Source organism: Acinetobacter sp. AOR41_HL (assembly GCF_027854645.1).
Lineage (GTDB): Bacteria > Pseudomonadota > Gammaproteobacteria > Pseudomonadales > Moraxellaceae > Acinetobacter > Acinetobacter nosocomialis.
Genome location: NZ_JAKTHZ010000009.1, coordinates 115,344 through 169,583, shown reverse-complemented (window position 1 = coordinate 169,583; position 54,240 = coordinate 115,344). Strand labels below are relative to the sequence as shown.

Sequence of the window (54,240 nt, the reverse complement as noted above, 5' to 3'; positions counted from 1 at the left end):
ATCATTAAGAGAATTGAAGAACAACTTGTGTGGATTTTTACTGATTGATTAATCGAAATAATTTTCATTGATTGATTGGTTTAAATTACTCGAAGTTTATTTGAGCGAAATTTAAGTCAGTAATTGATGAGCCAGAATTGGCACCTTGTCTATAAATAAGGTGCAAAATGATTTTAACTGAAGAGTTTGATCATGGCTCAGATTGAACGCTGGCGGCAGGCTTAACACATGCAAGTCGAGCGGGGGAAGGTAGCTTGCTACCGGACCTAGCGGCGGACGGGTGAGTAATGCTTAGGAATCTGCCTATTAGTGGGGGACAACATCTCGAAAGGGATGCTAATACCGCATACGTCCTACGGGAGAAAGCAGGGGATCTTCGGACCTTGCGCTAATAGATGAGCCTAAGTCGGATTAGCTAGTTGGTGGGGTAAAGGCCTACCAAGGCGACGATCTGTAGCGGGTCTGAGAGGATGATCCGCCACACTGGGACTGAGACACGGCCCAGACTCCTACGGGAGGCAGCAGTGGGGAATATTGGACAATGGGCGCAAGCCTGATCCAGCCATGCCGCGTGTGTGAAGAAGGCCTTATGGTTGTAAAGCACTTTAAGCGAGGAGGAGGCTACTTTAGATAATACCTAGAGATAGTGGACGTTACTCGCAGAATAAGCACCGGCTAACTCTGTGCCAGCAGCCGCGGTAATACAGAGGGTGCAAGCGTTAATCGGATTTACTGGGCGTAAAGCGCGCGTAGGCGGCTAATTAAGTCAAATGTGAAATCCCCGAGCTTAACTTGGGAATTGCATTCGATACTGGTTAGCTAGAGTGTGGGAGAGGATGGTAGAATTCCAGGTGTAGCGGTGAAATGCGTAGAGATCTGGAGGAATACCGATGGCGAAGGCAGCCATCTGGCCTAACACTGACGCTGAGGTGCGAAAGCATGGGGAGCAAACAGGATTAGATACCCTGGTAGTCCATGCCGTAAACGATGTCTACTAGCCGTTGGGGCCTTTGAGGCTTTAGTGGCGCAGCTAACGCGATAAGTAGACCGCCTGGGGAGTACGGTCGCAAGACTAAAACTCAAATGAATTGACGGGGGCCCGCACAAGCGGTGGAGCATGTGGTTTAATTCGATGCAACGCGAAGAACCTTACCTGGCCTTGACATAGTAAGAACTTTCCAGAGATGGATTGGTGCCTTCGGGAACTTACATACAGGTGCTGCATGGCTGTCGTCAGCTCGTGTCGTGAGATGTTGGGTTAAGTCCCGCAACGAGCGCAACCCTTTTCCTTATTTGCCAGCGAGTAATGTCGGGAACTTTAAGGATACTGCCAGTGACAAACTGGAGGAAGGCGGGGACGACGTCAAGTCATCATGGCCCTTACGGCCAGGGCTACACACGTGCTACAATGGTCGGTACAAAGGGTTGCTACACAGCGATGTGATGCTAATCTCAAAAAGCCGATCGTAGTCCGGATTGGAGTCTGCAACTCGACTCCATGAAGTCGGAATCGCTAGTAATCGCGGATCAGAATGCCGCGGTGAATACGTTCCCGGGCCTTGTACACACCGCCCGTCACACCATGGGAGTTTGTTGCACCAGAAGTAGCTAGCCTAACTGCAAAGAGGGCGGTTACCACGGTGTGGCCGATGACTGGGGTGAAGTCGTAACAAGGTAGCCGTAGGGGAACCTGCGGCTGGATCACCTCCTTAACGAAAGATTGACGATTGGTAAGAATCCACAACAAGTTGTTCTTCATAGATGTATCTGAGGGTCTGTAGCTCAGTTGGTTAGAGCACACGCTTGATAAGCGTGGGGTCACAAGTTCAAGTCTTGTCAGACCCACCATGACTTTGACTGGTTAAAGTTATAGATAAAAGATACATGACTGATGATGTAAGCTGGGGACTTAGCTTAGTTGGTAGAGCGCCTGCTTTGCACGCAGGAGGTCAGGAGTTCGACTCTCCTAGTCTCCACCAGAACTTAAGATAAGTTCGGATTACAGAAATTAGTAAATAGAGATTTCGGTCTTGGTTTATTAACTTCTGTGATTTAAGTATCACGGTATTAAGCATGACCTGACGAAGGCATGTTTATTCATTAACAGATTGGCAAAATTGAGTCTGAAATAAATTGTTCACTCAAGAGTTTAGATTAAGCAATTAATCTGAATGAATTGAGAACTAGCAAATTAACTGAATCAAGCGTTTTGGTATATGAATTTAGATTGAAGCTGTACAGTGTTTAAATACACAGTACTCTAAACTGAAATGTTGAAGTTACTAACTTGTAGGTAACGTCGACTGTTTGGGGTTGTATAGTCAAGTAATTAAGTGCATGTGGTGGATGCCTTGGCAGTCAGAGGCGATGAAAGACGTGATAGCCTGCGAAAAGCTCCGGGGAGGCGGCAAATATCCTTTGATCCGGAGATGTCTGAATGGGGGAACCCACCTACTTTAAGGTAGGTATTGCAACATGAATACATAGTGTTGCAAGGCGAACGAGGGGAAGTGAAACATCTCAGTACCCTTAGGAAAAGAAATCAATTGAGATTCCCTCAGTAGCGGCGAGCGAACGGGGATCAGCCCATTAAGTTATGTGTGTTTTAGTGGAACGCTCTGGGAAGTGCGAACGTAGAGGGTGATATTCCCGTACACGAAAGGGCACACATAATGATGACGAGTAGGGCGAGGCACGTGAAACCTTGTCTGAATATGGGGGGACCATCCTCCAAGGCTAAATACTCCTGACTGACCGATAGTGAACCAGTACCGTGAGGGAAAGGCGAAAAGAACCCCTGTGAGGGGAGTGAAATAGATCCTGAAACCGCATGCATACAAGCAGTGGGAGCACCTTCGTGGTGTGACTGCGTACCTTTTGTATAATGGGTCAGCGACTTATATTCAGTAGCGAGGTTAACCGTATAGGGGAGCCGTAGAGAAATCGAGTCTTAATAGGGCGTTTAGTTGCTGGGTATAGACCCGAAACCAGGCGATCTATCCATGAGCAGGTTGAAGGTTGGGTAACACTAACTGGAGGACCGAACCCACTGTCGTTGAAAAGCCAGGGGATGACTTGTGGATAGGGGTGAAAGGCTAATCAAGCCTGGTGATAGCTGGTTCTCCCCGAAAGCTATTTAGGTAGCGCCTCGGACGAATACCATAGGGGGTAGAGCACTGTTTCGGCTAGGGGGTCATCCCGACTTACCAAACCGATGCAAACTCCGAATACCTATGAGTACTATCCGGGAGACAGACTGCGGGTGCTAACGTCCGTAGTCAAGAGGAAAACAATCCAGACCGCCAGCTAAGGCCCCAAAATCATAGTTAAGTGGGAAACGATGTGGGAAGGCATAGACAGCTAGGAGGTTGGCTTAGAAGCAGCCACCCTTTAAAGAAAGCGTAATAGCTCACTAGTCGAGTCGGCCTGCGCGGAAGATGTAACGGGGCTAAAACTATGTGCCGAAGCTGCGGATTTGACATTAGTCAAGTGGTAGGGGAGCGTTCTGTAAGCCGATGAAGGTGTATTGAGAAGTATGCTGGAGGTATCAGAAGTGCGAATGCTGACGTGAGTAACGACAAAACGGGTGAAAAACCCGTTCGCCGAAAGACCAAGGGTTCCAGTCCAACGTTAATCGGGGCTGGGTGAGTCGACCCCTAAGGCGAGGCCGAAAGGCGTAGTCGATGGGAAATTGGTTAATATTCCAATACTTCTGTGTAATGCGATGAGAGGACGGAGAAGGTTAAGTCAGCCTGGCGTTGGTTGTCCAGGTGGAAGGATGTAGGTATGTATCTTAGGCAAATCCGGGGTACTCTATACTGAGATCCGATAGCAAGCTGTACTTGTACAGCGAAGTGGCTGATACCATGCTTCCAGGAAAAGTCTCTAAGCTTCAGTTACACAGGAATCGTACCCGAAACCGACACAGGTGGTCAGGTCGAGTAGACCAAGGCGCTTGAGAGAACTCTGCTGAAGGAACTAGGCAAAATGGTACCGTAACTTCGGGAGAAGGTACGCTGTTGTTGGTGATGGAACTTGCTTCCTGAGCTGATGACAGCCGCAGAAACCAGGCCGCTGCAACTGTTTATTAAAAACATAGCACTCTGCAAACACGAAAGTGGACGTATAGGGTGTGATGCCTGCCCGGTGCTGGAAGGTTAATTGATGGGGTTAGCGTAAGCGAAGCTCTTGATCGAAGCCCCAGTAAACGGCGGCCGTAACTATAACGGTCCTAAGGTAGCGAAATTCCTTGTCGGGTAAGTTCCGACCTGCACGAATGGCATAATGATGGCGGCGCTGTCTCCAGCAGAGGCTCAGTGAAATCGAAATCGCTGTGAAGATGCAGTGTACCCGCGGCTAGACGGAAAGACCCCGTGAACCTTTACTGCAGCTTGACACTGAACTTTGACCTTACTTGTGTAGGATAGGTGGGAGGCTTTGAAGTTGGAACGCTAGTTCCAATGGAGCCGTCCTTGAAATACCACCCTGGTAATGTTGAGGTTCTAACTCTGTCCCGTTATCCGGGACGAGGACCGTGTCTGGTGGGTAGTTTGACTGGGGCGGTCTCCTCCTAAAGAGTAACGGAGGAGTACGAAGGTGCGCTCAGCGTGGTCGGAAATCACGCGTAGAGTATAAAGGCAAAAGCGCGCTTAACTGCGAGACCCACAAGTCGAGCAGGTACGAAAGTAGGTCTTAGTGATCCGGTGGTTCTGTATGGAAGGGCCATCGCTCAACGGATAAAAGGTACTCTGGGGATAACAGGCTGATACCGCCCAAGAGTTCATATCGACGGCGGTGTTTGGCACCTCGATGTCGGCTCATCTCATCCTGGGGCTGAAGCAGGTCCCAAGGGTATGGCTGTTCGCCATTTAAAGAGGTACGCGAGCTGGGTTTAGAACGTCGTGAGACAGTTCGGTCCCTATCTACCGTGGGCGCTGGAAATTTGAGAGGATCTGCTCCTAGTACGAGAGGACCAGAGTGGACGAACCTCTGGTGTACCGGTTGTGACGCCAGTCGCATCGCCGGGTAGCTATGTTCGGAAGGGATAACCGCTGAAAGCATCTAAGCGGGAAGCCTACCTCAAGATAAGATTTCCCTAGGAATTTATTCCTCTAAAGAGCCGTTCGAGACTAGGACGTTGATAGGTTGGATGTGGAAGCATAGTGATATGTGAAGCTGACCAATACTAATTGCTCGTGAGGCTTGACTATACAACACCCAAGCAGTTGTATATAAAGCATCAATCGATTCATAAATCTACAAAGCAACTTGATTTAGTTATTCCACTAGATAAAATGAACACAATCAGATTCAATCAGCCCAGTCTGTAAAGATTTGGAAAACGCTTCGGCAGTCAATAAGACCAAAGCAAGTATCCATAAACAGTTGTGCTGGCGACCATAGCAAGAGTGAACCACCTGATCCCTTCCCGAACTCAGAAGTGAAACCTCTTAGCGCTGATGGTAGTGTGGGGTTACCCATGTGAGAGTAAGTCATCGCCAGCTCATTATTCTAAACACCCCAATCTCAAAAGAGGTCGGGGTGTTTTTTTATGGGCGAAGAAATAAAGTGAAAACACATAACTAAAAATCAGATTTGCACGGTTGTCCTGCTTCAGAGATATAATGAAGAAGCTTTTTATTTGGGCGTGATCTCGTGAAATTTAATTCTTTCTCTCAATTACCTGAAAATAATGAAGAACTTTCTCTTCCAGAGTTGATCTATTGGGCATCTTTAGGTGATCTAGAGCAAGTAAAGCAATTACTAATAGATGGAGAAGATCCTAATCAGACAGATGATGAGGGATATAGTGCTCTACAGGCAGCTGCTGAAAATGACCATTTAGAGATAGTGAAGCTCTTAGTTGAAAAAGGGGCACATGTTGCTTATAAAAGCGAATACACAGCACTACAGCTAGCAGAAATGGCTGGGAATACAGACGTAGTGAATTATTTAAAAAGTTTATAAAATTAAAAAGCCCCTTTTATTGGGAAAAGAGGCTTTTTGTTCAATTTAAGACAAATGATATTTTTGCAGCTTTTCAACAATTGATTGAAGCGCTTTTACTTCAAATTCATTGGCTTCAAACTTTTCATCTTTATTGCGTTTAAAGATATCTCGTATTTCTATTACAGCATTTGGGTCAACAATACTTAAACTTGAGGTGACTTGGCGTATTTGGCTAATAGACCGAGAACCATTCGTTGAACCATAGCCAATAAATGCAGCAGGTTTACCACTCCATTCTTTACCTACATAGTCCAGAGCATTTTTTAAAGCTGGACTATATCCATGATTGTATTCGGGGCTAATAAAAATAAATGCATCAGCTTTGGCAATTTTATCTGCCCATTCTTGTTGTTTTGGTTGATCATAAATACCTGTTGCAGGTGGGTGTGAGCCTGAAAATAACGGTAAATTCCACTCTTTTAAATCAATTACTTCTGTCTGAAAATCTTCTAGATTAAATGATGGAATTGCTGTTTCTAACCAATTGGCAATTTTAATAGCTGTGCGTCCTTCACGGACACTTCCTACGATGATATAGACCAGCATATATTTTTCCTAAGGATTTTTATCTTTATAACTTAATTCATTACATAGAGCGTGAGAATATAGAATTTGTAAGGATTCTTATGTCATCCATAAAAGGTTAAATAATAAAAAAGCCCTCAATCGAGGGCTTTTTTTACATGATCTTAATGCCTTGCTGACCAGCTGGAGTCACTTTGAATATCTCTACTTCAAAAGTAATATTTTTGCCGGCTAGAGGGTGGTTGAAATCGATTTCAGTAATATCATCATTCACTGACTTCACAACACCAAATAAAGTTGCTTTTGCTTTATCTTCAAACTCGATCATGTGACCAGGAATAGGCCGTTGTTCGAATTTAACCGTATCAAAAGTTTGTATATTTTCCGGATTCCAAGGACCAAAAGCATCTTCTGGTGGAAGATGTACAGTACGTCGATCGCCTGCACGTAAGCCAAGTAATGCTTTCTCAAAGCCTGGTAATAAGTTACCGTCACCAATAGTCAAGCTAACAGGCTCTTCACGGTTACGTGTATTGTCAATTTCTACACCATTTTCGATCGCAACAGAAAAGTGTAGTTCAACTTTAGAACCGTCAGTAATACGAATTTCTTCATTAGGTTGAATAATTTCGGTCATATTATGCATCCGAATTTTTAGGTCTTTGCTTCTCAAGGAAGAATGTATCGATGAGTAGCAAAATGGTACCTAGAGTAATGGCACTGTCCGCAATATTAAAAGCTGGAAAGTGATGATTTTGGTAATAAACATGAATGAAATCGACCACATACCCTAAAGTAATACGGTCAATTAAATTACCTAATGCTCCACCTAAAATTAAAGCGATAGCTACAGGTAGCACCACCATTTTTTTAGGCATACGTAGCAACCAAAATACAAAAAGTATTGAAACTAAGCCTGCCAAAGATGTGAAGAAATAGCGTTGCCATCCTCCAGCATCAGATAAAAAGCTAAAAGCTGCACCATAGTTATGTAATAGTGTCCAGTTTAAAAATGGAAGTACAGGTACAGGATCTGCGTAGTTCAGATGTGTACTTGCAATCCATTTTGTCCATTGATCCAACACAATGGCAAGGACAGAAAGTCCAAGCCAAATGAGGTTGTGCGGATAAAACTGGAATAAGCCTTTTTTAGCTTGTGAATTAGGCATATTTTCTCACTTCGCCACGACCAGTGACGTTCACAATACAACGACCACATAAACCAGGATGATCGGCGTGTGTATTCACATCAGGAAGGACATGCCAGCAACGTGCACATTTTTCACCTTCAGCTGCAGATACTTGTACACGTAAGCCTTCCATTTCAGTTGCTTCACCTTGTTCAGCAAATGGATGTACTACTACTTGCGAAGTAATAAGAACAAAACGGAGTTCATCAGCCAGTTGGTTTAAAACTGTTTGTAATGATTCATTTGCCCAAAGTTCAACTTTGGCTGAAAGATTACTACCGACAAGTTTAGCGTTACGAGCTGCTTCAATCTGTTTATTTACTGCAGATTTTACGCTAATCAATGTTTGCCAATCTGCTTCAGAAAGCAAGTTTGCTTTTGATGAAACAGGTAGATCATACCATTCAGCTGTAAATACATACTTTTCAGTTTGTTCTGGAATAAGTGGCCAAGCTTCTTGAGCAGTGAAGCTTAAGATTGGGCTCATCCAGCGCACAAATGCTTGTACGATATGGTAAAGCGCTGTTTGTGCAGAACGACGTGCTTGTGAGTCAGCCTTAGTGGTGTATTGACGGTCTTTGATGATATCTAGGTAGAAACCACCTAAGTCATTAATACAGAAGCTTGTTAATGCGCTACACACGACATGGAAGTTCATTTCTTCATAGGCCGCGATAATAGTTTGTTGTACTTCATTCGCACGTTGCAAGATGTATTGATCAAGGGCAATAAGGTCATCTACTGCCAGAGCATCTGTACTTGGTTTGAAACCATTTAAGTTTGCAAGCAAGAAGCGGAGCGTATTACGAATACGACGGTAGCTATCACTTACACGGCTAAAGATTTCTTTTGATGCTGCAATTTCATAGCGATAGTCGCTAGATGCTACATATAAACGTAAGCCATCGGCACCCAGTTGTTTGATGATTTCTTCAAGCGGAATATAGTTGCCTAAAGATTTCGACAATTTACGGCCATTTTCATCCACTGTAAAACCGTGAGTTAACAAGGCTTTATATGGCGCACGGTTGTGAATTGCCATAGAGGTTAATAAAGAAGATTGGAACCAGCCACGGTGTTGGTCTGAACCTTCTAAATATAAGTCAGCAGGGCTTTCTAATTCTTCACGTTGCTCAAGTACAGCGTAATGTGTTGTTCCAGAGTCAAACCATACATCAAGCGTATCACGAACAGCATTGTACTGTTCAGCATCTTCACCAATGAAGTCTTTTGCATCACGGTTAAACCATGCATCGATACCTTCTTGTTCGATAAGTTTTGCAACTTCTTCAATGAGTTCAGGCGTACGAGGGTGCAATTCATTCGTATCTTTATGAACGAAGAAAGGAATTGGCACACCCCAAGTACGTTGACGTGAGATACACCAGTCCGGACGGCCTTCGATCATTGATTCAATACGGTTTTTACCCCAGTTCGGTACAAACTCGATATCGTTTTCAATCGCGTTAAGCGCACCGTCACGTAAACCTTTTTGATCCATGCTGATAAACCATTGTGGTGTAGCACGGAAAATAATAGGAGTTTTATGGCGCCAGCAATGTGGATAGCTGTGTTTAATCGGTTGATGAGCCCATAAGCGACCTAAAGCACCTAAAGCTTCGATAATCTTTGGATTAGCTTTATAGATGTGCTCACCAGCAAAGATTGGTGCAGTTGGTAAGTAAACTCCGTTACCACCCACTGGGTTTTCAACTTTAAGGTTGTATTGAAGACCTACTTTATAGTCATCTGCACCGTGGCCAGGCGCAGTGTGTACAGCACCTGTACCGCTTGTTGCGATAACGTGTTCACCCAAAATAACCGGAACTTGGCGATCGGTAAGTAAAGGGTGTTGTAAAGTAAGGTTTTCAAGAGCTGAACCAGTGAAGTCAGCTAAAACAACTGGGTTTTCAAGCTTGTAACGCTCAATTGCAGAAGCAACTAGGTCTTTAGCAAGAATAAAGTTTTGCTTACCACGTTCAGTAATCACTTGTACCAATTGATATTCAATTTCGGCATGCAATGCAACTGCTTGGTTCGCAGGTAATGTCCAAGGTGTAGTGGTCCAGATCACGATATCAGTTGGATCTTGAACATCTACATTTACACGAGCGCTTAAGTCTTTTAAATCTACAACGCCAAAACCAACGTCAATTGCGTCTGATTTTTTATCTTCGTATTCAACTTCAGCTTCAGCAAGTGCTGAGCCACAGTCCATACACCAGTTCACTGGCTTTAAGCCGGGCTGGATATGACCATTTTTTTGGATTAAACCTAAAGCACGAACGATATCGGCTTCTTGTTTGTAGTTCATGGTGAGATAAGGATTATCCCAATCACCTAAAATACCAAGACGTTTAAAGTCAGTACGCTGTAAATCAATTTGCTTTAGCGCATATTCACGGCAGTGTTTACGGAAAGTGGCTGCATCAACTTTTTCGCCCACTTTACCTACTTTTTCTTCAACTTTTAGTTCGATTGGCAAACCGTGACAGTCCCAACCTGGTACATATGGCGCATCGAAACCTGCCAAAGTACGGCTTTTTACGATGACGTCTTTGAGTACTTTATTAACCGCATGGCCCAAGTGAATTGTACCGTTCGCATATGGAGGGCCATCATGCAAAATATATTTTTTCTTGCCAATACGCGATGCACGAATCTGCTGATAAATGTTGTCGGTATACCACTCTTCTAACCATTTCACTTCACGTACTGCCAAATTTGCTTTCATTGCAAATTGAGTATCCGGCAGGTTTAGCGTGGCTTTGTAGTCCACTGCATTTTCAGTAGTTTGCTTATCGCTCATGCAAGTTGTCTTCCAGTTTAATCAGCTTGGGAGCCGACATGTTTTACAATCAAAATTCGAATTAAAAAGGAAATTGTGTCGTGTCGTTACGATATTGTCGTAATTGCTGCACGTCATTATCAATTCCTGCCTTAAGTGCTTCAAGCGAAGGGTAGTTTAATTCACCATGAAGATAGTGAAGAAAAGTCACCCGCATAAATAAGCCATACAGATTAGCAGAAACATCAGGGAAATGTACTTCTAATCTCCACTCTGGATGCTCTTGCTGGATGGCTGGGCGAGTACCGACATGACCTGCACCATAAAGGCTGTTTTCATGATATCCGGCAATTCCCGGTTTTTCAGGGTCGTCCTGAAGCACTTTTTGAGTTAGCGAAGTTGTCTCGCAAATGACTTCAACGCCATAAATACCATTTAAACAAGGCTTATGGCGGTTTAGACGAACATTAATCGTTGGAAAATCTAAAGTTCGTCCAATTTGGTCGCCATATTGAACGCGTCCGGTAATACTGTACGGACGGCCTAATAATTTAGCTGCTAAAGCGAGATTACCCACTTGAAGCACTTGTCGAATACGAGTTGAACTGACGCGTTCACCTTCGAGTTCAATCGTATGTAAATTTGTGACTTGAAAGCCGTAATTTCTTAAAAATTCGCTGTTACCTTGACGGTCTTTGCCGAAATGAAAGTCATCTCCTAAAACCAAAGCTTGAGCATTTAATTTGTCTTTTAATAAATCTGCAAACTCAGAAGCACTCATGCTACGGAAATGCTGGTCAAACTTGGCAACCGCAATGTAATCCACCCCAAGTTCTGCTAGATATTCAACTTTTTCCCGTAATGAATTAATACGAGGCGGGGCATCGTAGCCTTTAAAGAACTCAAGCGGTTGGGGCTCAAAAATCATGACCAATGTTTTTAAGCCTTGTGCTGCAGCAATTTTTTTCAGTTGAGCAATCATCGCTTGGTGACCTAAATGGACACCATCAAAATTACCAATAGTTACCGCTGTTTGCGGCAACTGGAAATTGGGCGATAACGCATTAAGACGTAGCAGTTTCATGAACTTAAAATATGGCTATTTTTGCAAGGGCTATATATTGCCATAATCTCACAGATTCGTCTTGTTGTTGTGTTTTTACTCAGGTATTTTTCAATATGAATATCTGTTATATCTGAAAAATTGATGAATTAAATAAAAATAAATCAATTTTTCTTATTATTAATTTATCCTACTATAGTTTCATCCACTCTTTGATTAGAGAATTAAGATGAAAAGACCCTTTTACCAATTAAATCAAAGTAAAGATGTTATACGGCATTTTACCCCAAATTGGTTTACAGCAACTATGGGTACTGGTGTGGTTAGTATGATTTTAATTCAGCTTCCATTTGCCAAATCATTTTTATTTATGCTGGCTACACTGTTATGGCAATTTAATATTGTTCTATTTAGTGTTTTTTCAGGTCTTTATTTATTGCGATGGTTTCTTTTCCCTCATGAAGCGAAGCAAGTATTTAATCATCCAAATATGAGCTTGTTTTTAGGCGCTATACCGATGGGGCTTGCAACCATACTAAATGGTTTTTTAAGCTTCGGAATCGGGCTTTATGGTGAAGTAGCAATCCATATTGCTCAAGCTTTATGGTATATCGATGTCTTTTTAGCGTTAGCAATTGCTTGGATTGTGCCGTTTTGCATGTTTAGCCGTCAGAATCATCAGCTACATACCATGACTGCAATTTGGTTGTTACCTGTTGTTGCTTGTGAAGTCGCGGCAAGCTCTGCGGGCATGTTGGTTGCACATTTACCAGCAGATTTTCACAGCTTTCATTTATTGTTAGCGGGATATGTACTCTGGGGAATTTCTGTATTACCTGCATTTGCCATTTTAACGATTTTAATGTTGCGTATGGCTTTGCATCAGTTACCGGAAAAAGAAGTCGCAATTTCTAGCTGGTTATCTTTAGGCCCAATTGGCACAGGTGCTTTAGGTCTATTGTTGCTAGGTGAACAGGCAAAAAGAGTATTGGTAAATGTTGGCTTTTCTGAGTTTACCCATGTATTTCAAGCATTAGGCGTTGTGGGTAGTCTGGTACTTTTAGGGTTCGGGTTATGGTGGCTAGGTCTTGCGATTTTAACAACACTTCGTCATGCAAAAACAGGTATTCCGTTTAACTTGGGTTGGTGGGGTTTAACTTTCCCATTTGGTGTGTTTATTTTGGCTTTATTTAATCTAAGTCATCAGGTTGAAGTTATATTTCTACAATACGTTGCTGTGGCATTCAGTATTTTATTACTTGTAATGTGGAGCGTAGTAATGAAGAAAACCTTAGCTGGCGCATATAGTGGCAAGCTGTTCTTTTCGCCATGTTTAGTGGCTTTACAACAAAGAATGCAGTAAAGGTGAAAAGGTGCAAAAAACTTTTGTACCTGATTTATACTTATTTTCTAATTTTATTAACTCTGATTTGAGCTTTTTGAATGAACACAGATACCGCTTTAATTATGGCACTTCCCAATGAATCTAAAGGTTTATTTGAGCAAGCAGGTATTGAAGTCCATTACAGTGGTATAGGTAAAATCAACGCTGCTTTTAAAGCATTTGAAGTTATTCAAAAAACAGGCTGTAAAACTCTAATTAACTTAGGTACAGCTGGAAGTTCATCTTTTAATCGGCATGATTTAGTAGAAATAAAAACTTTTGTACAACGTGATATGGATGTTTCACCTTTAGGATTTGAAGTTGGGGTAACGCCGTTAGATGACCATTTGGCTGCTGAAATTCATCTTCAAACGCATTTTGCGGATTTACCAAAAGGAATTTGCGGGACAGGGGACTCATTTGAAACGGGTCAGCCGAAGGTCGCTTGTGATGTGGTCGATATGGAAGGTTATGCGCTAGCAAAAGTTTGCCACAAGTTAGGTGTACGTTTAATTTCGGTGAAATATATTACTGATGGGGCAGATGATACGGCCCATTTAGATTGGGAAGAAAACTTATTATTGGGTGCACAAAAACTCTTGGCTCTTTATCAAAATCATTTCTAAAAAAAAGATCGGCAAATTTGCCGATCTTTTTTATTTTAGCGAGGTAATACGCCGTAGAGCATCATATGTACTGTATGCTCAATTGAGCGCTGGAACATACTGCGGTTACGAAGAGTTTTCCCGGTTACCATTTCCATTTGAGTCGCAAAATCGGCATAATTTTGCGTAAGCCCCCAAATATTGAGAATTAAAAGCTCCGGGTCGATATCCGGTGAAATTTTTCCTTCTTCTTGCCATGTCTGAATAACCTTAGCTTTGCGCTTAAATAGCTTTTTCAAGGGCCCTTTCAATATAGGCAAAATATGCGGTGCCCCTTGAATAATTTCTAAAGCAAATAGTCGCGAAGCTTTTGGTTGGCTACGAGAAAGTTCGATTTTTTGAATTAAATAGTGAGACAAGGCTTCGGCTGGTTCTAACTCAGCTTCTAAGGTTTGTAAGGGAGCTAGCCATTTTTGTAAAACTGTGGTCAGCACTTCCACATATAAAGACTCTTTATTTTCATAGTAATAGAAAATATTCGACTTATGCATGTCAGCGAGTTGGGCAATTTCATCCAGACTTGCGCCACTGAACCCATATAGTGAAAACACATCAAGGGCGGCAGCAAGAAGCTGATTGCGCTTTTGGGTACTCTTCTTTTGTTCCATTTGCTGCATAAATTAAAAAGATAGTGTTCCCATTGTAAGGTAAATCGTTTGATTTGTGCACAGGTGTCTCACTTTTTTAGTGAAAAAACGGATAGTTATTTGAGCAATAGATATACTATTGTGCAAAAAATAGAGAGATTCACTAGTTTATTGTTATTCTTAAAAATATTTTTTAATCTTCGCCCTAAAAAAGAGCAATAAATCATCAGTTTTATTGCTCGTTAATTGGGCATTTTCGGTTGAATGGTTCTCATTACTCATCTCAACCTTAAGTGGCTAAAACGGCATCGAGTACTTGTTGTTCAAGCTGAGCAAAAGTAATGCTCTTTTTCCGTGGACGCGGCAAATTAACTTGAAAACTTTGAGCAATCTGACCCTTATCTAACAATATAATACGGTCAGCCAGTTGCACTGCTTCACTTACATCGTGTGTGACTAAAATGGCAGTAAAACCTTGCTCTTTCCACAAGCGCTCAATCAAGCTTTGCATCTCAAGACGAGTTAACGCGTCTAATGCACCCAAAGGTTCATCTAATAATAAAATACGGGGAGTATGAGATAACGCACGGGCTAGGGCAGTACGTTGACGTTGGCCACCTGAGAGCTGTGAAGGCCATTGTCCCGCTTTTTCTTTTAAACCTACTTTCTCTAATAATTCTTCTGCCAAAGCATGTTGCGATTTTGGTAGCCCAAGTTGAACGTTCTGAAGAATATTTCTCCAAGGAAGTAGGCGGGGGTCTTGAAACATAACCCGTATGTCATCGTTAGTAATACCTTCACGCAAATGTCGGGCAGATTTAAACTTGATCTCACCAAAACTTGCTTTTTCAAGTTGGGCAATTAAGCGTAGTAAGGTACTTTTACCGCAGCCACTACGACCAACAATAGCTAAAAATTCGCCCGGTTGAATATGTAGGTTAAGATCTTCAAGAACTTTAACCTCACCATAAAACTTATAAAGCTGTTCAATCAGAATCTCTGCGCCTACCACAGGTTCTTGTGACTCTGGATGATTTTCTGGAATGAGCTCTACGTCATTCTGATTAATATTTAAATTCAGATTTGTCATATTCTAAGCTCCCTTATTTCTGATATCCCGCGTGCCAGCGTAATAAATAGCGTTCCAAAATTTGTGCAAAAACATCGGCTAACTTACCTAATAGGGCATAAAGAAGAATACCGACGAGTACCACATCTGTTTGCAAAAACTCACGCGCATTCATGGTCATGTAACCGATACCTGCTTGTGCTGAAATAGTCTCAGCTACAATGAGCAACACCCAAACCAAACCTAATGCAAAACGTAAACCGACTAAAATAGAAGGCATCGCACCCGGTAGAATAATTTCTTTGTAAAGCTGCCAACGTGAAAGACCATAGCTTTTTCCCATCTCAATTAATTGTGGATCGACTGAACGGATACCGTGATAGGTGTTGATATAAATAGGGAAGAAGACTCCGACCGCCACCAAAAATAATTTGGCTGTTTCATCAATACCGAACCACAAGATAACCAGTGGAATAAGTGCTAATGCTGGGATGTTACGAATCATTTGCAAGGTTGTATCGAGCAGGGTAGAGGCGAAACGTGAAGACCCATTGAGCAGACCCAATAGCAAACCTAAACCACCACCAATAAATAGTCCGAGTAAGGCTCGTCCTGCACTGACTTTAACGTGCTGCCAAAGCTCGCCGCTAATGAGTAGATGCCAAAAAGCAGAAACGACAGCCGTAGGAGCCGGCAGAATACGATTTTCTAAAAGGCCTGAACTCGATGCGATTTGCCAAACAACCAATAGAACAATCGGGAAAATCCAAGGCAGCAGACGCTGCCCGACTTGTTTCGTTCCACGTGAAACAATATTTATATCTTTGCTCATGCAGGCTCCTTGACGGAACTATTTTGTTTCTTCTCGTCCGGAACATAGTTGTTGGCAATGATTTCACCGAATGGTCCGGTTAAGTTTGGCTGAGCAAGTTTAGCTCGGGTCTCGATTGGTAATAATGGGAATACTAACTCTGCAAAACGGATTGACTCTTCAAGGTGTGGATAGCCTGAGAAAATAAAGGTATCGATACCTAAATCTGCATATTCTTGAATACGTGCAGCAACGGTTTCTGGATCGCCGACAAGTGCTGTACCTGCACCACCGCGGACTATACCGATACCTGCCCAAAGATTTGGAGAGACTTCAAGTTTGTCTCGATTACCGCCATGTAACGCGGCCATACGTTGTTGGCCTACAGAGTCCATTTGTGCAAATTTTTTCTGTGCTGCAGCAATAGTTGCATCGTCTAGATACTGAATCAGTTCGTTAGCAGCTGCCCATGCTTGTTCGTTGGTTTCACGAACAATGACATGTAAGCGAATGCCATAAGTTAATTTACGGCCTTTAGCCTCCGCTTTTGCACGAACATGTTCGATCTTTTCTTTCACGGCCGCTGGCGGTTCACCCCAAGTCAGGTAAGTGTCCACTTGCTCAGCCGCAAGGTCGACCGCGACGTCAGAAGAACCGCCAAACCAAAGAGGTGGGTAAGGTTTTTGAACAGGTGGATAAAGTAGTTTTGCATCATCGACTTGTAAGCGTTCGCCGTGGAATGTAAAAGCTTCACCTGTATGTGAACGAGTCAAAATTTCGCGCCAGATTTTTACGTATTCATTGGCAGTTTGATAACGCGTTGAGTGATCTTCATATAAACCGTCACCGCGTAGTTCTGCTTCATCGCCACCTGTTACCAAGTTGAGTAACACCCGACCATTGGACAAGCGGTCAAAAGTTGCAGCCATACGCGCAGCTAAAGCTGGTGTTGTTACACCCGGACGTAACGCAACTAAAAATTTAAGGTGCTGAGTTGCATCAATCAGGCTCGCCGCCGTAATCCATGGGTCTTCACATGAACGGCCCGTTGGAATAAGTACACCTTCATAACCCAAATTATCTACTGCCACAGCAATTTGCTTCATATAGGCATGGTCAACCTGACGAGCGCCTTTACTTGTACCTAAATAGCGACTATCACCGTGGGTAGGAATAAACCAGAAAATTTTCATGTGCATTACCTATATGTCTATATGAAATTACTTGGCACCCCAAACAGCTTGTTTAATGCTGATTGGTTTTGGAATGATGCCTTGTTGAGTAAAGATGTCTGCAAGCTGCTGTTGTTCAGCAATAACTTTGCTGTTAAGAGGAGCTGCTGCTGATGGACGTGGACGACGTTTAATGAATAAATCACTAGTTGCAGGTTTTAAGCCTGTACTTTGGCCAATCGCACTTGCTGTTTCGGCTTGATGGCTTTGGACCCATTTGTCAGCTTGATTGATCTGCTTGATGAGTCCTGAAACAGCTTTTGGATATTGCTTAACAAAATTTGGAGCGGCTAAGTAAAAGGTATAGTTCGGGCTTAGGCCTTTACCAGATGCAAGAACACGAGCTTGGTCTTCTAATTGTGCTGAAGCGTAGTAAGGATCCCAAATTGCCCATGCATCAACGGCACCTTTTTGGAATGCAGCGCGAGCATCGGCAGGTGTGAGCCAAATTGGCGTAATGTCGCTCCATTTTAAGCCCGCTTTCCGCACAGCCTGTACAAGTAGGTAATGTGAGCTAGAACCTTTTTGTAGCGCAATACGTTTGCCTTTCAGGTCTTTAAGTTGAGTAAGCTGTGAGTTTTTTGGAACTAAAATTGCCGACGCTAAAGGTTTAGCTGCTTCATAAGCAATATAATATAAAGGCTTGCCAGCGGCTTGAGCATAGACTGGTGGCGTGTCTCCAGTAACGCCAACATCGAGTGAGCCAACAGCCAAAGCTTCTAAAATTTGAGGGCCAGCGGGGAACTCATTCCAAGTGATTTTGGCATTCGGAAATTCTTGTTCAAATAGTTTTTGTTGCTTGGCAATTGCAAAATTAATCGAGCTTTTTTGGAAACCGATACGCAGTTCTTTTACAGTTGGGTCAATTGCCCAAGCAGGCGCTGCGATTGTTAAACCAAATACAGCGAGTGCGCTAAAGCGCTTAACTAACTGAGTCCACTGACTCTTATTAAATAATGACTGATCTTGCATATTGATATCCTTGTTCCCTTAAGGCAAGGCACAGCATTTATATCGTTATTTAAGCTGTGCCAAAGCTAGGTTTATTTCATTTTTAAAATGGCTTCTTGTATGGTGAGCTTGTTTGGAATGAGCTTTTGCGCATAAAAGGCATCGGCTACATATTGTTGTTCTTGGGCGACCTTGTCAGATATTGGCTGAACTCCAAAACCCATACGTGAAATGGACGTTTTGAGTACATCAAACTCAAGTGCCGTAGGTTTTTCGAGTAATTTGGCAGCCTCATCTTGGTGTGTGCTGACCCATTCAGTTGTCTGATTTAGTGTTTGCACAACAGTGTTGAGTACTTTCGGATTACTTTCTGCAAATTTACGATCAGCCAAGTAGAACTGATGATTGCTCACCAAATTTTCACCAGTCGCTAAAACACGAGCTTGAATTTGATGTTCAGCTGCTGCAAAGAACGGGTCCCAAATCACCCATGCGTCGACAGCTCCTTTTTCAAAGGCTGCACGCGCATCTGATGGTGGTAAATAAACAGGTTGTATATCACTTAAGCTCAAGTGATTTGCTTCTAAAACTTTTAATAAAAGATAGTGAACATTCGAACCTTTATTCAGTGCGACACGTTTGCCTTTTAAATCCTGAATAGAGTGAATAGGAGAGTCCTTTTGTACCAATAATGCTTCTGCTTTTGGTGCAGCCGGTTGGTTTGCAACATAGACTAAATTGGGATTGGCCGCTTGAGCAAAAATAGGAGGTGCTTCGCCTGCTTCACCCAATGAAACGCTTCCGACATTTAGACCTTCAAGTAATTGAGGTCCCGCAGGAAACTCAACCCATTTCACTTGTACACCTTGGTCTTTTAGTGCTTTTTCCAAGTCACCACGTGCTTTTAGAATAGGAAGGATGCCATATTTCTGGTATCCAATATTTAGAGTTGTGGTGGTGTGTTCCTCTTTTTTGGCACAACCACCTAGCATCATCACTCCCGCAAGGCTGGCAGCAATGACTGAATATTTTGCCCATGAAGTGGAATTAAAAAGTGCCATGTGGTTTTGTGCTCCCCGAAAGAGAAAAAGAAAAATAATTGGATGAGCAGATACCCTAAAGGGATTTTTATTCCATAAAAAATAAGTATTCGGTCTTTATTTATGCAAAAAAAAGCTAAAAACTTTCGGCGATAAACTTATGCAAAAAAAAGATTTATTAAATAAAATAATATTTAGAAAATTGTTTTTAAGACTTTGTAAATAAAAAGAAAAATATTAAAAGAATAAAATTTAATGATTTAAAAAAAGTACAACCATACATTAATCGTATTTATGGTTGTACTTTTTGGACTAAGCTTATCTGAAATAAGAATATCTAAAAAAATGCAAAGACTAAGGAAGCAATTTTTTAAAGACTAAAGAATTTCTTTGATAGTTATAAAGTGCCTGACGGGCATTTGGTAACTCATCAACGGTGACTTGGTGAAAACCATGTTCTAAAAACCAGTGTGCAGTTCGGGTTGTTAAAACAAATAATTGACGAATGCCTTGTTGTTTTGCCTTTTCTTCAAGGAATTGCAAAATTTGGCTACCACGGTTCGATTTACGATAACTTGGGTGTACTGCTACACAAGCAATTTCTGCTGAACGAGTTTCGTTAAACTCCGTTGGAATCGGATAAAGAGCAGCACAGGCCAAAATCATACCGTCTCGTTCAATAACCGCAAACTGGCTAATTTCTTGCTCTAAACGTTCACGTGAACGATAAACCAAAATACCTTCTTCTTCTAACGGGCGTAATAAGTTCATTAAGCCGCCAACATCTTGAATATGCGCCATACGAACTTCTTCATAATGTGCATCGGTAATCATGGTACCCACACCATCACGTGTGAACAGTTCTTCAATGAGTGCGCCATCATAGGCATATGAAATTAAATGAACACGATGTACACCCGACAGAGAAGCTTTTTTTGCTTCTTCTAAATGTAGAGTTAGAGTTGGACTGGTGGTTTGGTATTGTTGAATATAGTAGTCAAGTTGATGCGGACTTAATTCACGCAATAATTGTCCTTCTTCATTGAGCAAACCTTGTTGCTCACCTAAAAATATTAATTTATCTGCTTTTAAATAGGTTGCAGTTTTCGTTGCAACTTCTTCAGCTCTTAAATTAAATACTTCACCTGTGGTTGAATAGCCAGTTGGACCAAGTAAAACAATATTATCGTTATCAAGATGGCGTTCAATCGCGTCGGTGTCTATGGAACGAACCTCTCCTGTAAGCTGAAAATCCATACCATCACGAATACCATAAGGTTTAGCTGTTACGAAGTTTCCTGATACGACGTCTATGCGAGCACCGTACATTGGAGAGTTAGCTAAGCCCATAGATAACAATGCTTCGATTTCTAAACGAATAGAACCGACAGCACTCATGACACAACTTAATGATTCACGTGTGGTAATACGGCTATTGTCATAAAAAGGAGTTTCGATACCTTTATCTTTAAGGTTTTGATTAATTTGTGGACGTGCGCCATGGACCAAAATTAAGCGAATACCAAGTGAATGCAATAAAGCAATATCATGGATAATGTGTTCAAAATTAGGATCGCGAACTGCTTCACCGCCGAACATTAGAACAAAAGTTTTATCGCGATGGGCATTAATATAAGGTGCTGAATGTCGGAACCAATGTACATAATGTTGGGTGTTATTATGTGATTTCTCTAAAGACTTAGTTGGCATACCGATCTCGAATCAACAGCAAAAAGATATAAAGATGATTCTAAACAAAAAAGCTTAAAGTCGCATGTATTAGATAGAAAAACACCCAAATTACATTTGGGTGTTTGTTGGTTTATTAAATTAACGAATCACTTTGATAATTTTATGACTTTGCTCATTTACGAGTACGTAGTTACCGTTCACTTTATACCATTTTTGAAAACGTCCAGGCTTAGTCAATTTATCATGCGTGCGATAGTCGATGACATAACGTGGGTGCTGATATTCATGTGGTACGACTTGGCCTTCTCGCCAGATATTGGCACGATCATCTTTATGAATTACTTTGACTGGTCTGACGTCATGGTTTCGGTAGTTATCATGATGGTCATGATCATTTGGTGCAGCCATCGCTGTTGATGCGATTAAACCACTCATTGAAAGAACAATTGCTGTTGTTAGTTTTTTCATAATGAACCTCGAATGATAAATTAAATTTCGATAATTGAAGATTAGTGAAGAATTACAGATAAATCGTGAAGACTAAGAACAATAAATGTGAAAAATATCTATGAAATAAGAAGAAATTTAGAATATATAAATTTTTAATATCTTATTGATATAAAAATAAAAAAGGATAAAACCGATGGGCTTTATCCTTTTTTACTAACTGATGAGTGAGGAGCTATCAGTTTTATAAACCACGAATGCTAACAATGCTATTAGAATCTGTGTCAACTAAAATATAGTCATTATTGATTTTGTACCATTGTTGATTACGGTCTGGTTTAGGTAAGTTATTGTCTCTATAGTCGACCTTATAGCCATTACCGCGATAATGCTGTGGCATAACATAGCCTGGCTGCCAGCGATGTTGCTTTAGACGCTCAAAACCGCGTTCTTCGCGCATACGACGCTCATCGCGAAAACGATCTTCATCATCGTCACGGTCATGTTTATGCCCACGATCATTCCATTCACCACGAGGCCCACCTTTAGGTCCTTTCTGGCCATGTCCTCGGTCAAATGGAGGATCAGCAAAGCTTGCCATACTGGTGGTCAGTACAGTTATGCTAAGGGCTAAGATGGTGAACAACTTTTTCATGATGCATCCTCGTTTACATCTGATGTCTCTCATGTTGAATACTGTACGCGCAAAATGCAGAGAAACTGTGAAGATCATTTAATGCTTCAATTAAAATTACGGATAAATCCAGTGTTTTATCAATAATAAAAAAGGCTTGTATATATCTTTTCAGGTATAGCCAAGCCAGATGTGATGATCGGCCGTAATTTATTTTAGCTTTTCATCTATAGTTATTTAGTCCTGTGCATCAATACTTTGACCATTGAGCGTCAGGCTATCTTCACCCATTAAATAGAGATAAGCTGGCATGATTGACTCTGGTGTTGGTAATGTTTTTGGATCTTCTTCAGGATAAGCTTTAGCACGCATTGCGGTACGTGTTGCACCTGGGTTAATGCAGTTAAAGCGAATATTTGGATAAGTATGCTCAGCTGCAAAAATTTTGCTCACAGCTTCAATCGCGACTTTAGATACTGAATAAGCACCCCAAAGTGCACGTGCTTCGCGACCTACGCCAGAGCTGGTAAACACAACAGAAGCGTTATCTGATTTTTGTAAAAGTGGGAGTAAGGCTTGAGTAAGCGCAAAAGGTGCACGTAAATTGACTGCCATCACATCATCCCACACTTCTGCTGGATAATGGGCAAGTTCTACTCGATCACCTAAAATACCGGCATTATGCAAAATACCATCTAGACGTCCAAATTGCTTTTCTAACGTATTGACTAAAAAGTCATAATCGCGATCAGAAGCACTCGAAAGCTGGAGTGGTAAAATTGCAGGTTGAGGGGCGCCTAAACCTTCAATTTCATCATAAATTACTTCAAGTTTATTTAAGGTTCTACCATGCAAAACCACAGTTGCACCGTGTAAAGCATAACTGAGGGCCGCAGCTCGCCCGATTCCATCACCTGCACCGGTGATTAAAATAATTCGATCTTTAAGTAGATCTGGACGAGGTTGATATTCTGAATATTTCATTGGTAAACCTCCTTCTTTTTATACTGATATAAATAACCGTTAAAAAAGCCTGTAAAACTCTTGTGTTAACTTATCATACGCTGATTTTCCTGTAGAGCAGGAAGCTTTTGACGTAACATCTCGTGTAATTCTGTCACCGTATTTACAATCGAATCGGCTTGCCACGCGGCTAAATCATCACGATGTTCGATAGGTAAATAGCCGTATGCTGCCAAGATGGTATACATATTGGCATTGCGACCAGCATCAATATCACGTGGGTGATCGCCCACATAAATAATTTCATCTGCTGGAATATTTAACTGCTTTGCAGCCAAATACATCGGTTCCGGGTCTGGTTTAGTTTTAGAAACATCTTCCGGACACACTAAAACTGCACAGCGTTCAGTCAGGTTTAGCTTTTCTAGAAGAGATTCACTTAAACCACGTGGTTTATTGGTGACAATACCCCACGGTATTTGCTGAGCTTCTAACTCTTCTAAAAGCGGATACATCCCTTCAAATAGATCTGTATCGACGACAATATTATTGCCATACATATCTAAAAAATTTTGTCGATGTGCCAAGAAGATTGGATTGGTTACATCCAGCTCTGGATAGACCAATTTGACCATGGCGCGTGCACCTTCAGACACCTGAGTGCGAATAAGGTCTGCTTCTACAACAGGGCGTCTTGCATCACGACACATTTGTTGAATAATGCGAATAAAGTCGGCAGCGGTATCGATGAGAGTGCCGTCTAAATCAAATAAAACAGCTTTCATCATGCACCTGTCTTTACTGTATGAACCATATAGTTAACATCAACATTTGGTGCTAACCAATAACGCTTCGTAATTGGGTTGTAGTGCAAACCTGTCATTTCTTTTAAAGTTAAACCTGCATCACGAATGTCATGTGCCATTTCTGACGGGCGAATAAACTTGTGATAATCATGCGTACCTTTTGGTAGCATACGCAGTACGTATTCAGCACCAATAATGGCAAATAAATAAGATTTCGGGTTACGGTTAATAGTCGAGAAGAACACATGGCCGCCTGGTTTAACCAATGTCTGACATGCTTTAACAATGGATGCTGGGTCTGGAACGTGTTCCATCATTTCCATGCAAGTGACCACATCATATTGGCCTGCTTGTTCTTGCGCCAACTCTTCAACTGGAATTTGACGATATTCAATATTTTGAACATTTTCTTGTTGAGCATGCAAACGGCCTACGGCTAAAGGCGCTTCACCCATATCGATGCCGAGTACGTCTGCACCGCGGCGCGCCATGCTTTCAGCTAAAATACCGCCACCACAGCCAACATCAAGCACCTTTTTACCAGCAAGACCACCAGCACGTTCATCAATCCAATTTAAACGTAATGGGTTAATTTGATGGAGTGGGCGAAATTCAGAATGTTGATCCCACCATTTGGCAGCAAGAGCTTCAAATTTTGCGATTTCTTGTAAATCAACATTCAATTGCGACATGGTGCTACCTCTAAACTTGGGTTATCTTTTTGATGTAGTTCGCTGTTAGTGTAGCGATTATTGGGAAAAAAGCGATAAACCCAATAAAAAACTTCACAGAAGCAAAACGAATTTAGCATATTTGTTTTATATTTAGGGCATAAGCTAATGCATAACAACTTAGAGGAAAAGCTGTAACAATGAAAAATTTGGTTTTGGGTGGTTTGAGTGCAGCAATTATGGCCGTATCGGGTAGTGCAATGGCAGCAGATTTCGTTGCTGGTAAAGACTACACCGTAATTGCCAATCCAGGCAAAGTGGAAGTACCGGGGAAAATCGAAGTTCGTGAGTTCTTTTGGTATGGTTGTCCGCACTGTTTTAAACTTGAACCGCATATGCAAGAGTGGTTAAAACAGATTCCGAGCGATGTACGTTTCGTACGTACGCCAGCTGCTATGAACAAAGTATGGGAACAAGGGGCACGTACTTACTATACATCTGAGGCATTAGGCGTACGTAAGCGCACGCATTTACCATTATTCCATGCAATTCAGGTGAATGGTCAGCAGATTTTTGATCAGGCTTCTGCGGCTAAATTCTTTACTCGTTACGGTGTGCCTGAACAAAAATTTAATAGCACTTACAACTCATTTGCAGTAACTGCAAAAGTTGCCGAGTCAAATAAACTTGCTCAACAGTACCAATTAACAGGCGTTCCTGCTGTAGTGGTAAATGGTAAGTATGTTGTACAGGGTGAAGATGGTAAAGTTACTCAAGTACTTAATTACTTAATTGAGAAAGAACGTAAAGCAAAATAATTTTGAGTGCGTTAGAAAAAGGGCTTCATCAGAAGCCCTTTTTTATAAAATTTATTTCATAATCACGAAATCATTCAATTAATTTTGAGAATTCTCATCTTCAATCTGAAAATTTAACGCATCAAAATTGGTGGTTTGGGTGGGTAACGACAACGCCTGATTAATATATAAATTAATCAATTTTTGGCGAGAACCAATCGAGCGCTGATAATAAGTCGAATTTAAAAGTAGTGATGCACCGTAAGTCAGTGACCAGATATAAGATAAATAGTCACGAATCGACATGTCATAATTTAATGATTTTAAATAACTTTCTGTAATATCTTTAATCGCTAAAATACGTTGCTGACGGATTTCATACAGCTCTTCAAAAAGGTGCTTCAACTTAGACTCTGTCATCGTCAGATTTTCTTCAAGCTGATGCAATAAAATCGTTTTTCCCGGTGTGAGCAAATGATGGAGCATGTAACGCGGAGCATACTCTTTGAAATCAGTATTATATTTTTGAGAAATTTCTAAAATTTGTTTTTCATTTTGAATAATGAGTTCAAGCAGAAGTTCATTTTTACTTCTAAAGTGTTTATAAAGCGTACCTTTTGCGATATCTAGCTCGGCCACTAATTCATCTAGAGTAATTTCCTGATTGTTTTCTAGTAACAATTTTTCTGCAACGCTTAGAATTTTTTCTTTGCGCATCAAAAATTGTGTATGACGATCAAGATTCATAGGTATTCCCACACCAGTTTGGCCTAACGAATAGTTTACTTCCTGTAAAAAGAAAAAGACTTTTCTCGAAATTTTAGCCTTTTTCTTTCACTCTTTACGTATTAACACATAACCTGTTTTTTGTCATTTGCCAGTTTTACCGTTCCCAGTTGGCAATGCCTCTAAACAGTAAGCGAACTTGTGTAGACGCATTTTCAATAAAGGCAATTTGTTGCTGTTTGAGCTGCTCACCTTGATATTGTTTGGCGAGGTTGAGCCATGTCATTGCCCATGTAAATGACATATTAGTCAAAATGGTAGATAAGACATTTAAGTCTTGAGGGTTTTGAATATGTTTAAAATTTTCGAGTTTAGTCAGATCTGTTGTTAGATCTTCAATTAAAAATTCAATTTCTCTAGCAATGGCTGCACGAACGGTTTCGGAACCTCCCCAACGTTCAGCAATCATAAATTGCCACTGTTTAGGGCTATGGTTCACTGCCTGCACAAATAGCTCAATGCTGGTTTGGGTTTTAGCAGACTTGTGCTGTAAATAACTTTGGCCGAGTTGATGTAAAACGCTTTTTAAATGTAGGGCAACTTGGTCAACCAATTCTTTCCCAAGTTCATCCATGTCTTGAAAATGACGATAGAACGCAGTTGGTACTAAACCTACTTCACGTGCAACTTCACGCAAACTAATACTACTGAACGAACGCCCAGACGTGCTTAGATGCAAGGCTGCATCGAGAAGTGCCTGACGACTTTGCTGTTTTCGTTCATCTCGTATCGACATTAAAAAAACCTATTTAAACCGTGAGCCAAAGTCTAACAAAAAAGAGCAAACTTTCATAAAAAAAATAGTGAACAAGTGTTGACTGAGTGAACACTTATAAATATAGTGTACATATGTTCACTATACGAACATGTGTTCACTCAAATAAATAGCCAGAAACAAAAGAGGAACGTATGAACGCAACACTTAACTATCAACCACATTGGGTCCGAGAAGATTTCGTTGATTTTGTTTTGCAGAAAATTAACGCGACTTGGGCTTGGAAAAGGGTACTTGCAGAAGTTACCGCTGTTCAGCCGCTTCATACCGATATGGTGCTCATTAGACTTAAACCAAATCGTAATTTTAATTTCGATCAGGTTTGTGCGGGACAAAGTATTCTATTGACGTTGCTTATCGATGGCGTTTATCAACAACGTAGCTATTCGATTATTGAAGTAACCACTCAAGGTGAAATCACTTTAGGTATTAAAGTACAAGGCTTGGTGTCTCGTGCAGCTCAACTGTTACATGTGGGCGAGTGTGTTGAGATTTCACAGCCACAAGGTAATTTTACTTTGCATGAAGGTCAGCAGCCTGCAATTTTAATTGCATCAGGAAGTGGTATTACTGCAATTTATTCACTCTTGCAGCAAGCTTTAAAACAGCAGCTTGAACAAATCCATGTCATTTATTTTAATCGTGCGGAAATTTTTCATGCCGAATTAAAAGCTTTAGCAGAACAGCATCCACAGCTTCAGTATCATTTTTTTAATACCAGCGAGCAAAAACAACATTTAACGGAAAGCTTACTGCAAAAGCTGGTTCCAGATTTTGCGCAGACTGCGACCTATATATGTGGACAACACGGCATGATGCAGCAGGCGAATGAAATTTATGCGCAAAAAGGTGCTCAGTCTCAGCTCCATCAAGAATATTTCCAACCACTTCAAGTAACTGGTACACATGCAGCACAGCCTGTTATTTTCCGCCGTGTTCAACACGAATTTTTAGCTGAAACAAATTTACTGAGCAGTGCAGAGCAGGCGGGACTACGTCCGCAACATGGCTGCCGTATGGGTGTTTGTAATAAATGCAGTTGTACCAAAGTGAGCGGGGTCACTCAAAACCTGTTAACAGGCGAAATTGAAGACCAACCAAATCGTCCAATTAAACTATGCGTGAGCCAGGCATTAAGCCCAGTCACGATTGATCTATAAAAAGAATTACAGAGGATTAACCCTATGAATATGGCATTAGAATTTTCTACTGTTTCTAAATCTGCTCATTTAACACCGGAACAAACTGAAGAATTTGGCCGCCGTGTTGAACAGATTCGACAAGATGTTATGAAAAGTCTTGGTGAGCAAGATGCAAAATATATCTACAAAGTCCGTAACTTTGTTCGCTATACCGAAATCGCATCACGTGGCATGTTGATGTTTGGTGGCTGGATTCCACCTGTCTGGTTATTGGGTACAGGTTTACTGGGTATTTCTAAAATTGTAGAAAACATGGAACTTGGTCATAACGTTATGCACGGTCAGTTTGACTGGTTAAATGAGCCAAGTCTGAATGGTAATACCTATGATTGGGATACCATTGCCTCTGGTGATGACTGGCGTGAAACACACAACTATGTACACCACACCTACACCAATATTGTCGGTAAAGACCACGATGTCGGATATGGAATTTTACGAGTAAGTGATCAACAGAAGTGGGAACCTCGTCACCTGTTTAATATTCCACTCGGTCTACAGTTAATGTTTTTCTTTGAATGGTATGTAGGTGTACAAAACTTACACCTTGAAGATGCATTAGTTTATAAAACCAAGAGCTGGAAACAGGTTTGGAAAGATTCTGCTAAAGTCCGTAAAAAAGCCACACGCCAAGTTTTAAAAGACTATGTATTTTTCCCTGTGATCTCTGGCCCTATGTTTTTACCGGTTTTTGCGGGAAATGTAGTTGCCAATATTATTCGTAACTTATGGTCATCAGCTGTAATTTTTAATGGTCATTTTACTGAAGATGCAGAAACGTTTGAGCCGGATAATACCGACACTGAAACCAAGGCAGAGTGGTATTTACGCCAGATTCGTGGATCAAGTAATTTTAGTGGTACAGAATGGCTGCATTTTATGAGTGGTAACTTAAGCCATCAAATTGAACACCATTTATTTCCAGATATGCCAGCTAATCGCTATAAAGAAGTAGCACCGAAAATTAAGGCACTTTGTGCAGAATATGGCATTAACTACAACGAAGCGAACTTTATGCGCCAGTTCTGGAGTGTATGGGTGCGTTTAGCAAAATGCTCATTACCAAACCATACAACTGCAAAAGTGATGCAGACATTAGAAAAATTAAAAGCAAAATTCAAATTTGCCTAATCGATAGACCAATAAATAGCTCCTAAAAAGGGGCTATTTTTATTTTTAAGTCATGAAAAGTGCAGACTTACATTTGAAAGTAGGGAATAAACTCAACCTGTCAAAATCCTTTGCTATACTATGCCCAAGTTTGTATTTAAGAGAATTTAGGAAGGATTATGCGTATTGACCAACGTGCATTAGACCAATTACGTGAAGTGAAAATTACACGAAACTACACCCGTTATGCTGAAGGTTCTGTGCTGGTCGAATTTGGTCACACCAAAGTCCTTTGTACTGCAAGCATTGATAACTCAGTGCCACGCTTTTTAAAAGGCCAAGGTCAAGGCTGGGTAACAGCAGAATATGGCATGTTACCGCGTTCAACACACTCTCGTTGTGACCGTGAGGCTGCTCGTGGTAAACAAACTGGTCGTACTCAAGAGATCCAACGTCTCATTGGCCGTAGCTTACGTGCGATGGTTGATTTGAAAAAGCTGGGTGAAAATACCATTACCATCGACTGTGATGTCATTCAGGCAGATGGCGGTACACGTACTGCTTCAATCACTGGTGCTGCTGTAGCATTGGTTGATGCAATGAATGTTTTACTTGCACAGAAAAAAATTAAGCAAGATCCCCTTAAAGGCTTAGTTGCTGCAATTTCTGTAGGTATGTATCAAGACGAAGTATTGCTTGATCTTTGCTATGAAGAAGACTCGAACTGTCAAACTGACTTAAACGTAGTAATGACACAAGCTGGCGAGTTTATTGAAATTCAAGGTACAGCGGAAGACAAACCGTTTACCCGTGCTCAAAGCAATGCCATGTTAGAAATGGCTGAAAAAGGAATTGCCGAGCTGATTAAAAAGCAACAAGAAGCTTTAGGCTGGTAATTTCAAGTTATCTAAAAAACGCATCTTCGGATGCGTTTTTTATGCCTTCATCAAATCGACATAAAAACATCACTTGTCTGTCACCTTTTCACTTTATTAGTAGTTCGCATTTAAACCGTTTGGAAAAAATCAATGCGAAAATTTTCACTTTTATTAATTACATCTTTAGCGCTTATGCTCAGTGCTTGTAACGATGACAACAACTCAGATAATTCATCGCCAACACCACCAACCAGCAATTGCAAAATGCACTGTGCACCATAATAAAAATTAAGGATGAAAAAATGAATCGTCGCGAATTTCTTTTAAATTCTACAAAAACTATGTTTGGGACAGCTGCTCTGGCAAGTTTTCCGCTAAGTATTCAAAAAGCGCTGGCTATTGATGCGAAAGTTGAAAGTGGAACTATTCAAGATGTTAAACACATCGTGATTTTGACTCAGGAAAACCGTTCTTTCGATAATTATTTCGGAACATTAAAAGGTGTACGTGGTTTTGGTGACCGTTTTACCATTCCTATGACAGAAAGCCGCAAGGTGTGGGAACAATACGATGCTAACAAAAATAAAGTACTGCCATACCATTTAGATAGCCGTTTAGGAAATGCTCAGCGTGTTTCAGGTACACCTCACTCATGGTCTGATGGCCAAGCTGCTTGGGACAATGGTCGTATGAGTGATTGGGTAGCATATAAAAAACCGCAGTCGATGGGCTATTACAAAAAGCAAGAAGTTGAATATCAATTTGCCTTAGCAAATGCTTTTACGATTTGTGACGCGTACCACTGTGCTATGCACGCGGGAACTAACCCGAACCGTAAATTTATTTGGACGGGAACCAATGGACCTACAGGGGCAGGTGTTGCGAGTGTGGTCAACGAATTTGATGGCATTGGACCATCAACAGAAGGTTATGAATGGACGACTTATCCTGAGCGTTTACAGCAAGCTGGCGTGACATGGAAAGTTTATCAAAACATGCCGGATAACTTTACCGACAACCCTTTAGCTGGTTTCAAACAGTATCGCCGTGCAAATGAGCAATCTGGTCAACCAGTCAGTAACGATACCCTCACTTGTCCAGCATATGATGAAAAAATCGATGCTACTCAACCACTTTATAAAGGTATTGCCAATACCATGCCGGACGGTGGTTTTCTAGGAACTTTTAAAGCTGATATTGCGCAAGGTAAATTACCGCAAATGAGTTGGTTAGTTGCTCCTGCAACTTACAGTGAACATCCAGGGCCATCTAGTCCTGTGCAAGGCGCTTGGTATATTCAGGAAGTATTAAATGCGTTAACTGAAAATGCTGAGTTGTGGAGTCAAACCGTTTTATTGGTGAACTTCGATGAAAATGACGGTTTCTTTGACCATATTCCTTCACCAAGTGCACCGTCTAAAGATGCAAATGGTGTTGTATATGGAAAAACCACTTTAACGGATCAGCAAGTATCTTATGAGTACTTTAACCATCCAGCAGTAGCGACTTCGAAATCTCAACCTAAGCCAGATGGTCGAGTGTATGGTCCGGGTGTACGTGTTCCAATGTACGTGATTTCACCATGGAGCCGTGGAGGATGGGTAAATTCTCAAGTCTTTGACCATACTTCTATTTTACAGTTCTTGGAAAAACGCTTTGGTGTGCAAGAGCCGAATATTAGCCCATACCGCCGTGCTGTATGTGGTGATTTAACGACAGCATTTAATTTTAAAACACCGAATCTTTTGCCTGTTGCTGAACTAGACGGAAAGAAAACTAAAGCCGAAGCCGATGCGATTCGTGTTGCTCAAGCTTTATTGCCACAAGTTCCTGTTCCGAGCCAGCAGCAATTTCCGCAGCAGGAAATGGGGATTCGACCATCACGTGCTTTGCCATATATTTTGCACACCAGTGCCAAAGTTGATGCCACTCAAAAAACAGTTAAATTGATGTTCTCTAATACGGGTAAACAGGCAGCCGTTTTCCATGTGTATAACCGATTGGACCTAACGTCAATTCCACGCCGTTATATGGTTGAAGCGGGTAAACAGCTCGATGATGTATGGAATGCTACAAATGGGCAGTATGATTTATGGGTACTCGGACCAAATGGTTTCCACCGTGCGTTTAAAGGTAATTTGAGCCAAGTTAACCAAACTCAAGCTTTACCGGAAATTAGAGTATGTGTGGAAGAGTGTGATGCGAATTTGTATTTAAAAGTGCGTCATGATGGCAGTAAGTCAGTTAAGCTCACAGTCAAAGCAAATGCTTATCTACCAAATAAAACATGGAATATAGAAACCAACAGTTCCGAAAAAGAATTGGTTTGGGATATGTCTGAATTTGGTGGTTGGTATGACTTTACGGTGTCATTAGCTGATGATGCAACTTTTAGTCGCCGTTTTGCAGGACGTATAGAAACTCAAGAAGATTCAATTTCTGATCCATATATGGGTTATTTAGAGTCTTAAGTTGCTCTAATGGATGAATGATTAAGATGAAGTCTTAAGTTAATCATATTTTAAATTAGCTAGCACGACGGAGTCTTATCATTTATTCATCCAGTGGAAGTAGCTAATTCGTTACTTTGGTTTCGCCCAAAGTAACCAAATGCATTTGTCATCTACAAAACCTGTTCTCTTCCTGCATATATCTGATTTATTGCAAAAACAATATATTCATAGATTTTGGGCAGGTTGTAGATGACATCTCGCACAATCTAATGTTGGGAAATATAAATGAAGGGAAGTAATATCTTATTATGTAGATGAATAATAAAAATAAAGACTTACCTTTTGTAACAGAATCTCCTAAGCCTGGTCATATTTATCTTTTACCTTGAAACCCTAAATTTTTAAAAGTAATGGGGAAAATTTATGCTACAAGGTTTTATTGTATTATTAGCAGTAGTTACTTTTGTTTTAATGGCTGCCGACCCACGGGATAGTGGGGCACAAGCGACTCAGTCAGCATGGCAAAAAACACAAGCAGCAGACATGACCAAGTCGCAAAAAAATACCAATAATGATGCTGATTTTATTTAAGCATTAAAACGCATTGATAAATCAACGGCTTTGACGTCTTTAGTCAATACGCCCATAGAAATATAGTCGACACCAGTAGTCGCTACTTCGCGTAAGTTTTCAATAGTGATATTGCCCGAAGCTTCGAGTTTACAGCGACCCGCCACGTGTTTTACAGCATCAATCATTTGTTGTTGGCTAAAGTTGTCGAGCATGACAATGTCCGCACCTGCTTCAAGCGCTTGGTTTAGCTCATCCCAAGTTTCAACTTCGACTTCAACAGGTTTGCCTGGCGCAATTTGGTGTGCTTTTGCAATCGCTTGGGCAATACCGCCTGCTGCCATAATATGGTTTTCTTTAATTAAGAATGCATCAAATAAACCGAGGCGGTGATTTTGTCCGCCGCCGACGGTTACGGCATATTTTTGTGCAATACGTAGGCCCGGTAAAGTTTTACGTGTATCGAGAAGTTTTGTATTTAAACCTTCAAGATGTTGAACATATTCAGCAGTTTTTGTAGCCACAGCCGATAATGTTTGAATAAAGTTTAGAGCAGGGCGCTCTACAGTTAGTAAGCTACGTGCAGAACCAGCAAGCTTTAAAAAGGCTTCATTTGCAGCAACATGGTCACCTTCTTGTTTTAACCAAATCACCTGTACAGTGTTGTCATAAGCTGAGATGAGTGCATTAACCCATGGCTGTCCAGCTAAAACCATATCTTCACGGCTAATAATGGTTGCAGTGGCCTGCTCATCTTCAGGTGTGAGCATAGCGGTAATGTCGCCGTCCCCAATATCTTCTTGTAATGCTTGTTGAATATTGATTTGAATTGACTGTTCAAGCAAAGACTGAGGTATGCTCATACGGTTTCCATTTTGTCGATGACCCTAAAACTTGCGATATATTAGCACTGTCGACTTTAAAAATAAGCTGTTTTATTCGTTTAATCGCGATAAACAATCGTACTGACTACTCTGAAAAGCATATAACTGTTTTAAACTAAAACAATTGGCAAGCAATTTATTGGCATCTCAATGAAGCAAATCACACCGTATGAAGTTATAGATGGGCAGTTAAAAGGGGCGAGACAAGTTCCTTCTCCAAATTTTAACCAGCGTCCGGCTGGTACCGAAATTCAAATGATTGTGGTTCATAATATTAGCTTGCCACCTTCTCAATTTGGAGGCGGATACATTGAGCAGTTTTTCCAAAATAAGTTAGATTGGTCCGTACATCCCTATTTTCAGACTATTGAAGGTATGCAGGTCTCTACGCACCTGTTAATCTTACGAACAGGTGAGGTCCTACAGTTTGTTAATTTTAATGATCGTGCTTGGCACGCAGGGCGTTCGAGCTATTTAGCCAAAGTTGAATGCAATGATTATTCAATTGGTATTGAGCTTGAAGGAAGTGATGATTTACCTTTTGAAGAGATACAGTACGACGTACTAACAGATGTGGTTAGGGCCATTCGCCAAGCTTACCCTGAAATTAAGAATCATATTGCAGGGCATTCAGACATTGCACCGGGCCGAAAAACCGATCCAGGACCTTATTTTAAATGGCAGCATTTTAGACAACTGTTAACACAGAAAAAAACTTGAGTTCATTCATCATTTCACAACGAAAAGATTTTCTAGTTTCATTACAATAGCGACTTTCGAATATATAGCTTTAGGTGAGTACGATGGCATTATGGCGATCGACTTTTATTGTCAGTGCGATGACGATGTTGTCACGTGTGTTGGGGTTGGTACGAGATGTCGTATTGCTCAACGTGTTTGGTGCGGGTAAAGATTTCGATACCTTCGTTGTGGCTTTTCGTATTCCTAATTTCTTTCGACGATTGTTTGCCGAAGGAGCTTTTTCTCAGGCTTTTATTCCGGTACTAACCGAATATAAAACAGGCCGAGCACATGCTGAAGTTCAAATCCTGATTAGTCGGGTATTTGGTTGCTTACTCACGGTCATGACCTTACTCACTTTTGTGGCTATGGTGTTAGCACCAGCAATCATCTATATGTATGCGCCGGGCTTCCATAATGACCCTGAAAAGTTCGATTTAGCAGTCAGTATGTTCCGTCTGACTATTCCATATTTAATGTTTATGTCATTGACTGCTTTTGCTAGCAGTATCTTAAACAGTTATGGTTCTTTTGCTTCCCCAGCTTTTTCACCTGTATTGCTCAATGTAGCAATGATTGCTGGTGCATGGTGGCTTACGCCATATATGGCTGAGCCAATTAAAGCATTAGGATGGTCAGTTGTAGCAGCGGGTATTTTACAGTTAGCTGTACAAATTCCTGAGTTATGGCGTAAAAACCTCCTAATTCCGCCTAAAGTTGATTTTAAACACGAGGGTGTAGAACGTATTTTAAAATTAATGCTTCCTGCATTATTTGGCGTATCTGTAACTCAGATTAACCTGTTGTTAAATACAATTTGGGCATCTTTCATGCAAGATGGTTCGGTATCTTGGCTCTATAGTGCTGAGCGTATGACAGAACTACCTTTAGGTTTAATTGGTGTTGCGATTGGTACAGTGATTTTACCTTCGCTTTCAGCACGCCATGCTGAGCAAGATCAAGAAAAGTTCCGCGGTATGATCGACTGGGCAGCAAAAGTTATTGTATTGGTGGGATTACCAGCAAGTATTGCTTTATTTATGCTTTCTACACCGATTATTCAGGCTCTATTCCAACGTGGTGAGTTTGACCTACATGATACTCAAATGACTGCACTTGCATTGCAATGTATGAGTGCTGGTGTAATTTCCTTTATGTTAATTAAGGTATTTGCACCAGGTTTCTATGCTCAGCAAGATACTAAAACACCAGTTCGTGTGGGTTTAATGTCTGTTGCCGCAAATGCTATTTTAAACGTTGTATTTATTGGATTCTTTAAACTCATCCATTGGCAGGCTGAACATATGGCGCTTGCGTTGGCATCTTCTGGTTCAGCTTTGGTAAATGCTGGTTTGCTCTACTTCTATCTACATAAGCGTAATATTTTTCGATTCGGCTCACATTGGAAAAAACTGATTCTTCAATATGGATTGGCAAACCTTGCCATGATCGCAGCGCTTTGGTTTGGGTTAAATTGGTATAACGGCGAGCTTTCTCAATGGATCCGCATTGCTGAGGTCGCAGGTCTATGCGTAGTAGGCGTAATCGCTTACTTAATTGGCTTATTGATTAGTGGCTTTAGACCAAGAGATTTAAAACACTAAAATAAAAAGCGATCAATTTAGATCGCTTTTTTTATATTTTAGAGGATTACTTTGGCAAAACTTGTAGCAATTCAATATCAAAAATTAACGTACTATTTGGACCGATACTATCACCAGCACCTACTTCACCATAAGCAAGTTTAGCTGGAATGAAGAAACGGGTTTTACCACCTTCTTTCATTGTTTGTAAGCCTTCTGTCCAGCCGGCAATAACCTGATTTAATTGGAAATCTACAGGATGATTGCGTGCAATTGAGCTATCAAAAACAGTCCCGTCAAGTAAACGACCTTCATAGTTGACTTTTACGCGAGAAGTAGCTTTAGGTATTTTACCAGAGCCTTCTTTTAATACCTGATATTGCAAACCCGATTTAGTTGTAATCACACCAGATTTCTTCGCATTTTCAGCGAGAAAAGCAGCACCAGCCTGAGCATTTTGTTGCCCTAGTTTTTGAAACTCAACGAGCTGTTTAGCTTCCAAAGTTTTCTTATACTCATTAATTGCTTTAGCCATTTCTTCGTCTGTCAGGCGTGCAGTTTTTTTCTGTGCACCTTCTTGAAGGCCTTGATAAAAGATATCAAGATTTAAATCTGTTAATGCATCAGTATTATTACGACCCATTAAATAGCCATAACTATAACTAAACTGATCTTTTGCTGGGCTTTTATTTGTTACAGGTGTCGCGGCAATAACAGATAAACTCATTGTTGATGCAGCAATAACCAAACTGATTTTTTTCATGCCATTTTCCAAAAAAACAGGAGAGTATAATGACTCTCCTAGATTGTTATTATTTCACTGAAATGAGTTCAACATCAAAAATCAGTGTACTGTTTGCTGGGATCCCTGGAAGTTCTTGTGGACCGTATGCAAGGTTTGATGGGATAAAGAAAGTCGCTTTTCCGCCTTCTTTCATGAGTTGAAGACCTTCAGTCCAACCTGGAATGACCTGATTAAGAGGGAACTCAACTGGCTGACCACGCTTATAAGAACTATCAAAAACCTGACCGTTAATTAAACGACCTTCATAATGTACTTTAACAACTGACTGAGCTGTTGGCTGTTTACCAGTACCTTCTTTCGTAATGATATATTGCAAGCCTGATGCTGTAGTTTTTACTCCAGCTTTAGTTTTGTTTTCTGCAAGGAACTGTGCGTCTGCAGATTCAGAGGCTGTACCCTCGTGCTCTGGTTTATCTTGATGCTGCATTTTTTGTTGTAACTCTTTTTCATAAGCTGCAACAGCTGCTTTTAAATCTTCTTGAGTATAAGCACTTGGTTGCTTGCCACGAGCATCATGGATCCCTTGAACAAAGGCCTTAGTGTCCAATTCTGGAGGAGTTTGTTGCGCAACTTCATAACCAAGAACATAACTGATTTTTTGAATTGGAGAAGCATTTTTGTCTGCTTTACGTCCGACTTCTGTGGTCGGATGTTGAGTTGCATAATATACAGGTACAAGTGCAGCACCGCCTAAAACTACAGCGACAGCAATGGGTAAGGCTTTACTCATAAAAGGTTCCAAAAATAATCATTTGAGTCTAAAAGGCTGCTTCGATCTTAGCATGCTTCGACTTAAGCATAGAATGTTTAACAAAAAAAACGAGTGGTTTTTTTATATATTTTAGTTAGTTTTAATTTGGCGAAACTTAAAAAATCAAATAAAAAACCGGATCATTTGACCCGGCTTTTTAAGAAAACTTTTAATTAATCTTCTTTTTGTGCTTTATAGGCATAAGCGTAGTTATAGCCATAACCACCGCCACTAGAGCGTTGAATATCGTTAAGAATAAAGCCATTCACTTTAACACCAGCTTGTTCAAAGCGATTAACTGTTAATTCAAGCTCTTTCATGTGAGACTTAGCATAACGAGCAACAATTAAGTTCACACCAGTGTATTGAGAAATAATAATGCCGTCAGTTACCGCAAGCACTGGTGGAGTATCAATAATGATATGGTCATATTGCGTTTGGAACTTCTCTAGTAAGTCTTTGAACTGTGTAGAGCTCAACATTTCTGAAGGATTCGTTGGACTCTTACCACGGGTAATCACGTCGAGATTCGCAACTTGCGTTTTATGTAAAACTTGTGTCAAGTCAGCTTGGCCACTTAGTAATTCAGAAAGACCAGGTTTTACGTCAACATCGAAGTATTTATGCATATAACCACGGCGCATATCAGCATCAATCAATAATACGCGTTTATTTCCTTGTGCAAAAATAGTTGCTAAGTTCGTTGAAATAAAAGATTTACCAACTTCTGGAGATGGGCCGGCAATCATAATAATATTATTTTTTGCTGAGGTTAAAGCGAAGTGAATGGCAGTACGAATACTACGTAAACTTTCAATCGCAATATCATCACTACTTTTAACTGCTAAAATAGGAATACTCTTTTTCTTTTTCAAAATACTCATACGAGTCTCTTGAATAGGAGAACGAGGTACGGTCGCATAAACTGGCAGATCTAATTCATTTTCAATTTGAGTTGAATCATTAACTCCACTACGCATCATATTGCGTAATAATGCAATTAATACACCAATAAAACCACCAACAAAAATAGAAAGTATTAGAACAATCAATTTTTTAGGTTTAATAGGCTTAACAGGTTCTACAGCAGTATCAATAATACGAACATTACCAATCTCACCCGCATTAGCGATTTTGAGTTGCTGGTATGAGTTGAGTAATGATGTATATAGCTCAGTATTGACCTTTACATCACGATATAGTTGTAAATATAAACGTTGGGTCTCAGGAAGTTGAGTTAAACGATTATTAAGATCAGCAATCTTTTTATTAATCTCTGTAATTTGTGCATCAATTTGCAAGATTAATGGATGATCATTAGTATATTTAGCAGAAAGCTCAGCTTGTTTCTGTTGTAATTCAATTTTAAGCTTTTCTAAATCAATATTTTGTTTAAGTAATAATTCAGATTCAGCATTAACATCTACCGTTTTGTACTTTTCACGGAACTGGTTAAATTTGATCTCAGAATCTTCTAACTGTTTTCTAAGGTCTGGTAATTGTTTTTCAAGGAAAGCTAAAGTCTGTTTTGTTTCTAACGACTTTCTCTCAATATTTTGTTGATGATAAACATTTAAAACATTATTAAGTACTTGTGTAATGTGCTCAGGATCTTGGCCTAGATAATTCAAACCAATAACACCAGTCAATTTACCTTTTTCAGCAACACTATAGATATCATTAAAATTTTTAACAGCTGTTGGGAGAGCTAGCTTAGTTAAACTGTAGCTTTGTTCTTTCAGATTACCTTGAGCATTAAGTTGTACCTGCCAAAGACCTCTATCTGTATTTAGTATATTTTTCTTGTTTAATTGACCATTAAATACAACTTGATCTTTGTACGTTAAAGTAAATTGATGTGCACCTTTGAACTCTAACTTTAAGGGTTTATCTAAATAATATTCAGGTACTTTAAGTTCTCGTATAATCAAATTATTATTTTGATTATTGTACAGTATAGATTCATGACGATACTCAAGTCTACTCTTATCTTGTGAAATTAACTTATCGATCAATCCTGATTGGTTATCTTTGACGTTAATATCAAGATTAAGGTTCCGGATGACTTGTCCTAAAACCATTCTAGAACGAAGAATCTCTATTTCTGGATCAGCTGGTGATTTTTGAGATAGACCTCCACTAACTTTAGAAAGGTCACCAAGCAAAGCAGCAGAGGCAGCGCCTTTACTGTCCTCAACTTGTACCATTGCATCTACAGAATAAGTATCTGGTGTTATCCGTAAGTATAGCAAGGCACAAATTAAACTTAAGACCACGCAGCATGCTATGATTTTCCACTGTGCAATCAATGAAAAGAATAACTCTTTTAAATCGATGCTATCTTCGCTAGTTTTAGAGTTTTGGTTCATAAATTTACAACTAATATACAATTATAATTGAGTGCGCCAATCTTGCACATAGCTTTGAATGTTGCGGCAAGTCTGATCAAAAAAAGCTTGGTCATGCTGATAGGGGTCAGGTATATTTTGTCCCTGCCAATGGCCAAGCCTAAAAATTTTACCCTTAGCAAATGGCCAAGTTTGTTCAATATGCTTTTGCTGATTATTGCTCATTACTAAAATCAAATCATTTTGTTTAATCAATTCAGCACTGAGCTGACGAGCCACGTGTGGTCTCATATCAATATTGAATTGATCCATACAATGAATCGCTTTGTCATCTGCAGTATGACCTACTAGGGCTGAAATACCAGCAGATGAGATATTTAACGTAGGATGTTGGGCCTTTAAAAAGTATTCTGCCATTGGACTGCGGCAAATATTACCTACACAGACTACTAAGATATTTTGTAACTGCATTCTAGTTTTTACCTAATTGATCAAAGGTATAAAGTGCACTTGAGAATGGTACAATCTGGTTCATAATACGTTGCCAACGTGTTAAACCAGTTGCATCAATATAAACAATATCATTTTTTTGCATTTGGAATTGATTAGATAATGCAAGGTTACCAATACTACTCAAATTGAGCTGATAAATTGTTGATTTTTTTGTTTGTAAATCTGTACGCATGACATAAATACGAGCTGCACTTGCCGAGTATGGATTAACACCTTCACTCTCGCCCAATACATCACTTAAGGTCATTCCCTGATCTCGTAATGGAATTGCTGAACTTTTATTAGACTCACCCATAACATAGAGTTTTTGATTTTGTTTAGTATTTACATAGATTGTATCATTAGGTTGAACTAATAACTTGTGTAGTGAATACCCCTGTTTCTCAAGTGCAACAATATTTAAATTATAAACTTCACCATTACGAATGAGTTGTATGTCAGTATTGTCACCGGACTCTTGATTTACACCGCCCGCCATACTTAGGGCTGTATAGATACTAATTGGTTGATCATCTAAAGTATATTGTCCACTTTTCATAACCTGACCATTAACAAAATAGCGCTTAGCTTGGTATGACAATACTCGAACTACAACATCAGGTGTTTTTAAATATTTAGCAAATTGACTTCGTAAATATTTATTGGTTTCAGCCAGTGTTTTCCCAGCAATATGAACCTGACCTACAAGTGGTAGTTGTACATTCCCTGTAGAATCAATAGGATATCCAAATGCTTTGATATCAGTAGAGGCACCTTGAATCGGAGGAGTAATTTCAGGATAAGCCCAAAGTTGAATAGATAATACATCTCCAGGACTTAAGCGATATTGATAAAAAGGAGTATTAAATAAGGCGCTTATATTTCCTTGTGGACGCAAAGCCTCAGAACTAATTTTTGGAATATTATTTTGGGTGAGTTGAACGACAGAAACTTCTGCTCCTTGTTCTGTTTTAAAAGTACCTTGTTCTGGTAGGTCGTAAGTTTGTAAGCCTGAGGTGACTGCACATCCTGTAAACGAAAGTGAAATGGCTAAAAATAATAATGTGCTTTGATGCTTCACATTCAAACCCTTTATTGTTTGTAATCCAATGATACTTTGCATGAAGACATTGGATTGTAGTCTATAATTAACCCAAATCATACTTTATTTGCCGAGCAGTGATTGTATATTTCGAGAAAATTTTGTTTAAAGTCTGCTATATTAACGTAGTAGGTCGTATCCATGATGTTTCTCCATTTAAAATTAAATGGTTAGGTTTTATATATGTTTCAACTTGAACAACTAAAAATAGCAGTTATCGGCTTAGGGTATGTTGGATTACCTTTGGCAGTTGAATTTGGTAAACATAAACCTACAATCGGATTTGATATAAATGAAAATCGGATATTGGAATTAAAAAACGGATATGACCATACATTAGAAGTCACTTCCGATGAGTTAAAATACGTACAGCATTTGTCGTATACAGCACATATTCAAGACTTACAGGATTCAAACTTCTTTATTGTAACAGTGCCGACACCAATAGATAACTTTAAACAACCAGATTTGACTCCTCTTATAAAAGCATCGCAAAGTATTGCGGAAGTTTTAAAAAAAGGCGATATTGTCGTTTATGAATCAACAGTTTATCCAGGTGCTACAGAAGAGGTGTGTATTCCTGAATTAGAAAAATATTCAGGTTTAAAGTTCAATCAAGATTTTTTTGTAGGTTACAGCCCAGAGCGTATTAACCCTGGTGATAAACAACGACGTGTCACTAATATCTTAAAAATTACATCAGGTTCAACACCATTAGTAGCTGATTATGTTGATCAAGTTTATAACTTGATTATTGAAGTAGGTACACACAAAGCACCAACTATTAAAGTGGCAGAGGCTGCAAAAGTCATCGAAAATACACAAAGAGATGTCAACATTGCATTGATCAATGAATTGGCTCTTATTTTTAATAAAATGGGTATTGATACTGAAGATGTACTTAAAGCAGCAGGCACAAAATGGAATTTTTTAAATTTTAGGCCAGGTTTGGTCGGTGGGCACTGTATTGGTGTTGATCCGTACTACTTAACGCATAAAGCAGAGTCAATTGGTTTACATCCTGAGATAATTTTAGCAGCTCGTCGTTTAAATGATCGTATGGGAGAATACGTTGCAACCCAATTGATCAAAGAAATGGTAAAGAAACGTATCCAAGTTGTCGGGGCACGTATATTAATTTTAGGTTTAAGTTTTAAAGAAAACTGTCCAGATATCCGTAACACCAAGATTGTAGATATGGTTAAAGCACTAAAAGAATACGATTTAGATCTTGATATCTATGATCCTTGGGTAGATAGTGCTGAGGTTGAAGCAGAGTATGGGTTAGCTCCAATTATGGAATTAAAACAAGGTCGGTATGACGCTATCGTAATTGCGGTTGCACATGACCAGTTTAAAAAAATGTCTACACAGGAACTTGTTTCGTTAGGCAAAGAAAAACATGTTTTATACGATTTAAAATATGTTTTAAATAAAGAACAAAGTGATATTCGACTGTAAAGATTACTAACATAGGAATTTTATGAAAATTTTAGTTACAGGTGGAGCAGGTTTTATTGGTTCTGCTGTTGTTCGTCATATTATCAAAAATACTAATAATGATGTTCTTAATGTTGATAAATTGACATATGCAGGAAATCTAGAATCACTTAAAGAAGTTGACCAAAATTCAAGATATCAATTTTCTCAAACTGATATCTGTGACCGTAAAGCCTTGGATGTTTTATTTAAAGAGTTTCAGCCAGACTTAGTTATGCATTTAGCAGCAGAATCACACGTAGATCGATCAATTACGGGGTCTGCTGCATTCATTGAAACCAACATTATTGGCACATATCAATTATTAGAAGCTGCACGTCATTATTGGAATAATTTAAGTGACGATAAAAAAACAGCGTTTCGTTTTCATCATATCTCAACCGATGAAGTGTATGGTGATCTTGAAGGGACAGATGATTTATTTCATGAAACGACATCTTATGCGCCAAGTTCTCCATATTCTGCAAGTAAGGCGAGTTCAGATCATCTAGTACGTGCTTGGAATCGTACTTATGGTTTGCCAGTAGTAATTACGAATTGTTCTAATAACTATGGTCCATATCACTTCCCAGAAAAATTAATTCCTTTAGTGATATTGAATGCATTAAAAGGGAAAGCTTTACCAATTTATGGTAAAGGTGACCAAATTCGTGATTGGCTATATGTTGAAGATCATGCGCGTGCACTTTATAAAGTTGTTACTGAAGCTACAGTGGGTGAAACTTATAATATTGGCGGTCATAATGAACAAAAAAATATTGATGTTGTAAAATCAATTTGCCAGTTGCTCGAAGAGCTTGCGCCAAATAAACCTGAAGGCGTGGCCCATTATGCTGATTTAATTACTTATGTTAAAGATCGCCCTGGTCATGACCTGCGCTATGCAATTGATGCAACGAAAATTAAAGAAGATTTAGGTTGGGTGCCAGAAGAAAGTTTTGAAACAGGCCTGCGTAAAACTGTTGAATGGTACTTAAACAACCAAGAATGGGTTGAAAACGTACAAAGCGGTGAATATAAAAACTGGGTACAACAACAATATCAGGCAAAAAAAGCCTAATTTTTGAGTGGTAACCATGAAAATATTATTGCTCGGAAAAAATGGACAAGTCGGTTGGGAGTTACAGCGTGCTCTGCAACCGCTTGGTGAAGTGATTGCACTTGATCGTTCTACAAGTTTAGATGGTTTAAGTGGTGATTTGGCTAATTTTGATCAAATTAAACAGACTATTGAAAAAGTTCAGCCAAATATAATTGTAAATGCAGCTGCATATACCGCGGTTGATAAAGCTGAATCAGATCAAGAAAATGCTGATTTAATTAATCATCTCGCTGTCAAAAATCTAGCTGAACTTTGTCAGATTCATCATATTTTACTCGTTCATTATTCAACGGATTATGTTTTCAATGGTGAAGGAACAAAAGCATGGTCTGAGAGTGACTTAACGGATCCAGTAAATTTGTATGGAAATACGAAGCGTCTGGGTGAAATTGCACTTGAGCAAAGTAGCTGTGCTTTTATCAACTTCAGAACATGTTGGGTCTATGGTTCACATGGTAATAACTTTATAAAAACGATGTTGAAATTAGCGTCAAATCGTGAAGAGCTAAGTATTATTCATGACCAGATTGGTGCGCCGACAGGGGCTGCTCTTATTGCGGATGTGACAGCACAAGCATTAAAGTATTATTCATTACTGGGTGCTCAGCAACAAAAAGATTTATTAGGGCATTATCATTTGGCTGCTGCTGGTGAATGCTCGTGGTTCGACTATGCGCAATTTGTTTTTGAGCTAGCTAAACAAAAAGGACAATCTTTAGCAATTCAAAAAGTAAATGCAATTGAAACGACTGCATACCCTACTCCAGCTAAACGACCTTTAAATTCCCGTTTAAATACAAATAAACTACAAGCAAATTTTAAAATACACCTACCGAATTGGAAGTTAGGTGTAGCACAAGTTTTAGAGGAAATTATTTAATGAGCCAAGTAAAACGTAAAGGTATTATTCTTGCTGGTGGTTCAGGAACTCGTTTATACCCAATCACAATGGGTACATCAAAACAATTATTGCCAATTTATGATAAGCCAATGATTTATTATCCATTGTCTGTATTGATGTTGGCAGGAATTAACGAGATTTTAATTATTTCTACTCCTGAAGACCTACCTAATTATGAAAAGCTTTTAGGTACTGGTGAAGAAATTGGTTTAAAGCTTTCTTATAAAATACAGCCATCTCCTGATGGTTTAGCTCAGGCATTTATCTTGGGTGAAGAATTTATAGGTGAAGATAATGTTTGCTTAATTCTAGGTGATAACATTTTCTATGGCCAAAGTTTCGGAACTCAGCTAAAGCGAGCAACTGAAAAAACGACTGGTGCAACTGTATTTGGTTATTATGTAAATGATCCAGAGCGTTTCGGAGTTGTTGATTTTGATGAAAATGGAAAAGCTTTAAGTATTGAAGAAAAGCCTGAACATCCAAAATCACATTATGCTGTTACAGGTCTTTATTTCTATGACAATAAAGTAGTTGATATTGCGAAAAATATTAAACCTTCACATCGAGGTGAGTTAGAAATTACCGACGTAAATAATGTTTATCTCCAACAAGAAGAGTTGAATGTTGAGTTGTTAGGGCGTGGATTTGCATGGTTAGATACAGGTACGCATGATTCATTGCTTGAAGCGAGTCAGTTTGTTCAAACTGTAGAGCATCGTCAAGGTTTAAAAATTGCTTGTTTAGAAGAAATTGCATTTAACAATAGTTGGATTGATGAAGAGCAACTTCTTAAACGTGCAAACTTCTTTAAGAAAACAGGCTATGGTCAATATTTATTTAAATTACATGCTGAACATCAAAAAAATTAATGTTCTCGTAGTAACTTATAGTGAATTGTAAATATTTCAAAGTATAGAGATAAAAGAATGAATGTAATTGAAACAAAGATTCAGGGTCTTTTAATTTTAGAGCCTAAAGTTTTTGGTGATGACCGTGGCTGGTTTATGGAAAGTTTTAACCAAAAAGCTTTTGAGGAAGCGTTAGACGAACGTGGATTAGATATTCCTCAATTCGTTCAAGACAATCATTCTTTATCTCAAAAAGGTGTTTTAAGAGGATTGCATTATCAGCTTAACCCATATGCGCAAGGTAAGTTAGTTCGAGTTGTACAGGGTAAAGCTTGGGATGTTGCTGTTGATATTCGCAAAAGTTCTCCAACTTTTGGTCAATGGGTTGGTATTGAACTAACTGGGGAAAATCATAAACAATTTTGGATTCCAGCTGGATTTGCACATGGTTTTGTTGCTTTAGAAGATAATACACAATTTTTATATAAAACTACGAACTATTATAATAAAGAAAGTGAAGGAGCGATTGTTTGGAATGATCCATCTATCGCAATTGATTGGCCTATAAATAATATTGGTCAAGTTTTAGTAAGTGATAAAGATAAAGTTGCATCGAAGTTAGAAGATGCAAAGTTATTTGATTAATTAATCATTAAATTTATTTATATATTCTAAAAGAGCCTGTAAATTGTTTGCTAAGTTAAATAAATTGATAGCTAACCCTGAAAATAAAAGATTTCTAGGGAACTTTATTTCACTAGCAACATTACAGGGGCTTAACTATATTTTACCATTACTTACTTTACCTTATCTTGTACGTATATTGGGTGCAGAAAAGTTTGGTACATTAGCTTTTGCAACAGCCATAATTAGTTATTTTATAGTATTAACTGATTATGGTTTTAATTTTACAGCAACGAGAGAGGTGGCAGTACATAAAGAAAATAATGAGAAGTTAAATGAGATTTTTAGTAGTGTAATGATTGTTAAATTTTTTCTTTTAGCTATATCCTTTGTAATACTTATAGTATTGGTTTCTTTTTTTGATAAGTTTAGTTCAGATCCAGAACTCTATTTTTTAACTTTTGGAACAGTATTAGGTCAGGTCCTATTCCCTATATGGTTTTTTCAGGGGGTAGAAAAAATGAAATATATTACAATAATTAATATAGTAACTAAGACTCTATTCGCAATAGCAATTTTTATATTTGTAAAACAAGCTTCTGATTATTATTTAGTACCTTTATTGACCTCTTTAGGCGCAATATTGGCAGGTGGTTACTCTTTATATTTAATCTATAAAAAATTTAATATTAAATTTAGTGTACAAAAATTTAATGTGGTGACCTCCCATTTAAAAGGTGGAGTGCACTTATTTTTAACCTCTGCACTAAGTAATTTATTGACTTCTTCAGGTACAATTATCTTATCTTTTGTATCAAATAATACTATTGTTGGTTATTATTCAGCATCTGAAAAGCTTTTTAGAGCTATAGTTGGATTATTTACACCTGTGACCCAGGCTCTATATCCAATAAGTTGCACTAAAGTTAATCAAGAGAATCTAGCAAAGCCATATATTAAAAAAATATTTACTATAGTGGGTGGAATTGCATTAATACTGAGTTTAATAGTTGCTTTATTATCTAAGCCTATCGTTAATTTAATCTATGGAATAGAGTTTATTAATTATAGCTATGTTTTGGCTGTAATGATGATTTGGTTATTTTTTGGTGTAATTAATAATATTATTGGTATTCAATATCTAACCGCAATGAGGAAAGATAAAGTGTACACATATTCATTTGTAGCTGCTGCCTCAGCTACAGTAATATTGAATATTGTTCTAATTCCTCACTTTATGATTGATGGTATATTATTTTCAATGATATTTGGTGAAATTCTTTTAACATTATCTATGTTAGGACTTATTTTTAGGTTGAAATTATGAAAAAAATATTAATTGTGTTTGGAACACGTCCTGAAGCTATTAAAATGGCGCCTTTAGTGAAAGAGTTTCAAAAAGATACTAATAATTTTGAAACTAAAGTATGTGTAACCGCTCAACATAGACAAATGTTAGACCAAGTATTAGAAATATTTGATATAAAGCCAGATTATGATTTAAATATTATGAAACCTGGGCAAGATTTATATGATATTACTTCAAATGTATTAATAGGAATGAAATCTGTATTAAATGATTTCGAACCAGATGTTGTTTTGGTACATGGCGATACAACTACTACTTTATCTGCTAGCTTAGCGGCCTTTTATGCAAAGATTAAAGTAGGGCATGTAGAAGCAGGCTTAAGAACAAATGATATTTATTCGCCTTGGCCAGAAGAAGGCAATAGGCAGTTAACAGGTATTTTAGCCAATTACCATTTTGCTCCAACTCAGCAAAGTGAAGAAAACCTCTTAAAAGAAGGAAAAAAACAGCAAGATATCTATGTTACTGGTAATACGGTTATAGATGCTTTAATGTATGTTTTACAGCGAATTGAAAATCAACCGACACTAAAAGAAAAAATAAAATCTAAAATTTCTAAACAATATCAGCTAGATGAAGAAAGAAAAATTATTTTGGTCACTGGGCATAGACGTGAAAATTTTGGTCAAGGCTTCATCAATATTTGTGAAGGATTAAAAGAGTTAGCAAAGAACAATCCAGATATTGATATTGTTTATCCAGTACATTTAAATCCAAATGTGCAAAAACCAGTAAACGAGATTCTTTCTGATTTGACGAATGTATATTTGATTGATCCACTTCAGTACGAAGAATTTATTTATATGATGAATGAGTCATATTTTATTATTACTGATAGTGGTGGTATTCAAGAAGAGGCGCCTTCTTTAGGTAAGCCTGTTTTAGTTATGAGAGATACAACAGAACGACCGGAAGCAGTCGAGGCTGAGACAGTTAGGTTGGTTGGAACAGATAAAAATATATTAATCAAAGAAGCACAAAAATTAATTGATAGTAAAATCGAATATGAGAAAATGGCTAAAGCTCATAATCCTTATGGTGATGGTAGAGCTTGTGCAAGAATAGTAAAATACTTATGTTGAGTACTAATAAAGAGATTAGTGAAGTGATTCTATTTTTAAGTAAATATCCACAGTCTCCTGAGGAATATAGAGATGGTTTTTTTCAACGTGTTGAAAATATCGATCAATATTATTTAAATGAGGAAAGAGTATATTTAAGTACAAGTCTTTTTAGAAATTTTAAAAAGAAAGTTATAAAGCATGGTTTAAGAACTGAAGTTAGCTGTAATTTTTTCTTGCATTTTCTCTATATTTTTAAACTTTTTAAAGGCTGTTCATTGGTATATATACAATCAATTTATAACGCTTTAAATTTAATTTTATTTATAAATTTTATTCGTAAGTTTTATATTTTAGACTTACATGGGGCTGTACCAGAAGAGTTGAAGTTACAAAATAAAATGAAATATGCTGCTATTTTCTCAGTTATAGAGAAAATTTTATTTAAAAAAGTAAATATTTGTATAGCAGTAACAAACCAAATGAAAAAATATTATCAAAAAAAATATCCAAATAGTTCTTGTAAATATATTGTATATGCAATACTACCTAGTCATGTTAAAAAATGTAACATAGATGAGTTAAATATTATCACTGATAAAGTAGAAATTATTTATAGTGGTAATATGCAGGTATGGCAAAATATTGACTTAATGCTCAACTCAATAAGAAAAAATTTATCTAAAGATGTAAAATTTACAATTTTAACAGGCGAATTGGATAGATTTTGTAAAAGAATATCGGAATATGGTATTAATTCTAATAAAGTTATAGTTAAGTCTGTTAAACCAGAAGAACTAGAATCTTATTATAAAAAATGTCATTATGGCTTTATTCTTAGAGATGATATAGTGGTAAATAGAGTAGCTTGTCCCACCAAAATAGTTGAATATTTAAATTACGGTATTAAACCAATTGTTCTCTCCTCTGAGATAGGAGATTTCTCTGACTATGGTTATGAATATCTCAAGTTAGAAGATCTAGTTGACTCTCATTTATCGAGTTGCAAGAGTATAAAAAATATTCAAATTGTTGAGCAGATACGAACTGCTAATAATTTTAATTTGCGGTTAGAGTTGGAAAAAATTATGAGATTTTAAAGTTATTTAAATTTTATTTACTTAAGGAAAAGATTTATATCTTTTTGAATTATAGACTATTAGTTATTTTACGGGTAAGCTAAGCTTACCTATAGAATGAAATATAGTAACTTATTTTTAGGTGTGTCAAGGTTTATGCTAATATTTATACCAGGTCTAGTATACCTTTTTACAACATTATTTATGATAATTTTTAGAAGTAAATTTTTAATTTTTATCATTCTTACTACTTTTTTAGCATATTTTGGTGCATCAAATATTTCAAAAATAAGTCTAGATTATGAGGTTTATACTTCTTATTTTAATTCATTAAGTAATATCTCTTTTATAGATGTCTTAAGTTATCCTGATCCCTTTTTTTGGTTAACTGCTAAATTTTTTAACTTTCTTTTTGGAAGTGGAGATTTTTTCAATTATTTTTTTATTATTTTTTTATCAATTTCTTTAAAAATATTTATAGCAAACAATAATGTTCAGAAATTTTTAATTCCTATATTTTTGTATTTGATTTTCTCGCGATATTTAATTTTACATGATTATACTCAAGTAAGAGCTAGTATAGCAATAGGTATTAATACATTAATCTTTCTTAATTTTATTAATGACGGAAAAATTTCAAAATTTAAAATATTTTTATTGCTGTCATCTTGTTTTATCCATTTTTCATCAGTAATTTTTTTACCACTTTACTTGCTTTATAAGCGTATTTCATCAGATAAATCTTTACTTATTTTATTATATACCTTAGTGGTAAGTATAATATTTGGACAGTTTTTTTCATCCATATTTCAAACTCTGCTTGAGTATTTTGGATGGTTGAATAGACTAAATGTATATTTGGGCAGTAGTTCTGAAGGAACTGATCAAGTCAAAGCTTATAGTATTTTTCAGTTTTATTTTCTTTTTAAATCTTTTGTTCTTTTTCTTTTATTTAAAGGTTATAAAAGTTTTTCTAAAATTGATAGAATATTAACTTCTATTTTTATTATAGCAATGTGTATACAAGCAGCTTTTGTGTTTAATAGTGCTATTGGTTTGAGATTGGCCTCTTTGTTTGGTTATATAGATATTTTAGTATTTTTATTTCCTTTAAAATATAAATGCTATATCAATATTCATCAGATTTATTATTTACTACTTTTTCTGGTAGGGGGAGTATTTATGTATAGTTCATTTAATTTAATTGAGAATATTTAGTGATATGAATAAAGTACTTTCTATAGTAGTTACTTTTAATCCATCAATAGAGAGATTGGGTAAATTAGTTTCTAGCCTAAATCAGCAGAAAACGGATATATTTATAGTTGATAACTATTCAAAGAATGCACATGAAATTAATTTTAATGCTTGTTTTGAGCTGCATAGGTTAGATAAAAACTATGGTATTGCTTATGCTCAAAATATTGGTATTCAAAAGGCTATAAAAAATAAATATGAATATATTATTTTATTTGATCAAGATTCTAATGTTGAGGATAATTTTGTTGATCTTATGCTTAGTAGCTATAAAGAATTGAATTCACAAAAAGTAGCATGTATTAGTCCACGTTTCTATAATGATGAATATGATTTTTACTATAATGCTTTGCGTATTAATAAATATGGTTTTAGAGAAAGAGTTTCATTGCAAAATATAGAAGAACCTATTTCTGTTTCACTTGTGATATCTTCAGGAAGCTTTATTATTGTAGAGGCTTTAAAAGTAATCGGTCCAATGAAAGATAAATTTTTTATTGATGCAGTCGATACAGAATGGTGTTTTAGAGCATTAGATAGAGGTTTTAAAATATTTATTTCAAATAAGGTTGTGATGAGGCATACTATTGGAGATAAAGTGTTAAATTTTTTTGGTAAAAAAATCGCTTTACATTCGCCATTCCGAAGATACTATATTATTAGAAATAATTTTTATTTATTAAAATTAGATTATATTCCAAAGATATTCGCTTACAGAGATATTGTTTTTTCTTTAATAGTTCAATTAATAATTATTATTACAATTAACAGTCAACGTAAAGAGAACTTTTTTGCTTTGATTAGAGCTATTCGTGATGGAGTGTATTATGAAAAGAGAAGTTAATGTCTTTTGTTCATTAGTTCTATATAAACACACATTTAATGAATTGAAAGCAACACTGGATAGCTTATTTGCAGTATCTAAAATCAAAAAAATTATTTTGGTTGATAACCATGAAAGTGATTGGGCATCTACATTTGAACATGAGAAGATTATTTATTTGAAATCAGAAGGAAATTTCGGTTTTGGATATGGCCATAATCAAGCGATAAATAGATATGCTACTGATTGTGATTTCTTCTTAATATGTAATCCTGATATTATGTTTCAAGAATCAGAATTTGACAATTTGGTTGAGTTTGCAAGTCAACGTAATGAGGGATTATTCCTTCCAAAGATTGTTTATACTAATGGTGAAAATCAGTTTGGTGCACGCCTTTTACCAACCCCATTCAACCTTTTTGCTCGAAGATTTTCTAAAAAATGGGCAGTTAGCTTAGATCAGCAATATCTATTGAAAGGTTATTCAATTCAAAAACCAGTTTTTGTTCCTTATCTTTCTGGTTGCTTTATGCTGTTCAGATCAGACGCACTATTGAAGCTTAATGGCTTTGATGAGAGATTCTTTATGTACATGGAGGATGTGGATTTATCAAGGCGTTGTGCTGAAACATATGGCGCTGTATATTACCCACATGCTCAAATAATACATGTTCACGAACAAGCATCATACAAAAACAAACTATTACTTAAAGCCCATCTGAAAAGTGCTATACAATACTTCAATAAGTGGGGTTGGGTTTATGACGTTGGCCGTAGCAAGCTTAATAAAAAATGTTTAAACCAGTTTCGTGTATAACGTAATTTAAAATGAAAATTGTAGGTATATTAATATGTTAAAGAGGCTTTTAGATATTTTTATTGCCCTATTTGCCTTACTTATTCTAATGCCTGTTTTTCTGATAGTAGTTTATAAAGTTCGGAAAAATCTAGGTTCTCCTGTTTTTTTCTTACAAGAGCGTCCAGGCAAAGATGGTAAATTATTCAAAATGATTAAATTCCGTTCTATGAAAGATGGAGTTGATCAGGATGGAAATATTTTGCCAGATGAAGAAAGAATTACTCCTTTTGGACAAAAATTGCGCTCTACTACTTTAGATGAAATGCCTCAACTTATCAATGTATTAAAAGGGGATATGAGCATTGTAGGACCTCGTCCCCAACTGGCTGATTTTATGCAGCATTATACTCCAAGACAGATGCGTCGTCATGAGGTTAGACCAGGTATGACTGGTCTTGCCCAAGTGAGCGGTCGTAATAACTTGAGTTGGGAAGAAAAGTTTGAATTAGATGTTGAATATGTTGAACAACATAATATCTGGTTAGACTTTAAGATCATGCTAAAAACTGTACAGGTCATGTTGAAAAAAGAAGGTATTAATGCACCAGACCAGTTAGTGGGAGCAAGCCGTTTTTCGGGTTCGCCAAAAAAAGATGAAGTACAATATTAATCGTTAGTTATAAAGTTAGTCATATGATCAAAAAAGCAGTTTTACCAGTTGCTGGTTTAGGTACACGTTTTTTACCCGCAAGTAAGTCAATTCCTAAGGAAATGGTTACAGTAGTTGATCGCCCTGCTATTGAATATGTAGTTCGTGAGGCAGTCGAAGCTGGTATCGAGCAAATTATTTTTGTAACACATTCTGCTAAAGTTGCTATTGAGGATTATTTTGATCATGATTTTGAGTTGGAAACAATATTAAAACAAAAACAGAAATTTGATTTAATTAAAGAAATTACTAATATTTTGCCTTCAAATGTAAGCATTGTTAGTGTGCGTCAACCTCAGCCGTTAGGGCTAGGGCATGCTGTTTTATGCGCAAAAAGTGTAATCGGCAATGATGATTTTGC

Annotated in this window: 50 protein-coding genes, 2 tRNA genes and 3 rRNA genes (1 of these 55 cut by a window edge); 30 read left to right on the top strand and 25 right to left on the bottom strand. The window is 38.3% G+C overall.

The window, feature by feature from the left end; translation table 11 throughout:
* Positions 1-174: 174 nt before the first annotated feature.
* From MKL35_RS02325 to MKL35_RS02300, 6 genes are all read left to right on the top strand, one after another.
* Positions 175-1,712 (top strand): 16S ribosomal RNA (locus MKL35_RS02325).
* 59 nt (positions 1,713-1,771) lie between these two features.
* Positions 1,772-1,848 (top strand) — tRNA-Ile (locus MKL35_RS02320).
* Between the two features lie 55 nt (positions 1,849-1,903).
* Positions 1,904-1,979 (top strand) — tRNA-Ala (locus MKL35_RS02315).
* Between the two features lie 340 nt (positions 1,980-2,319).
* Positions 2,320-5,210: ribosomal RNA gene (locus MKL35_RS02310) — 23S ribosomal RNA — on the top strand.
* 179 nt (positions 5,211-5,389) lie between these two features.
* A 5S ribosomal RNA gene (gene rrf / locus MKL35_RS02305) occupies positions 5,390-5,504 on the top strand.
* The 16S, 23S and 5S rRNA genes sit together here with 2 tRNA genes alongside, the layout of an rRNA operon.
* Before the next feature lie 151 nt (positions 5,505-5,655).
* The gene (locus tag MKL35_RS02300; protein ID WP_006581418.1) at positions 5,656-5,967 is read left to right on the top strand and encodes an ankyrin repeat domain-containing protein; all 312 of its coding nucleotides are present in this window, start codon (positions 5,656-5,658) and stop codon (positions 5,965-5,967) included.
* Between the two features lie 45 nt (positions 5,968-6,012).
* Here MKL35_RS02300 and MKL35_RS02295 read toward each other — a convergent pair whose 3' ends face one another.
* From MKL35_RS02295 to ribF, 5 genes are all read right to left on the bottom strand, one after another.
* Positions 6,013-6,555 carry an NADPH-dependent FMN reductase gene (locus MKL35_RS02295; protein ID WP_004711221.1) on the bottom strand — a complete coding sequence of 181 codons (543 nt, stop codon included), beginning with the start codon at positions 6,553-6,555 and terminating at the stop codon, positions 6,013-6,015.
* Between the two features lie 133 nt (positions 6,556-6,688).
* The gene (locus MKL35_RS02290; RefSeq protein WP_032011760.1) at positions 6,689-7,171 is read right to left on the bottom strand and encodes an FKBP-type peptidyl-prolyl cis-trans isomerase; all 483 of its coding nucleotides are present in this window, start codon (positions 7,169-7,171) and stop codon (positions 6,689-6,691) included.
* Position 7,172: 1 nt separating this feature from the next.
* Positions 7,173-7,703, bottom strand: coding sequence for a signal peptidase II (gene lspA / locus MKL35_RS02285; protein ID WP_001133879.1), 531 nt, complete (start codon positions 7,701-7,703; stop codon positions 7,173-7,175).
* Positions 7,696-10,533 (bottom strand): isoleucine--tRNA ligase, encoded by a 2,838-nt coding sequence (gene ileS, locus MKL35_RS02280; RefSeq protein WP_032011759.1) that lies wholly within the window; start codon positions 10,531-10,533, stop codon positions 7,696-7,698. The genes lspA and ileS overlap by 8 nt, the downstream gene beginning before the upstream one ends.
* A 61-nt stretch (positions 10,534-10,594) precedes the next feature.
* The gene (gene ribF / locus MKL35_RS02275) at positions 10,595-11,596 is read right to left on the bottom strand and encodes a bifunctional riboflavin kinase/FAD synthetase (RefSeq protein ID WP_032011757.1); all 1,002 of its coding nucleotides are present in this window, start codon (positions 11,594-11,596) and stop codon (positions 10,595-10,597) included.
* Between the two features lie 208 nt (positions 11,597-11,804).
* Here ribF and MKL35_RS02270 point away from each other — a divergent pair, with 208 nt between their 5' ends.
* Complete coding sequence (locus MKL35_RS02270) at positions 11,805-12,938, top strand: TDT family transporter (protein WP_106479599.1); 1,134 nt, start codon at positions 11,805-11,807, stop codon at positions 12,936-12,938.
* Positions 12,939-13,018: 80 nt separating this feature from the next.
* A complete protein-coding gene (locus MKL35_RS02265) occupies positions 13,019-13,585 on the top strand; it encodes a 5'-methylthioadenosine/S-adenosylhomocysteine nucleosidase family protein (protein WP_001090743.1) in 567 nt (188 codons plus the stop codon).
* A gap of 35 nt (positions 13,586-13,620) precedes the next feature.
* On the opposite strand, the gene MKL35_RS02260 is transcribed toward MKL35_RS02265, so the two are convergent.
* The 12 genes from MKL35_RS02260 to ubiG all read right to left on the bottom strand — a co-directional run bounded on the left by MKL35_RS02260 (position 13,621) and on the right by ubiG (position 24,548).
* Positions 13,621-14,241, bottom strand: coding sequence for a TetR/AcrR family transcriptional regulator (locus MKL35_RS02260; RefSeq protein ID WP_002050490.1), 621 nt, complete (start codon positions 14,239-14,241; stop codon positions 13,621-13,623).
* 259 nt (positions 14,242-14,500) lie between these two features.
* A complete protein-coding gene (locus tag MKL35_RS02255; RefSeq protein ID WP_000183286.1) occupies positions 14,501-15,301 on the bottom strand; it encodes an ABC transporter ATP-binding protein in 801 nt (266 codons plus the stop codon).
* A gap of 13 nt (positions 15,302-15,314) precedes the next feature.
* On the bottom strand, positions 15,315-16,112 hold the full coding sequence (gene ssuC, locus MKL35_RS02250; protein WP_032011754.1) for an aliphatic sulfonate ABC transporter permease SsuC: 798 nt from the start codon (positions 16,110-16,112) through the stop codon (positions 15,315-15,317).
* The gene (ssuD, locus tag MKL35_RS02245; RefSeq protein WP_270912737.1) at positions 16,109-17,284 is read right to left on the bottom strand and encodes an FMNH2-dependent alkanesulfonate monooxygenase; all 1,176 of its coding nucleotides are present in this window, start codon (positions 17,282-17,284) and stop codon (positions 16,109-16,111) included. Before ssuD ends, ssuC begins: the two co-directional genes overlap by 4 nt.
* Before the next feature lie 27 nt (positions 17,285-17,311).
* Positions 17,312-18,295: a sulfonate ABC transporter substrate-binding protein gene (locus MKL35_RS02240; protein WP_032011753.1), complete on the bottom strand. Its 984-nt coding sequence runs from the start codon at positions 18,293-18,295 to the stop codon at positions 17,312-17,314.
* Between the two features lie 71 nt (positions 18,296-18,366).
* Positions 18,367-19,335, bottom strand: coding sequence for a sulfonate ABC transporter substrate-binding protein (locus MKL35_RS02235; RefSeq protein WP_032011752.1), 969 nt, complete (start codon positions 19,333-19,335; stop codon positions 18,367-18,369).
* A 333-nt stretch (positions 19,336-19,668) separates the two neighbouring features.
* Positions 19,669-21,024: an amino-acid N-acetyltransferase gene (argA, locus tag MKL35_RS02230; protein ID WP_002050496.1), complete on the bottom strand. Its 1,356-nt coding sequence runs from the start codon at positions 21,022-21,024 to the stop codon at positions 19,669-19,671.
* 120 nt (positions 21,025-21,144) lie between these two features.
* Positions 21,145-21,474 carry an RcnB family protein gene (locus MKL35_RS02225; protein ID WP_002050532.1) on the bottom strand — a complete coding sequence of 110 codons (330 nt, stop codon included), beginning with the start codon at positions 21,472-21,474 and terminating at the stop codon, positions 21,145-21,147.
* Between the two features lie 223 nt (positions 21,475-21,697).
* A complete protein-coding gene (locus MKL35_RS02220; RefSeq protein WP_004706109.1) occupies positions 21,698-22,108 on the bottom strand; it encodes an RcnB family protein in 411 nt (136 codons plus the stop codon).
* Between the two features lie 216 nt (positions 22,109-22,324).
* Positions 22,325-23,071 carry a YciK family oxidoreductase gene (locus MKL35_RS02215; protein WP_004706106.1) on the bottom strand — a complete coding sequence of 249 codons (747 nt, stop codon included), beginning with the start codon at positions 23,069-23,071 and terminating at the stop codon, positions 22,325-22,327.
* A 65-nt stretch (positions 23,072-23,136) separates the two neighbouring features.
* Positions 23,137-23,838, bottom strand: coding sequence for an HAD family hydrolase (locus MKL35_RS02210; protein ID WP_212285437.1), 702 nt, complete (start codon positions 23,836-23,838; stop codon positions 23,137-23,139).
* Complete coding sequence (gene ubiG / locus MKL35_RS02205) at positions 23,835-24,548, bottom strand: bifunctional 2-polyprenyl-6-hydroxyphenol methylase/3-demethylubiquinol 3-O-methyltransferase UbiG (RefSeq protein ID WP_270912727.1); 714 nt, start codon at positions 24,546-24,548, stop codon at positions 23,835-23,837. The genes MKL35_RS02210 and ubiG overlap by 4 nt, the downstream gene beginning before the upstream one ends.
* A 179-nt stretch (positions 24,549-24,727) precedes the next feature.
* Between ubiG and MKL35_RS02200 the strand changes: the two genes are divergently transcribed.
* Positions 24,728-25,345 carry a thiol:disulfide interchange protein DsbA/DsbL gene (locus tag MKL35_RS02200; RefSeq protein ID WP_022574310.1) on the top strand — a complete coding sequence of 206 codons (618 nt, stop codon included), beginning with the start codon at positions 24,728-24,730 and terminating at the stop codon, positions 25,343-25,345.
* A gap of 78 nt (positions 25,346-25,423) precedes the next feature.
* On the opposite strand, the gene MKL35_RS02195 is transcribed toward MKL35_RS02200, so the two are convergent.
* The gene (locus tag MKL35_RS02195) at positions 25,424-26,071 is read right to left on the bottom strand and encodes a TetR/AcrR family transcriptional regulator (RefSeq protein ID WP_002050537.1); all 648 of its coding nucleotides are present in this window, start codon (positions 26,069-26,071) and stop codon (positions 25,424-25,426) included.
* 136 nt (positions 26,072-26,207) lie between these two features.
* Positions 26,208-26,846: a TetR family transcriptional regulator gene (locus MKL35_RS02190; protein WP_022574311.1), complete on the bottom strand. Its 639-nt coding sequence runs from the start codon at positions 26,844-26,846 to the stop codon at positions 26,208-26,210.
* A gap of 173 nt (positions 26,847-27,019) precedes the next feature.
* Between MKL35_RS02190 and MKL35_RS02185 the strand changes: the two genes are divergently transcribed.
* The 6 genes from MKL35_RS02185 (at position 27,020) to MKL35_RS02160 (ending at position 33,119) form a co-directional block, all read left to right on the top strand.
* Entirely contained in the window at positions 27,020-28,045 is a 1,026-nt protein-coding gene (locus MKL35_RS02185) for a ferredoxin reductase (RefSeq protein ID WP_270912723.1), read from the top strand.
* A 30-nt stretch (positions 28,046-28,075) separates the two neighbouring features.
* Entirely contained in the window at positions 28,076-29,218 is a 1,143-nt protein-coding gene (locus tag MKL35_RS02180) for a fatty acid desaturase family protein (RefSeq protein ID WP_080754091.1), read from the top strand.
* Between the two features lie 158 nt (positions 29,219-29,376).
* Positions 29,377-30,093 (top strand): ribonuclease PH, encoded by a 717-nt coding sequence (gene rph, locus MKL35_RS02175; RefSeq protein ID WP_001217232.1) that lies wholly within the window; start codon positions 29,377-29,379, stop codon positions 30,091-30,093.
* A gap of 132 nt (positions 30,094-30,225) precedes the next feature.
* Positions 30,226-30,357, top strand: a complete 132-nt coding sequence (locus MKL35_RS02170; RefSeq protein WP_255210327.1) for a hypothetical protein — start codon at positions 30,226-30,228, stop codon at positions 30,355-30,357.
* A gap of 20 nt (positions 30,358-30,377) precedes the next feature.
* Positions 30,378-32,546 carry a phosphocholine-specific phospholipase C gene (locus MKL35_RS02165; protein WP_270912722.1) on the top strand — a complete coding sequence of 723 codons (2,169 nt, stop codon included), beginning with the start codon at positions 30,378-30,380 and terminating at the stop codon, positions 32,544-32,546.
* Between the two features lie 405 nt (positions 32,547-32,951).
* On the top strand, positions 32,952-33,119 hold the full coding sequence (locus MKL35_RS02160; RefSeq protein ID WP_000938939.1) for an ABZJ_00068 family colistin stress protein: 168 nt from the start codon (positions 32,952-32,954) through the stop codon (positions 33,117-33,119).
* Here MKL35_RS02160 and nadC read toward each other — a convergent pair.
* Complete coding sequence (gene nadC, locus MKL35_RS02155) at positions 33,116-33,961, bottom strand: carboxylating nicotinate-nucleotide diphosphorylase (protein ID WP_148356724.1); 846 nt, start codon at positions 33,959-33,961, stop codon at positions 33,116-33,118. The genes MKL35_RS02160 and nadC overlap by 4 nt on opposite strands.
* 171 nt (positions 33,962-34,132) lie before the next feature.
* On the opposite strand from nadC, the gene ampD reads away from it, so the two are divergent.
* Entirely contained in the window at positions 34,133-34,702 is a 570-nt protein-coding gene (gene ampD, locus MKL35_RS02150; RefSeq protein ID WP_004711193.1) for a 1,6-anhydro-N-acetylmuramyl-L-alanine amidase AmpD, read from the top strand.
* Between the two features lie 74 nt (positions 34,703-34,776).
* On the top strand, positions 34,777-36,327 hold the full coding sequence (gene murJ / locus MKL35_RS02145; protein ID WP_170832357.1) for a murein biosynthesis integral membrane protein MurJ: 1,551 nt from the start codon (positions 34,777-34,779) through the stop codon (positions 36,325-36,327).
* 46 nt (positions 36,328-36,373) lie between these two features.
* On the opposite strand, the gene MKL35_RS02140 is transcribed toward murJ, so the two are convergent.
* The 5 genes from MKL35_RS02140 to MKL35_RS02120 all read right to left on the bottom strand — a co-directional run bounded on the left by MKL35_RS02140 (position 36,374) and on the right by MKL35_RS02120 (position 41,825).
* Positions 36,374-37,069: an FKBP-type peptidyl-prolyl cis-trans isomerase gene (locus MKL35_RS02140; protein WP_031952039.1), complete on the bottom strand. Its 696-nt coding sequence runs from the start codon at positions 37,067-37,069 to the stop codon at positions 36,374-36,376.
* A gap of 49 nt (positions 37,070-37,118) precedes the next feature.
* Entirely contained in the window at positions 37,119-37,841 is a 723-nt protein-coding gene (locus tag MKL35_RS02135) for an FKBP-type peptidyl-prolyl cis-trans isomerase (protein ID WP_032011748.1), read from the bottom strand.
* A gap of 194 nt (positions 37,842-38,035) precedes the next feature.
* On the bottom strand, positions 38,036-40,231 hold the full coding sequence (locus tag MKL35_RS02130) for a polysaccharide biosynthesis tyrosine autokinase (protein WP_270912718.1): 2,196 nt from the start codon (positions 40,229-40,231) through the stop codon (positions 38,036-38,038).
* 21 nt (positions 40,232-40,252) lie between these two features.
* Positions 40,253-40,681, bottom strand: a complete 429-nt coding sequence (locus MKL35_RS02125) for a low molecular weight protein-tyrosine-phosphatase (protein ID WP_270912715.1) — start codon at positions 40,679-40,681, stop codon at positions 40,253-40,255.
* A 1-nt stretch (position 40,682) separates the two neighbouring features.
* A complete protein-coding gene (locus MKL35_RS02120; RefSeq protein ID WP_270912713.1) occupies positions 40,683-41,825 on the bottom strand; it encodes a polysaccharide biosynthesis/export family protein in 1,143 nt (380 codons plus the stop codon).
* A 162-nt stretch (positions 41,826-41,987) separates the two neighbouring features.
* Here MKL35_RS02120 and tviB point away from each other — a divergent pair, with 162 nt between their 5' ends.
* The 13 genes from tviB to galU all read left to right on the top strand — a co-directional run.
* Positions 41,988-43,265, top strand: a complete 1,278-nt coding sequence (gene tviB, locus MKL35_RS02115) for a Vi polysaccharide biosynthesis UDP-N-acetylglucosamine C-6 dehydrogenase TviB (RefSeq protein ID WP_270912712.1) — start codon at positions 41,988-41,990, stop codon at positions 43,263-43,265.
* A gap of 22 nt (positions 43,266-43,287) precedes the next feature.
* Positions 43,288-44,364, top strand: a complete 1,077-nt coding sequence (gene rfbB, locus MKL35_RS02110) for a dTDP-glucose 4,6-dehydratase (protein ID WP_017482357.1) — start codon at positions 43,288-43,290, stop codon at positions 44,362-44,364.
* Positions 44,365-44,380: 16 nt separating this feature from the next.
* Positions 44,381-45,286: a dTDP-4-dehydrorhamnose reductase gene (gene rfbD, locus MKL35_RS02105; protein WP_017482356.1), complete on the top strand. Its 906-nt coding sequence runs from the start codon at positions 44,381-44,383 to the stop codon at positions 45,284-45,286.
* Complete coding sequence (rfbA, locus tag MKL35_RS02100; protein ID WP_270912711.1) at positions 45,286-46,179, top strand: glucose-1-phosphate thymidylyltransferase RfbA; 894 nt, start codon at positions 45,286-45,288, stop codon at positions 46,177-46,179. Before rfbD ends, rfbA begins: the two co-directional genes overlap by 1 nt.
* A gap of 57 nt (positions 46,180-46,236) precedes the next feature.
* Positions 46,237-46,803, top strand: a complete 567-nt coding sequence (gene rfbC / locus MKL35_RS02095) for a dTDP-4-dehydrorhamnose 3,5-epimerase (RefSeq protein WP_270912709.1) — start codon at positions 46,237-46,239, stop codon at positions 46,801-46,803.
* A 43-nt stretch (positions 46,804-46,846) separates the two neighbouring features.
* Positions 46,847-48,109: a flippase gene (locus MKL35_RS02090; RefSeq protein WP_270912707.1), complete on the top strand. Its 1,263-nt coding sequence runs from the start codon at positions 46,847-46,849 to the stop codon at positions 48,107-48,109.
* Positions 48,106-49,233, top strand: coding sequence for a non-hydrolyzing UDP-N-acetylglucosamine 2-epimerase (gene wecB, locus MKL35_RS02085; RefSeq protein ID WP_270912705.1), 1,128 nt, complete (start codon positions 48,106-48,108; stop codon positions 49,231-49,233). Before MKL35_RS02090 ends, wecB begins: the two co-directional genes overlap by 4 nt.
* Complete coding sequence (locus MKL35_RS02080) at positions 49,227-50,312, top strand: glycosyltransferase (protein ID WP_270912704.1); 1,086 nt, start codon at positions 49,227-49,229, stop codon at positions 50,310-50,312. The genes wecB and MKL35_RS02080 overlap by 7 nt, the downstream gene beginning before the upstream one ends.
* A gap of 96 nt (positions 50,313-50,408) precedes the next feature.
* Complete coding sequence (locus MKL35_RS02075; protein ID WP_270912702.1) at positions 50,409-51,509, top strand: EpsG family protein; 1,101 nt, start codon at positions 50,409-50,411, stop codon at positions 51,507-51,509.
* 4 nt (positions 51,510-51,513) lie between these two features.
* Positions 51,514-52,392, top strand: a complete 879-nt coding sequence (locus MKL35_RS02070) for a glycosyltransferase family 2 protein (protein ID WP_270912700.1) — start codon at positions 51,514-51,516, stop codon at positions 52,390-52,392.
* Positions 52,376-53,188, top strand: a complete 813-nt coding sequence (locus MKL35_RS02065; RefSeq protein WP_270912699.1) for a glycosyltransferase — start codon at positions 52,376-52,378, stop codon at positions 53,186-53,188. Before MKL35_RS02070 ends, MKL35_RS02065 begins: the two co-directional genes overlap by 17 nt.
* A gap of 34 nt (positions 53,189-53,222) precedes the next feature.
* The gene (locus MKL35_RS02060) at positions 53,223-53,840 is read left to right on the top strand and encodes a sugar transferase (RefSeq protein WP_270912697.1); all 618 of its coding nucleotides are present in this window, start codon (positions 53,223-53,225) and stop codon (positions 53,838-53,840) included.
* A gap of 23 nt (positions 53,841-53,863) precedes the next feature.
* Positions 53,864-54,240 carry the 5' portion of a UTP--glucose-1-phosphate uridylyltransferase GalU gene (gene galU, locus MKL35_RS02055; RefSeq protein ID WP_270912695.1) on the top strand. It continues 499 nt past the right edge of the window, so only the first 377 of its 876 coding nucleotides appear in the window; it begins with the start codon at positions 53,864-53,866; its stop codon lies off the right edge, out of view.

Coding starts and splice junctions, on each gene's coding strand:
- ssuC (WP_032011754.1), bottom strand. CDS start 16,112: ATGAGCAAAGATATAAATATTGTTTCACGTGGAACGAAACAAGTCGGG.
- MKL35_RS02060 (WP_270912697.1), top strand. CDS start 53,223: ATGTTAAAGAGGCTTTTAGATATTTTTATTGCCCTATTTGCCTTACTT.
- rfbD (WP_017482356.1), top strand. CDS start 44,381: ATGAAAATATTATTGCTCGGAAAAAATGGACAAGTCGGTTGGGAGTTA.
- MKL35_RS02210 (WP_212285437.1), bottom strand. CDS start 23,838: ATGATGAAAGCTGTTTTATTTGATTTAGACGGCACTCTCATCGATACC.
- MKL35_RS02165 (WP_270912722.1), top strand. CDS start 30,378: ATGAATCGTCGCGAATTTCTTTTAAATTCTACAAAAACTATGTTTGGG.
- MKL35_RS02255 (WP_000183286.1), bottom strand. CDS start 15,301: ATGACAAATCTGAATTTAAATATTAATCAGAATGACGTAGAGCTCATT.
- MKL35_RS02225 (WP_002050532.1), bottom strand. CDS start 21,474: ATGAAAAAACTAACAACAGCAATTGTTCTTTCAATGAGTGGTTTAATC.
- MKL35_RS02215 (WP_004706106.1), bottom strand. CDS start 23,071: ATGAAATATTCAGAATATCAACCTCGTCCAGATCTACTTAAAGATCGA.
- MKL35_RS02240 (WP_032011753.1), bottom strand. CDS start 18,295: ATGCAAGATCAGTCATTATTTAATAAGAGTCAGTGGACTCAGTTAGTT.
- MKL35_RS02130 (WP_270912718.1), bottom strand. CDS start 40,231: ATGAACCAAAACTCTAAAACTAGCGAAGATAGCATCGATTTAAAAGAG.
- MKL35_RS02065 (WP_270912699.1), top strand. CDS start 52,376: ATGAAAAGAGAAGTTAATGTCTTTTGTTCATTAGTTCTATATAAACAC.
- ribF (WP_032011757.1), bottom strand. CDS start 11,596: ATGAAACTGCTACGTCTTAATGCGTTATCGCCCAATTTCCAGTTGCCG.
- MKL35_RS02170 (WP_255210327.1), top strand. CDS start 30,226: ATGCGAAAATTTTCACTTTTATTAATTACATCTTTAGCGCTTATGCTC.
- MKL35_RS02125 (WP_270912715.1), bottom strand. CDS start 40,681: ATGCAGTTACAAAATATCTTAGTAGTCTGTGTAGGTAATATTTGCCGC.
- MKL35_RS02195 (WP_002050537.1), bottom strand. CDS start 26,071: ATGAATCTTGATCGTCATACACAATTTTTGATGCGCAAAGAAAAAATT.
- ubiG (WP_270912727.1), bottom strand. CDS start 24,548: ATGTCGCAATTGAATGTTGATTTACAAGAAATCGCAAAATTTGAAGCT.
- MKL35_RS02265 (WP_001090743.1), top strand. CDS start 13,019: ATGAACACAGATACCGCTTTAATTATGGCACTTCCCAATGAATCTAAA.
- ssuD (WP_270912737.1), bottom strand. CDS start 17,284: ATGAAAATTTTCTGGTTTATTCCTACCCACGGTGATAGTCGCTATTTA.
- MKL35_RS02220 (WP_004706109.1), bottom strand. CDS start 22,108: ATGAAAAAGTTGTTCACCATCTTAGCCCTTAGCATAACTGTACTGACC.
- ileS (WP_032011759.1), bottom strand. CDS start 10,533: ATGAGCGATAAGCAAACTACTGAAAATGCAGTGGACTACAAAGCCACG.
- rfbC (WP_270912709.1), top strand. CDS start 46,237: ATGAATGTAATTGAAACAAAGATTCAGGGTCTTTTAATTTTAGAGCCT.
- MKL35_RS02295 (WP_004711221.1), bottom strand. CDS start 6,555: ATGCTGGTCTATATCATCGTAGGAAGTGTCCGTGAAGGACGCACAGCT.
- MKL35_RS02290 (WP_032011760.1), bottom strand. CDS start 7,171: ATGACCGAAATTATTCAACCTAATGAAGAAATTCGTATTACTGACGGT.
- MKL35_RS02135 (WP_032011748.1), bottom strand. CDS start 37,841: ATGAGTAAAGCCTTACCCATTGCTGTCGCTGTAGTTTTAGGCGGTGCT.
- MKL35_RS02140 (WP_031952039.1), bottom strand. CDS start 37,069: ATGAAAAAAATCAGTTTGGTTATTGCTGCATCAACAATGAGTTTATCT.
- MKL35_RS02180 (WP_080754091.1), top strand. CDS start 28,076: ATGGCATTAGAATTTTCTACTGTTTCTAAATCTGCTCATTTAACACCG.
- MKL35_RS02080 (WP_270912704.1), top strand. CDS start 49,227: ATGTTGAGTACTAATAAAGAGATTAGTGAAGTGATTCTATTTTTAAGT.
- MKL35_RS02120 (WP_270912713.1), bottom strand. CDS start 41,825: ATGCAAAGTATCATTGGATTACAAACAATAAAGGGTTTGAATGTGAAG.
- MKL35_RS02190 (WP_022574311.1), bottom strand. CDS start 26,846: ATGTCGATACGAGATGAACGAAAACAGCAAAGTCGTCAGGCACTTCTC.
- MKL35_RS02200 (WP_022574310.1), top strand. CDS start 24,728: ATGAAAAATTTGGTTTTGGGTGGTTTGAGTGCAGCAATTATGGCCGTA.
- ampD (WP_004711193.1), top strand. CDS start 34,133: ATGAAGCAAATCACACCGTATGAAGTTATAGATGGGCAGTTAAAAGGG.
- MKL35_RS02075 (WP_270912702.1), top strand. CDS start 50,409: ATGAAATATAGTAACTTATTTTTAGGTGTGTCAAGGTTTATGCTAATA.
- MKL35_RS02235 (WP_032011752.1), bottom strand. CDS start 19,335: ATGGCACTTTTTAATTCCACTTCATGGGCAAAATATTCAGTCATTGCT.
- lspA (WP_001133879.1), bottom strand. CDS start 7,703: ATGCCTAATTCACAAGCTAAAAAAGGCTTATTCCAGTTTTATCCGCAC.
- wecB (WP_270912705.1), top strand. CDS start 48,106: ATGAAAAAAATATTAATTGTGTTTGGAACACGTCCTGAAGCTATTAAA.
- rfbA (WP_270912711.1), top strand. CDS start 45,286: ATGAGCCAAGTAAAACGTAAAGGTATTATTCTTGCTGGTGGTTCAGGA.
- MKL35_RS02160 (WP_000938939.1), top strand. CDS start 32,952: ATGCTACAAGGTTTTATTGTATTATTAGCAGTAGTTACTTTTGTTTTA.
- argA (WP_002050496.1), bottom strand. CDS start 21,024: ATGCCAACTAAGTCTTTAGAGAAATCACATAATAACACCCAACATTAT.
- rph (WP_001217232.1), top strand. CDS start 29,377: ATGCGTATTGACCAACGTGCATTAGACCAATTACGTGAAGTGAAAATT.
- rfbB (WP_017482357.1), top strand. CDS start 43,288: ATGAAAATTTTAGTTACAGGTGGAGCAGGTTTTATTGGTTCTGCTGTT.
- MKL35_RS02070 (WP_270912700.1), top strand. CDS start 51,514: ATGAATAAAGTACTTTCTATAGTAGTTACTTTTAATCCATCAATAGAG.
- nadC (WP_148356724.1), bottom strand. CDS start 33,961: ATGAGCATACCTCAGTCTTTGCTTGAACAGTCAATTCAAATCAATATT.
- MKL35_RS02185 (WP_270912723.1), top strand. CDS start 27,020: ATGAACGCAACACTTAACTATCAACCACATTGGGTCCGAGAAGATTTC.
- tviB (WP_270912712.1), top strand. CDS start 41,988: ATGTTTCAACTTGAACAACTAAAAATAGCAGTTATCGGCTTAGGGTAT.
- MKL35_RS02260 (WP_002050490.1), bottom strand. CDS start 14,241: ATGCAGCAAATGGAACAAAAGAAGAGTACCCAAAAGCGCAATCAGCTT.
- MKL35_RS02270 (WP_106479599.1), top strand. CDS start 11,805: ATGAAAAGACCCTTTTACCAATTAAATCAAAGTAAAGATGTTATACGG.